The 57,671-nt window shown below is 52.9% G+C and carries 55 protein-coding genes, 1 tRNA gene and 2 pseudogenes (1 of these 58 running past the window's edge); 34 read left to right on the top strand and 24 right to left on the bottom strand.

Going from position 1 to position 57,671, the window contains the following annotated elements; translation table 11 throughout:
* Nucleotides 1-605, top strand: partial view of a helix-turn-helix domain-containing protein gene (locus HII27_RS15575; protein ID WP_185668752.1) — the 3' portion only. 1,339 nt of this gene lie to the left of the window's left edge; only the last 605 of its 1,944 coding nucleotides appear in the window; its start codon lies beyond the left edge, outside the window; the stop codon is at nt 603-605.
* A 235-nt stretch (nt 606-840) separates the two neighbouring features.
* Here HII27_RS15575 and HII27_RS15570 read toward each other — a convergent pair whose 3' ends face one another.
* Genes HII27_RS15570 through HII27_RS15560 form a run of 3 tightly spaced genes read right to left on the bottom strand, consistent with a single transcriptional unit; the run spans nt 841 to nt 2,474 of the window.
* Nucleotides 841-1,416 (bottom strand): phage polarity suppression protein, encoded by a 576-nt coding sequence (locus tag HII27_RS15570; RefSeq protein WP_185668751.1) that lies wholly within the window; start codon nt 1,414-1,416, stop codon nt 841-843.
* A gap of 15 nt (nt 1,417-1,431) precedes the next feature.
* Complete coding sequence (locus HII27_RS15565; protein ID WP_185668750.1) at nt 1,432-1,674, bottom strand: ogr/Delta-like zinc finger family protein; 243 nt, start codon at nt 1,672-1,674, stop codon at nt 1,432-1,434.
* The gene (locus HII27_RS15560) at nt 1,671-2,474 is read right to left on the bottom strand and encodes a capsid protein (RefSeq protein ID WP_185668749.1); all 804 of its coding nucleotides are present in this window, start codon (nt 2,472-2,474) and stop codon (nt 1,671-1,673) included. The genes HII27_RS15565 and HII27_RS15560 overlap by 4 nt, the downstream gene beginning before the upstream one ends.
* 547 nt (nt 2,475-3,021) lie before the next feature.
* Between HII27_RS15560 and HII27_RS15555 the strand changes: the two genes are divergently transcribed.
* From HII27_RS15555 to HII27_RS15510, 10 genes are all read left to right on the top strand, one after another.
* Entirely contained in the window at nt 3,022-3,288 is a 267-nt protein-coding gene (locus tag HII27_RS15555; RefSeq protein ID WP_185668748.1) for a helix-turn-helix transcriptional regulator, read from the top strand.
* Nucleotides 3,285-3,839: a host cell division inhibitor Icd-like protein gene (locus HII27_RS15550; protein WP_185668747.1), complete on the top strand. Its 555-nt coding sequence runs from the start codon at nt 3,285-3,287 to the stop codon at nt 3,837-3,839. Before HII27_RS15555 ends, HII27_RS15550 begins: the two co-directional genes overlap by 4 nt.
* Nucleotides 3,832-4,119 carry a derepression protein gene (locus HII27_RS15545; RefSeq protein ID WP_185668746.1) on the top strand — a complete coding sequence of 96 codons (288 nt, stop codon included), beginning with the start codon at nt 3,832-3,834 and terminating at the stop codon, nt 4,117-4,119. The genes HII27_RS15550 and HII27_RS15545 overlap by 8 nt, the downstream gene beginning before the upstream one ends.
* Entirely contained in the window at nt 4,112-4,561 is a 450-nt protein-coding gene (locus HII27_RS15540) for a hypothetical protein (RefSeq protein ID WP_185668745.1), read from the top strand. Before HII27_RS15545 ends, HII27_RS15540 begins: the two co-directional genes overlap by 8 nt.
* A gap of 71 nt (nt 4,562-4,632) precedes the next feature.
* Nucleotides 4,633-4,893 carry a hypothetical protein gene (locus HII27_RS15535; protein ID WP_185668744.1) on the top strand — a complete coding sequence of 87 codons (261 nt, stop codon included), beginning with the start codon at nt 4,633-4,635 and terminating at the stop codon, nt 4,891-4,893.
* Entirely contained in the window at nt 4,890-5,210 is a 321-nt protein-coding gene (locus HII27_RS15530; RefSeq protein WP_185668743.1) for a DUF5375 domain-containing protein, read from the top strand. The genes HII27_RS15535 and HII27_RS15530 overlap by 4 nt, the downstream gene beginning before the upstream one ends.
* A 12-nt stretch (nt 5,211-5,222) precedes the next feature.
* The gene (locus HII27_RS15525) at nt 5,223-7,556 is read left to right on the top strand and encodes a primase-helicase zinc-binding domain-containing protein (protein ID WP_185668742.1); all 2,334 of its coding nucleotides are present in this window, start codon (nt 5,223-5,225) and stop codon (nt 7,554-7,556) included.
* Between the two features lie 518 nt (nt 7,557-8,074).
* Nucleotides 8,075-9,277 (top strand): integrase domain-containing protein, encoded by a 1,203-nt coding sequence (locus tag HII27_RS15520; RefSeq protein ID WP_185668741.1) that lies wholly within the window; start codon nt 8,075-8,077, stop codon nt 9,275-9,277.
* Nucleotides 9,277-10,398 (top strand): SIR2 family protein, encoded by a 1,122-nt coding sequence (locus tag HII27_RS15515; RefSeq protein WP_185668740.1) that lies wholly within the window; start codon nt 9,277-9,279, stop codon nt 10,396-10,398. Before HII27_RS15520 ends, HII27_RS15515 begins: the two co-directional genes overlap by 1 nt.
* On the top strand, nt 10,386-12,158 hold the full coding sequence (locus HII27_RS15510; RefSeq protein ID WP_185668739.1) for an ATP-binding protein: 1,773 nt from the start codon (nt 10,386-10,388) through the stop codon (nt 12,156-12,158). The genes HII27_RS15515 and HII27_RS15510 overlap by 13 nt, the downstream gene beginning before the upstream one ends.
* Nucleotides 12,159-12,349: 191 nt before the next feature.
* Here the strand turns inward: HII27_RS15510 and HII27_RS15505 are convergent.
* The 7 genes and pseudogenes from HII27_RS15505 to HII27_RS15475 all read right to left on the bottom strand — a co-directional run bounded on the left by HII27_RS15505 (nt 12,350) and on the right by HII27_RS15475 (nt 18,300).
* Nucleotides 12,350-12,915 (bottom strand): annotated as a pseudogene (locus HII27_RS15505) (phage polarity suppression protein).
* Between the two features lie 328 nt (nt 12,916-13,243).
* On the bottom strand, nt 13,244-13,780 hold the full coding sequence (locus HII27_RS15500; RefSeq protein ID WP_185668738.1) for a hypothetical protein: 537 nt from the start codon (nt 13,778-13,780) through the stop codon (nt 13,244-13,246).
* A 211-nt stretch (nt 13,781-13,991) separates the two neighbouring features.
* A complete protein-coding gene (locus HII27_RS15495) occupies nt 13,992-14,330 on the bottom strand; it encodes a DUF1869 domain-containing protein (protein ID WP_185668737.1) in 339 nt (112 codons plus the stop codon).
* Nucleotides 14,331-14,340: 10 nt separating this feature from the next.
* Nucleotides 14,341-14,673, bottom strand: a complete 333-nt coding sequence (locus tag HII27_RS15490) for a DUF1971 domain-containing protein (protein WP_185668736.1) — start codon at nt 14,671-14,673, stop codon at nt 14,341-14,343.
* Between the two features lie 306 nt (nt 14,674-14,979).
* Nucleotides 14,980-15,621: a hypothetical protein gene (locus HII27_RS15485; protein WP_185668735.1), complete on the bottom strand. Its 642-nt coding sequence runs from the start codon at nt 15,619-15,621 to the stop codon at nt 14,980-14,982.
* 15 nt (nt 15,622-15,636) lie between these two features.
* The gene (locus HII27_RS15480; protein ID WP_185668734.1) at nt 15,637-16,404 is read right to left on the bottom strand and encodes a PDDEXK-like family protein; all 768 of its coding nucleotides are present in this window, start codon (nt 16,402-16,404) and stop codon (nt 15,637-15,639) included.
* 30 nt (nt 16,405-16,434) lie between these two features.
* A complete protein-coding gene (locus HII27_RS15475; protein WP_185668733.1) occupies nt 16,435-18,300 on the bottom strand; it encodes a hypothetical protein in 1,866 nt (621 codons plus the stop codon).
* A gap of 405 nt (nt 18,301-18,705) precedes the next feature.
* On the opposite strand from HII27_RS15475, the gene HII27_RS15470 reads away from it, so the two are divergent.
* The 10 genes and pseudogenes from HII27_RS15470 (at nt 18,706) to HII27_RS15425 (ending at nt 29,863) form a co-directional block, all read left to right on the top strand.
* Entirely contained in the window at nt 18,706-20,805 is a 2,100-nt protein-coding gene (locus tag HII27_RS15470) for a TonB-dependent receptor (protein WP_185668732.1), read from the top strand.
* Between the two features lie 2 nt (nt 20,806-20,807).
* Nucleotides 20,808-21,632, top strand: coding sequence for a heme/hemin ABC transporter substrate-binding protein (locus HII27_RS15465; RefSeq protein WP_185668778.1), 825 nt, complete (start codon nt 20,808-20,810; stop codon nt 21,630-21,632).
* A gap of 23 nt (nt 21,633-21,655) precedes the next feature.
* Nucleotides 21,656-22,993, top strand: a complete 1,338-nt coding sequence (gene hutW, locus HII27_RS15460; protein WP_185668777.1) for a heme anaerobic degradation radical SAM methyltransferase ChuW/HutW — start codon at nt 21,656-21,658, stop codon at nt 22,991-22,993.
* A 12-nt stretch (nt 22,994-23,005) separates the two neighbouring features.
* Nucleotides 23,006-23,500: a heme utilization cystosolic carrier protein HutX gene (hutX, locus tag HII27_RS15455; RefSeq protein ID WP_185668731.1), complete on the top strand. Its 495-nt coding sequence runs from the start codon at nt 23,006-23,008 to the stop codon at nt 23,498-23,500.
* Nucleotides 23,500-24,123: pseudogene (chuY, locus tag HII27_RS15450) on the top strand (anaerobilin reductase). Before hutX ends, chuY begins: the two are co-directional and overlap by 1 nt.
* A 50-nt stretch (nt 24,124-24,173) precedes the next feature.
* Nucleotides 24,174-25,166, top strand: coding sequence for a FecCD family ABC transporter permease (locus HII27_RS15445; RefSeq protein ID WP_317983856.1), 993 nt, complete (start codon nt 24,174-24,176; stop codon nt 25,164-25,166).
* Nucleotides 25,163-25,930, top strand: a complete 768-nt coding sequence (locus HII27_RS15440) for a heme ABC transporter ATP-binding protein (protein WP_185668730.1) — start codon at nt 25,163-25,165, stop codon at nt 25,928-25,930. Before HII27_RS15445 ends, HII27_RS15440 begins: the two co-directional genes overlap by 4 nt.
* 136 nt (nt 25,931-26,066) lie before the next feature.
* The gene (locus HII27_RS15435) at nt 26,067-26,489 is read left to right on the top strand and encodes a hypothetical protein (RefSeq protein WP_185668729.1); all 423 of its coding nucleotides are present in this window, start codon (nt 26,067-26,069) and stop codon (nt 26,487-26,489) included.
* Nucleotides 26,490-26,714: 225 nt separating this feature from the next.
* On the top strand, nt 26,715-28,841 hold the full coding sequence (locus HII27_RS15430; protein ID WP_185668728.1) for a TonB-dependent receptor: 2,127 nt from the start codon (nt 26,715-26,717) through the stop codon (nt 28,839-28,841).
* An 11-nt stretch (nt 28,842-28,852) separates the two neighbouring features.
* Nucleotides 28,853-29,863 (top strand): ABC transporter substrate-binding protein, encoded by a 1,011-nt coding sequence (locus HII27_RS15425; RefSeq protein ID WP_185668727.1) that lies wholly within the window; start codon nt 28,853-28,855, stop codon nt 29,861-29,863.
* An 83-nt stretch (nt 29,864-29,946) separates the two neighbouring features.
* Here the strand turns inward: HII27_RS15425 and HII27_RS15420 are convergent, their stop codons facing one another.
* The 4 genes from HII27_RS15420 to HII27_RS15405 all read right to left on the bottom strand — a co-directional run bounded on the left by HII27_RS15420 (nt 29,947) and on the right by HII27_RS15405 (nt 34,892).
* Nucleotides 29,947-31,053 (bottom strand): fimbrial protein, encoded by a 1,107-nt coding sequence (locus HII27_RS15420; RefSeq protein WP_185668726.1) that lies wholly within the window; start codon nt 31,051-31,053, stop codon nt 29,947-29,949.
* A gap of 11 nt (nt 31,054-31,064) precedes the next feature.
* On the bottom strand, nt 31,065-33,557 hold the full coding sequence (locus tag HII27_RS15415; protein ID WP_185668775.1) for a fimbria/pilus outer membrane usher protein: 2,493 nt from the start codon (nt 33,555-33,557) through the stop codon (nt 31,065-31,067).
* Nucleotides 33,558-33,598: 41 nt separating this feature from the next.
* Nucleotides 33,599-34,264 (bottom strand): fimbrial biogenesis chaperone, encoded by a 666-nt coding sequence (locus HII27_RS15410; protein ID WP_185668725.1) that lies wholly within the window; start codon nt 34,262-34,264, stop codon nt 33,599-33,601.
* Between the two features lie 64 nt (nt 34,265-34,328).
* Nucleotides 34,329-34,892 carry a fimbrial protein gene (locus tag HII27_RS15405; protein ID WP_185668724.1) on the bottom strand — a complete coding sequence of 188 codons (564 nt, stop codon included), beginning with the start codon at nt 34,890-34,892 and terminating at the stop codon, nt 34,329-34,331.
* Nucleotides 34,893-35,520: 628 nt separating this feature from the next.
* Here HII27_RS15405 and HII27_RS15400 point away from each other — a divergent pair.
* The 4 genes from HII27_RS15400 (at nt 35,521) to alaE (ending at nt 37,494) form a co-directional block, all read left to right on the top strand.
* Entirely contained in the window at nt 35,521-35,820 is a 300-nt protein-coding gene (locus HII27_RS15400; RefSeq protein WP_185668723.1) for an ArsR/SmtB family transcription factor, read from the top strand.
* Nucleotides 35,821-35,832: 12 nt separating this feature from the next.
* Nucleotides 35,833-36,372, top strand: a complete 540-nt coding sequence (locus HII27_RS15395; protein ID WP_185668722.1) for a rhodanese family protein — start codon at nt 35,833-35,835, stop codon at nt 36,370-36,372.
* 27 nt (nt 36,373-36,399) lie between these two features.
* Nucleotides 36,400-36,579 carry a hypothetical protein gene (locus HII27_RS15390; RefSeq protein WP_185668721.1) on the top strand — a complete coding sequence of 60 codons (180 nt, stop codon included), beginning with the start codon at nt 36,400-36,402 and terminating at the stop codon, nt 36,577-36,579.
* Nucleotides 36,580-37,044: 465 nt separating this feature from the next.
* Nucleotides 37,045-37,494: an L-alanine exporter AlaE gene (gene alaE / locus HII27_RS15385; RefSeq protein WP_123652669.1), complete on the top strand. Its 450-nt coding sequence runs from the start codon at nt 37,045-37,047 to the stop codon at nt 37,492-37,494.
* 39 nt (nt 37,495-37,533) lie between these two features.
* On the opposite strand, the gene HII27_RS15380 is transcribed toward alaE, so the two are convergent.
* On the bottom strand, nt 37,534-37,878 hold the full coding sequence (locus tag HII27_RS15380; protein WP_185668720.1) for a DUF2002 family protein: 345 nt from the start codon (nt 37,876-37,878) through the stop codon (nt 37,534-37,536).
* Between the two features lie 150 nt (nt 37,879-38,028).
* On the opposite strand from HII27_RS15380, the gene HII27_RS15375 reads away from it, so the two are divergent.
* Nucleotides 38,029-38,355 carry a DUF883 family protein gene (locus HII27_RS15375; protein WP_185668719.1) on the top strand — a complete coding sequence of 109 codons (327 nt, stop codon included), beginning with the start codon at nt 38,029-38,031 and terminating at the stop codon, nt 38,353-38,355.
* A 68-nt stretch (nt 38,356-38,423) separates the two neighbouring features.
* Here HII27_RS15375 and pdxR read toward each other — a convergent pair whose 3' ends face one another.
* Entirely contained in the window at nt 38,424-39,773 is a 1,350-nt protein-coding gene (gene pdxR / locus HII27_RS15370; RefSeq protein WP_185668718.1) for a MocR-like pyridoxine biosynthesis transcription factor PdxR, read from the bottom strand.
* Between the two features lie 86 nt (nt 39,774-39,859).
* On the opposite strand from pdxR, the gene HII27_RS15365 reads away from it, so the two are divergent.
* From HII27_RS15365 to emrB, 8 genes are all read left to right on the top strand, one after another.
* Nucleotides 39,860-40,291 carry a carboxymuconolactone decarboxylase family protein gene (locus HII27_RS15365; protein WP_185668717.1) on the top strand — a complete coding sequence of 144 codons (432 nt, stop codon included), beginning with the start codon at nt 39,860-39,862 and terminating at the stop codon, nt 40,289-40,291.
* 409 nt (nt 40,292-40,700) lie between these two features.
* Nucleotides 40,701-41,906 carry a glycine betaine/L-proline ABC transporter ATP-binding protein ProV gene (proV, locus tag HII27_RS15360; protein WP_185668716.1) on the top strand — a complete coding sequence of 402 codons (1,206 nt, stop codon included), beginning with the start codon at nt 40,701-40,703 and terminating at the stop codon, nt 41,904-41,906.
* Nucleotides 41,899-42,960 carry a glycine betaine/L-proline ABC transporter permease ProW gene (gene proW / locus HII27_RS15355; protein WP_185668715.1) on the top strand — a complete coding sequence of 354 codons (1,062 nt, stop codon included), beginning with the start codon at nt 41,899-41,901 and terminating at the stop codon, nt 42,958-42,960. Before proV ends, proW begins: the two co-directional genes overlap by 8 nt.
* Before the next feature lie 65 nt (nt 42,961-43,025).
* Nucleotides 43,026-44,021 (top strand): glycine betaine/L-proline ABC transporter substrate-binding protein ProX, encoded by a 996-nt coding sequence (proX, locus tag HII27_RS15350; RefSeq protein ID WP_185668714.1) that lies wholly within the window; start codon nt 43,026-43,028, stop codon nt 44,019-44,021.
* A gap of 171 nt (nt 44,022-44,192) precedes the next feature.
* On the top strand, nt 44,193-45,374 hold the full coding sequence (locus HII27_RS15345; protein WP_185668713.1) for an MFS transporter: 1,182 nt from the start codon (nt 44,193-44,195) through the stop codon (nt 45,372-45,374).
* Nucleotides 45,375-45,509: 135 nt separating this feature from the next.
* On the top strand, nt 45,510-46,040 hold the full coding sequence (gene mprA, locus HII27_RS15340; RefSeq protein ID WP_185668712.1) for a transcriptional repressor MprA: 531 nt from the start codon (nt 45,510-45,512) through the stop codon (nt 46,038-46,040).
* A gap of 114 nt (nt 46,041-46,154) precedes the next feature.
* On the top strand, nt 46,155-47,327 hold the full coding sequence (gene emrA, locus HII27_RS15335; RefSeq protein ID WP_185668711.1) for a multidrug efflux MFS transporter periplasmic adaptor subunit EmrA: 1,173 nt from the start codon (nt 46,155-46,157) through the stop codon (nt 47,325-47,327).
* A 16-nt stretch (nt 47,328-47,343) separates the two neighbouring features.
* Nucleotides 47,344-48,882, top strand: coding sequence for a multidrug efflux MFS transporter permease subunit EmrB (gene emrB, locus HII27_RS15330; RefSeq protein WP_185668710.1), 1,539 nt, complete (start codon nt 47,344-47,346; stop codon nt 48,880-48,882).
* A gap of 84 nt (nt 48,883-48,966) precedes the next feature.
* Here emrB and HII27_RS15325 read toward each other — a convergent pair whose 3' ends face one another.
* The 8 genes from HII27_RS15325 to HII27_RS15290 all read right to left on the bottom strand — a co-directional run bounded on the left by HII27_RS15325 (nt 48,967) and on the right by HII27_RS15290 (nt 57,534).
* Complete coding sequence (locus tag HII27_RS15325) at nt 48,967-51,786, bottom strand: glycoside hydrolase family 3 protein (protein ID WP_223883232.1); 2,820 nt, start codon at nt 51,784-51,786, stop codon at nt 48,967-48,969.
* Entirely contained in the window at nt 51,786-53,150 is a 1,365-nt protein-coding gene (locus tag HII27_RS15320) for a glycoside-pentoside-hexuronide (GPH):cation symporter (protein WP_185668709.1), read from the bottom strand. The genes HII27_RS15325 and HII27_RS15320 overlap by 1 nt, the downstream gene beginning before the upstream one ends.
* 312 nt (nt 53,151-53,462) lie before the next feature.
* Nucleotides 53,463-53,978 (bottom strand): S-ribosylhomocysteine lyase, encoded by a 516-nt coding sequence (gene luxS, locus HII27_RS15315; protein WP_185668708.1) that lies wholly within the window; start codon nt 53,976-53,978, stop codon nt 53,463-53,465.
* A gap of 260 nt (nt 53,979-54,238) precedes the next feature.
* Nucleotides 54,239-55,783 carry a glutamate--cysteine ligase gene (gene gshA, locus HII27_RS15310; RefSeq protein ID WP_185668707.1) on the bottom strand — a complete coding sequence of 515 codons (1,545 nt, stop codon included), beginning with the start codon at nt 55,781-55,783 and terminating at the stop codon, nt 54,239-54,241.
* A 79-nt stretch (nt 55,784-55,862) separates the two neighbouring features.
* On the bottom strand, nt 55,863-56,291 hold the full coding sequence (locus HII27_RS15305; protein ID WP_185668706.1) for a YqaA family protein: 429 nt from the start codon (nt 56,289-56,291) through the stop codon (nt 55,863-55,865).
* Entirely contained in the window at nt 56,288-56,854 is a 567-nt protein-coding gene (gene yqaB / locus HII27_RS15300) for a fructose-1-phosphate/6-phosphogluconate phosphatase (protein WP_185668705.1), read from the bottom strand. The genes HII27_RS15305 and yqaB overlap by 4 nt, the downstream gene beginning before the upstream one ends.
* A gap of 123 nt (nt 56,855-56,977) precedes the next feature.
* Entirely contained in the window at nt 56,978-57,292 is a 315-nt protein-coding gene (locus tag HII27_RS15295) for a BON domain-containing protein (protein ID WP_035897502.1), read from the bottom strand.
* Nucleotides 57,293-57,457: 165 nt separating this feature from the next.
* Nucleotides 57,458-57,534, bottom strand: a tRNA-Arg gene (locus tag HII27_RS15290).
* Between the last annotated feature and the right edge of the window lie 137 nt (nt 57,535-57,671).

The raw sequence follows: 57,671 nt of genomic DNA, 5'->3' as shown, positions 1-57,671 counted from the left end.
TGATGATCGATCCTTCCAGGAGAGATTATCTCAATGTCTTATGTGAAAATTTCATGCTGCACTTTATATCCGAAAATGTAGTTTCTAAGCATGGTGGAAGCTATAATCTCTATGCCATTGATTATGATGTTTGCTTAGAAAATAATATTAAATACGCTAATAAAAAAGATGATTACACACCAATACGATTTATTTATGACGAAGTTCTAGCCAAATACGATCCATACTTTGTCAAAACAAAACGCAAGAGTTACAAATGCCCTGCTTGCAATAAAATATATGATGAAACCGAACTAATTAAAGTCAAAATAAAAAGATGTTTCGAAGATGATGAAAAACTTATTGAAATCATTCATCAGGATGCTCCTGTAACTCATGGAAACTTCGCTGAGGTTGAAATTAAAATATTGGGTTTAATAACTCAATTAACTTTTGATGAGGCTATGACAGCTCGTGAAATAGCCGATGCAGTTGGTTGTACAAGACAGAAGATTTCTGCATGGGGAGGTCGAGTGCTGGAAAGGGAAGGCCATATTCGTATCGACAAAAATAGAAAACCACATCGATACTACGCGAGTGACCTTGATGAATCATCTTCAGAGTAAGAGACAGGAGTTGGCCCAGATAATTTAAATTACAAGTTTATATCTGCGCGCAATGCTCTCCCCGCCACGCCTGCCCGCTTCAGGGGGCGCTTTTAATGCAGTTGCATGAAGGGACTCAGGCCGCGCCAGTGCTGGTGCGGCAGGGGATGGAAAATTCAGTATTTTGCATGCAAAGCCATGCAGCGTAGGCATGCATGGCTATTTTTCTTAAAAAGACGGGTATTTTCGGGACGTTTTATGCGGATTTTTTGCGTTTCTGAGTGGCCTGTCGGCACATGAAAATCTGACTCTGTTCAGGTGTATATTTTGTCCGGTTGTCTTCTCTGGATGCTCTGTCAGGCCGGAACCCGATGGTCGTCAGAATATCCCAGTCATCCTCTGCGTAATCAATATCTCTTCCGCTGGCCAGATGAACCGATAGCGCTTCGCGAATACTGGCGGCCGCCCGGTCGAGAGCCCGTTCTCTGACGATTTCAGGTTGCTCTCTGAGATGCATTAATTCCGGCGCCAGTGCTGCGGCCAGCGCATCACCACTGACCTGCATAAAGGCGTGGAGCTGGCGACGAATGCTGATACGCTGCACGGCCTCATGTGACCGGATGTACTGACCGGCTGACTGGTTCACCGCCCATTTTTTCAGGTCAATATCATCACGCAGCGCCTGTACTGTATCTGGTTCATAACGGGTACAGGTCAGCTCCCGCTCTTTCAGCGCCATTTCAGCCCGTGCCAGTGCCGATTTGCTGCTCATCCAGTCCGATTTCTTCTTCTGACAGGCTTCAAAAGCCTGTTCCAGTGGTGCTCGTGTCATTTTCTTTCTCCTGAATCAGTGGCGCAGCGATGGGCGGGCGCAGTCCCTAATCCGGGGCGGTGTTGCCGGGGCTGTCTGCGGCGGTTCGGGCTTTTCTTCTGCCGGTGGCCGTATCACCTCGTCGATAGACTCGATGGTGCGAAATGTGGCGGAGCAAAAGACATTGACGCACTGGAGATAGCTCTGTTTGACGTTATCCGACAGGTAACGACTGGTGCGTACATGGGCAGCCTGTTTGCAGTACGGACAGCGCATCATGGCTTCACCCCCTGCGGCTGTTTCTGCTGTGCCAGTTCTTTAGCCCGTAACATCCTCTTGGCAGGGCTTTTATACAGTTTCATATCCACGCCGGTGAGTGCCGGGCGGTAAAGGCCAATCTGTGAAATTACCGGCTCATGCTCCATGTTGAATGCGTAATACTGGCTCTGTGCCAGTACGTTCTCGCCCAGCTCCTGAATCAGAATAGTGTGAGGATGTTCTTCTCCACTCATTTTGAGCTCACGCAGACGTAAAGCAAAAGCGCGTACCAGTGCAGGGGGAGTGTCTTTCATCACGGCTGCCCACTCGTTTCGGGCATAGGCAGAGAACACCGTAAAATGGGTGCCGACGTACTTATCTCCTGATGCGCAGGCCGCCAGCATGGTACGGGTCTTATCATCTTCCAGTTCAGCAATCAGGGCAGTGAATTCCTCCGCCAGCTCACGACTGGCCACCCGCTGACCATGTTCGGCTTTCAGCTCCGGGGTCATCATGCCGCGTAGTTCGCGAAAACGGGTGCGCCAGTTCTGCTCAGCTTCAGCACTCTCATTCAGCGCGTTCTGGCGTTCTTTCTCGCTGCGGGTAATGGCGGCCTCAATATCATTCAGTTTCAGCATATTTTCCGTGTGTGCAGATTTAGCCTGACTGAACGCATCAAGTGCGTTGTTTATTGTGGTCTCTGCGTTCTGGTTTGCTTTCTCATTAATCGTATCCAGTGCGCTCTCAATGGCCGTGCGGATTGTCTTATTCTGTGTGCTGCTAATGGTTTTCATTACTGAGGTAAATAAATCTTGTTTCATCGTCGGGCTCTCTGTGTGTTTTCAACCTGACGCCATTCTGCCGTCCCTCAGACAACAACTCGATTCATTGCCGTTGTAGCAGACATGGCACAAACAGGACTTCAAAACCCGGCTTGCCAGAGAAAGGTCGCAGGAAAACCCTCTCTCTGTTTGTTTTTTTAATAATAACTATTCACTACTGTTCACCTTAAAGAAAAAGATAAGTAATACAGTAAATTAAAGAGTGAACAGTTGAGAGTGAAGTGTTCACCAACTGTTCACTACTGTTCACTGATTTCGGCAAGAACCTTTCATATATTCATTGTTTTAATAATTATATTTTCGCCTATTGATAGGCGGTATCAATTAATCGTTATTTCTGAACGTCTCAGCGCGTCATGAGCCAATTATTTTTCATATTTTCAGAACACTGTTTAAATAACAGCCAAAATGGCTCCACGACACAACAAGCCTCTGTTGCATTGAAGGAAAATATTCACAAAATAGAGAGCTACCCGATGCCGGACGGATACGTTCGGATCTCTGCGGATATTAATGAGGTAGCGTTATGCACACGGTTTCATCAGCATCATCTTCCCCCACTGGTACACACCTGATGGCGGTTTCTGCGCCGGTTCAGGAACGTTTTCTACGTCTCCCTGAAGTCATTCATCAGTGCGGTCTGTCCCGCTCCACGCTCTACGATTTAATCGCCCGTGATGCTTTTCCTGCTCAGGTCTCACTGGGTGGGAAAAATGTCGCCTGGCTCCAGTCTGAAATCACGGCATGGATGATGGAACGTGTTGCTCATCGCAACCGGAAGTGTGATGCATGAATATGAGCCGCTATCAAACAGCCCCTTTTTCTGGCTTGCATCTGTTGTATGTTTCCTGGTACAGTTTTGCCGTTGCCGCAAAATCGGCAACCGGGCGTAGGAACCCGTGTTACTTATTGGCGACTCAACACGCGCCATGCGTGTTTTTTTACATCGTTGCTCAGGCTCATATTTTTTTAGGGCGGTGGTTTTTACACCATCGTTTTAATCGGATAATGGTAGCCCGGGCGGGGCAGCCTTCGGGCTGGCCGGTTTCCAATAAGGCCGGTATTCCTACCCCCGTCCGGGCTGCCACCCATGAGTGTAGGAACTCCGGTGGTAGCAGTAACCGCTACTTATTGGAGATTGCCATTATGGCTACGACCCTCACCCCGTCTCACCCTGAATTTATCTTTGTGTTTGCCGCTATTCGCCGTGCTGACCGTAAGCCCCATATCTGCATGCTGCGTACCGTTGCCGGTGATGAACGCACCGCCCGCCGTTCTCTCGTTCGGGAATATGTCCTTTCCCTTGCTGCCCGTCTGCCGGTTGCGGGGGTGTGCCATGCATAATCAATCTGCTGCTCAGACCGTCTCAGCGCGTCGTGATGACCTTAACGCTGTCAGTGAGCACCTGAGCCTCGAATCGTTTCATAAACTCAATCGTGCCTGTGAGACCCTGCATTTTTTTGGCTGTGACTTAAGACGCCACGAGATAAACGGACTCAGCCAGCTTTATACGCCTCAGATCCTGAGTTATGTGCATGAAGATATCAGCCACGTACTGGAGGAGCTGAAAGCGAAAGGCCTGTGCCGTGATTTTCTCGCTACACAGGAGGTGGAGCATGTTTGATTTCCCGCAACCGGGTGAATTGTTCCGCTCAGCCGGTTTCCCTGACGTACGCGTGGTGGGCGTTCTGGCCGACGGTATTCCGTGGGAAATGCCGTACCGCTGTCCGGCACTGGTCTGGAACCCGTACCGCCGGACTTACACTATTCTCATTCGTATTATTTCCGATGGACGGATTGCCGAAATACCACTCGGGCGTTTTATGCGGGAATTTAGCTGCGACCGACCGGATATGTTCAAACGCAGCCCGGAAAATCGTCACGTGGTTCTCAAAGATATTGCCGCCGACCCGGAATTACAGAAATGGCGGGATAAAAATATCGATAATTATCCGCAGGATATTATCCCGGCCAGATGTCCAGCGCCGGTGGCGCGGAAATGGCGGGATATTCCCCGGACTGAACCGGAAATAAAACCGGATAACAGCTACCGCCATTATCTGTAATTAAAAAACGATAACAAAAATTAAATGTGCGTATCTGCACAGGGATACGCACGTCTTCAGGAGTCGGAATCATGCATGTAAATATCACTGAACGACCACAGAATAAATGGTTGTCGGCCATCAGCCAGGCTGACCTCGAATGCCTTGAACATTTGCGTAATGTCGGCCAGTTTGTCGGCGAGCTGGTGCAGGTGCAGGACTGCACCACTGTTCGTCGTGACCCGGCGCAGCAGTTACAGCTCACCTCCGTGATTTATCTTATGACCGCCCAGCTCGACGGCGTGGTTGAACGCTGTAATCAACGCTGGCTCAACGGGGAGGGCAATTTATGAAACAGCCATTACCGCTCGTCTTACGCGCTGCGCTTTATCGCCGTGCCGTGGCCTGTGCATGGCTGGCTTTATGCGAACGTCAGCACCGCTACCCACACCTTACTCTCGATGCGCTGGAGAGTGCCATTGCCGCCGAGCTGGAGGGTTTTTACCTGCGCCAGCATGGCGAGGATAAAGGCCGCACGATTGCCTGTGCCTTACTGGAAGATTTAATGGAAGCCAGCCCGCTGAAAGCCGCGCCATCACTGTCTTTTCTCGGGCTGGCCGTGATGGATGAACTCTGTGCCCGTCATATCACCGCACCGGTAATACACTGAGGGAGAATAACCATGAATATGAACGTAACGGAAACCGTAAAACATGCATGCGGCCACTGGCCACGCATTCTCCCGGCGCTGGGCGTGAAGGTCATTAAAAACCGCCATCAGGCCTGTCCGGTATGCGGCGGCTCTGACCGTTTCCGGTTTGACGATAAAGAGGGGCGAGGGACGTGGTTCTGTAACCAGTGTGGCGCGGGTGATGGTCTGAAACTGGTTGAGAAGGTGTTCGGCGTAAATCCGTCTGAGGCCGCCCAAAAGGTTAACGCCGTGACCGGCAATCTGTCGCCGGTTGCCCCGGAGGTGATTGCGGCCGCAGAAGCGGGAACGGAAGCCGACCACAAAGCAGCGGCTGCGCTGGCCGTAAAACTGATGGAGAAAACCCGAACGGCCACCGGCAACGGCTACCTGACTCACAAGGGTTTTCCCGCGCTGGAGTGCCTGACGCTCACCGCCACACATAAAACCGGCGGCGTGACCTACCGCGCCGGTGATGTGGTTGTCCCGCTGTATGATGACACCGGCGCACTGGTTAACCTTCAGCTTATTAATTCAGACGGTCTCAAGCGCACCCTGAAAGGCGGTCAGGTGAAAGGGGCATGTCATATCATCGAAGGGAAAAAACAGGCCGGGAAACGCCTGTGGATAGCAGAGGGCTATGCGACCGCACTTACCGTGCATCACCTGACGGGTGAAACGGTCATGGTGGCGCTGTCGTCCGTGAACCTTCTTTCTCTGGCGAGCCTTGCCCGGCAAAAGCACCCCGCCTGTCAGATTGTGCTCGCTGCCGACCGTGACCTCAGCGGCGACGGTCAGACAAAAGCCGCAGCGGCCGCAGAAGCCTGTGAGGGCATTGTCGCCCTGCCGCCGGTCTTTGGTGACTGGAATGATGCGTTTATGCAGAGGGGAGAAGATGCCACGCGTAAAGCGATTTATGACGCTATCCGGTCACCGGGAGAGAGTCCGTTCAGCACCATGAGCGAGGCCGAATTCACCGCCATGAGCACCAGTGAAAAGGCAATGCGGGTACATGAACATTACGGCGAGGCGCTGGCGGTGGATGCAAACGGGCAGCTCCTTTCACGCTATGAAGCCGGGATATGGAAAATCATTCCGCCGTCGGATTTTGCGCGTGACGTGGCCGGGTTGTTCCAGCGTCTGCGAGCGCCGTTCTCGTCGGGGAAAATTGCCTCGGTGGTGGATACCCTGAAACTGATTATTCCTCAGCAGGATTCCCCGGCGCGCCGCCTGATAGGTTTTCGCAACGGTGTGCTTGATACCAGTACCGGCGTATTCAGCCCTCACAGTAAAGCGCACTGGCTGCGCACACTGTGCGATGTGGATTTTACCCCGCCGGTCGCGGGAGAAGCACTGGAAACCCACGCGCCGAACTTCTGGCGCTGGCTCGACCGTGCCGCCGGTTCACGTGCGGATAAACGCGACGTGATACTCGCAGCACTGTTTATGGTGCTGGCAAACCGTTATGACTGGCAGCTTTTTCTTGAGGTGACCGGCCCCGGCGGCAGCGGGAAAAGTATTCTCGCTGAAATTGCCACCATGCTGGCCGGAGAGGATAACGCCACGTCAGCGACCATTGAAACGCTGGAATCCCCCCGCGAACGCGCGGCGCTGATTGGCTTCTCGCTGATACGTCTGCCTGACCAGGAGAAATGGAGCGGCGACGGTGCGGGGCTCAAGGCTATCACCGGCGGGGATGCCGTCTCCGTTGACCCAAAATACCGCGATGCGTACTCGACGCATATCCCGGCGGTCATTCTGGCCGTCAACAATAACCCGATGCGCTTCACCGACCGCAGCGGCGGCGTGTCGCGCCGTCGGGTGATTATGCACTTCCCGGAACAGATTGCCCCGGAGGAACGCGATCCGAAGCTGAAAGATAAGATTGCCCGTGAGCTGGCAGTCATTGTGCGTCAGCTTATGCAGAAATTCAGTGACCCGATGACGGCGCGCACGTTGCTCCAGTCCCAGCAGAACTCTGACGAGGCGCTCAGTATCAAGCGTGATGCTGACCCGACATTTGATTTTTGTGGCTATCTGGAGGCACTGCCCGAGCCTGACGGTATGTACATGGGAAATGCGAATATCATCCCGCGACAGCCACGTCTGTACCTGTACCATGCCTATCTGGTCTATATGGAGGCGCACGGCTACAAGAACACGCTAAGCCTCACCATGTTTGGCAAAGGACTGTCATCGATGCTGAAAGAGTACGGGCTGAACTATGGCAAGCGGCGAACGAATCAGGGGATGCAGACGAATCTCGCGCTCAGGGATGAAAGCAACGCCGACTGGCTGCCCCGATGTGACGAAACCACAGCGCTATAACCTATCCTGACCGGCATTAGCCGGTCTTTTTTTGCCTGAGATCCCTGAACGTGAACAGTAAAGTGTTCACTGTTCACGGACTATTCACCTTGTATTATATTGAAAATTAATAAAAATAACGGTGAGTGAACAGTGTGAACAGTTTTTGGTAAAAAAAGTTTTTTTCTTGATGTGATCTATTCAAAAACAAGTTCGCTTAACCACAGGAAACATTGCAACAAATCGCCATTGGTATACGCTTAGGTATACCAATGAAAGTTGAATTGGAAAATAAACAATAAAAACATTAGGTTGAAAACATTATTCAGACTCCGCCAGCCCACCAAAATTCTTTGTCGATGGTCACCAGAGCCTGAGATGAAGTCCTGAAAGCCCACATGGCGTAAGCCTGGTGGGCTTTTTTGTGTCTGTAATCGTCCGAAACGATCCGCCTGAATCCAGTAAAAATTGGTACACGTTTAGGTACACGCTATACTGTGGTCCATTAATCGTGTACCAATTATGGAAGGGATCCAGAAATGGCGCGCATCGCACGCCCCCTCACTAACAATGAAATTCTTAAAGCTAAACCTCAAGAAAAAGACTTCACCCTGCATGATGGTGACGGCCTATTCTTACTCGTCAAAACCTCTGGAAAAAAACTCTGGCGCTTCCGCTATCAGCGCCCGGTCAGTAGCAGCCGAACTAATTTGAGTCTCGGCTCATACCCTGCTCTTACGCTCGCAGCCGCTCGTCAAATTCGCGACCAGCACTTAACCATGCTTGCACAAGGTATGGATCCGCAACAGCAACAAGAGCAGGCATTAGAACAACGCCAGATTGAGCTGGATAGCATTTTCTCAACTGTAGCCGCAAACTGGTTCAAAATGAAAAGCAAAAGCGTCACTGAAGACTACGCGAAAGATATTTGGCGCTCATTAGATAAAGACGTGTTCCCTGCAATAGGCGCTATACCTGTTCAGGTGATTAAAGCGAGAACGATTATTGAAGCATTGGAGCCAATCAAAGCGCGTGGAACTCTGGAGACAGTTAGGCGCTTAGTACAGCGTATTAACGAGATAATGATTTACGCGGTTAATACCGGTCTGATTGATACAAATCCGGCGTCAGGGATTGGAATGGCATTTGAGAAGCCTAAAAAGCAAAATATGCCAACGTTAAGGCCAGAAGAGTTGCCCAAGCTGATGCGTTCTTTGGTTATGTCAAATCTGTCTATAACAACTCGCTATTTGATTGAATGGCAGCTCTTGACACTTGTGCGCCCCTCCGAAGCTTCCTCTGCTCGATGGATAGAGGTCGATATAAATACCATGATCTGGACAATTCCTGCAGAACGTATGAAAGCAAAGCGTGAGCATATTGTTCCTTTATCCCCACAAGCATTATATATTTTGGAAGTAATGAAGACTATCAGTGCTCATCGAGAATATATTTTTCCAAGTAGAAATAATCCTAAACAACCTATGAATAGCCAAACTGCAAATGCAGCTTTGAAAAGAATAGGATACGGTGGTAAGTTAGTAGCTCATGGACTACGTTCTATCGCCAGCACGGCTATGAATGAAGCTGGTTTGAATCCAGATGTAATAGAATCTGCTTTAGCCCACAGTGATAAAAATGAAGTCCGCAAAGCTTACAATCGGTCAACTTATGTAGGCAAAAGAGTTGAACTAATGAATTGGTGGGGTAAGGAAGTTTATAAAACTCTAGGAGAAAAATAATGGACAGAGAATTTCCTTGTAAAGCTTCGAATATTTACGATAAAAACATAAACTTTTTGTTTGGTTCTGGAGCATCAGCTGCATACATCCCTACCCTATGGTTAAGAAAAGATGTAACATATGAAAGCCTACTGACTCATGTAGATGTAAAAGGCAATGCGAATTTAGAAAATTTCATATTAAGCTCTTACTTCAATTCAATAATTCATAAAACATTCTGTATCCAACCCAAACCAACACCTAAAGTTTACTCTAAAACATTATCTGATTATGAAAGGTTTTTATTTGAACTGGTTTCTTTACTTGAAAAGAAAGGTTCTCACCAAATAAAAAGAAGCAACATATTTACAACAAATTATGATCTTTTTTTTGAAACTTCTGCTGATAACATTCTTAATAAGAAGATTTTTTATTTCAACGATGGAGCATTGGGGTTTAGAGAAAGGACACTAAATATTAGTAATTTTCATCTATCTCATTGGCATCAAGGTACTCATGATTTATATAAGCAAGAGATACCAACAATCAATGTTATAAAAATGCACGGGTCCGTTTCATGGAATAAAGATAAAAACCATAAGATTAATGTATTATATTCCACAACCTCGCCTGACAAAGTTATTTTGGAATGTGATAAAAAAATACAAGAGTTCGCTGAGGTTCTTTACGATACAAATGACGATCTTAATGAGTTTCTTAATCTTAACCAAAATGACATTGATTATCTGTCTGATTTCAGAGAGAAATATAATCGATTAGCTATTGTTAGTCCAACAAAAGAAAAATTCTCTGAAACATTATTCCAACAACATTATTATCAAAGTTTGAGATTACTGAGCTATGAACTTGAAAAACCGCAAACTGTTTTAATATGCTTTGGCTTTTCATTTCAAGATGAACATATATTAGAAATCATCAAGCGCTCACTTAGCAACCCAACATTAAAAGTTTTTGTTTTTTGCTATAATAAAGACAGCAGGGCCCTGATTAACGAAACAATTAATGATTCAAGAATAACTTACATCTACCCAAAAAATGATGAGCACAAACTCTCATTTGAAACTTTTATTGATAAAATTTTCACATCTGAAAGTGGAGAATGGATCTCATGGACGAACTAAATGTTGGCTTTGTTACACAAGTAAAGGGGACGGCTGTTGTAGCAAAAGTAAACAACACTCTCTATCAGTCAACCTATTTCCATCATGGAAAAATCCTCAGGGGAATAGCAATTAATGAGTTTGTTCTAATCCGAAAAGGATATCAAGATATTGTTGGAAAAATTATTGGTGAAGAAGTTATTGAAAACTTCAATTTAAGAAGCGATGAATTAGATCAAAAAAAATATGAAAGATTTATCGAACTCAATATACTAGGGTATTTTTTTGAAGGGAATTTTTATTCCGGCATCAAATACCTCCCTATGATTAACGATCAGCTTTTCTTAATATCAGATGAAAAAATAGCTGAAATTTATAACTTCCGAAAAAACAAACATACACCTCTAATAAATATTGGAAAGTCAATCCTTGAAGAATTACCTATCAGCATCCCTGTTAACGGTGTTTTTAACTCTCACATCGGAATATTTGGTAATACGGGTAGTGGAAAATCTAACACTTTAGCTAAACTTTATCACTCATTAATCACTCTCATTAAAGATAAACCAAATTTCGCCAAAAAATCAAAAATAAATCTCATTGATTTCAATGGCGAGTATAGCACCTTAGCCAAATCATTCCCTGTACTAACAAAGACTGTAGAGCTAAGCACAAAAGAAATAAAGGATAAATTAGTATTTTCAGAAAATGAGTTTTGGGATGATGAACTTTTATCCGTGTTATTTTCAGCAACAGAGAAAACTCAAAAACCATTCCTCACACATTTAGTTAAAAACAAAAATTCATTTGACAATGATCTTAACGGATATCTAAAACATACAATAAAAAATATGTTTGGAACTAATCCACACAGAGAAACGCTAAACTTACTTAAAGGATTAATAGTTTATCTTACCGATAAAGATCAACTTCGAGCCAACGAAGAACTATCTAAATTCTCATGGCATACAGGGAATAATAAATATGACCATCCAGATAGCTGGATAAATAATTCAGATGATGCTATAGCGTATCTACCTGTAACTTATAATAGCTCCTTCGTCATCAATTCAGTGTTCGATGAAATTTTCATCCGTTCTACTTTACAGTTAATAAACTCCGTATCTAAAAATTATGTTCAATACGAACACATCTCACCATTGATAAATAAAATTTCTGCAACGGGCCCATCATTATCTAAAGTTATAGAAATCACTGAGCACCATAAGGATCAAGTACCTATATCAATAATTTCTTTAAAACATTGCAATCAATCGACAAAAAAAACAATTCCAATGATGATTGCAAAATGTTCTTTCTTAGAACACAAATCTACTGATAATGAAATTGAAAGCTTTCATTTAATAATAGATGAAGCACACAACATTCTTTCTGAAATATCATCCAGAGAATCTGAAAGCTGGAAAGATTATCGATTGGAACTTTTTGAGGAAATAATAAAAGAAGGGCGTAAATTTGGATATTTCGTCACTATATCAAGCCAGAGGCCATATGATATTTCACCAACAATAATATCCCAACTTCATAATTATTTCATCCACAGGCTAGTAAATGAGAATGATCTGTTCCTTTTAAAAAACACGCTAAGCACGCTTGATGCTGCCTCCAGATCTTTAATACCAACACTCCCACCAGGAGCCTGTATAATTTCTGGAACTGCGTTCCATACGCCATTAATCGTTCAAATGGATCGATTAACTGAAGAAACAGCCCCACAAAGTGACACTCTTAATCTTGAAGATTTATGGGAACTTAAATAGTCGCGCGCAATGCTCTCCCCGCCACGCCTGCCCGCTTTGTGGGGGGGTTTAATGCAGGTGCGTGAAGGGGTTCAGGCTACGCCAGTGCTGGCGCGGCAGGGTGTGGAAAATTCAGGATTTTGCATGCAAAGCCATGCAGCGTAGGCATGCATGGCTATTTTTCTTAAAAAGACGGGGATTTTCGGGGCTTTTTATGCGGATTTTTTGCGGGTCTGCGCGGCCTGTCGGCACATGAAAATCTGACTCTGTTCAGGTGTATATTTTGCCCGGTTGTCTCCTCTGAACGCTCTGTCAGGCCGGAACCCGATGGTCGTCAGGATATCTCGGTCATCCTCTGCATAATGAATATCTCTTCCGCTGGCCAGAGCGCTTCGCGAACGCTGGCGGCCGCCCGGTCGAGAGCCCGTTCTCTGACGATTTCAGGCTGCTCTCTGAGGTGCATTAATTCCGGTGCCAGCGCTGCGGCCAGCGTGTCGCCACTGACCTGCATAAAGGCGTGGAGCTGGCGACGCATGCTGACACGCTGCACGGCCTCATGTGACCGGATATACCGACCGGCAGACTGGTTTACTGCCCATTTTTTCAGGTCAATATCATCACGCAGCGCCTGTACAGCGTCAGGCTCATAACGGGAACTGATGAGCTCATGTTCTTTCAGCGCCATTTCAGCCCGTGCCAGTGCTGAATTGCTGCTCATCCAGTCCGATTTATTCTTCTGACAGATTTCAAAGGCCTGCTCCAGTGGTGCTCGTATCACCTCGTCGATAGACTCGATGGTGCGAAATGTGGCGGAGCAAAAGACATTGACGCACTGGAGATAGCCCACCAAAATCCTTTGTCAATGATAACCAGAGCCTGAGATGAAGTCCTGAAAGCCCGCATGGCGTAAGCCTGGCGGGCTTTTTTGTATCTGCAATTTAACTCAAGAAGCCTGAAGTTTACAGGCACATTAGCCGGTAACTCATAAGCAGAAGTTCGCGCAGCAGCGAGCATTGCCACCCGCTAGAGGTAAGGTGTTGAGGACTCACCCAGATGAGGGCCAAAGCCTTGCATCACCAGATGTCTTGTCCTCAACAAGTAGACATTTACGACCCCATCAATTTCGCAAACCAGAACTTACACACCCCACTACGCACATTCCAGTGCTTAGCCGGTTTATCTTTATATTGCTCATAAATTTTATCTAGGTTGTCGCTACCCGATAGTTTCAGATCCAGCGGCACTTCCACTACGCCCTGGTAAGGGATGGCAACATAATGCTTTCCAGCCTCAGGAATAAACGCGGTTTGCGTGACAATCTGACGGCCGCTTGAGTTATCCATCACATAGAGAGTCCAGTACTGTTCCGGGCGAAGTCGGCTTTCGTAAAAACGGTGAACTTTGCCGGCCATAAGGTTATTGCTGATATAAATAAGTTCCTGATCTTTATAGCAATCACCTTCTTTGGCAAAACGCTGAAAATAAACCAGCCCTTGATGTTGGTCGTTGAGTTGGGTGTACACAACAGCCGCATCCTGCCCGGTATAGGGCTCGTAGCGTTTTGTGCCTAAGGGCCCCGGAGCACAAGCCGTTACCAGAAATGCCAAACCAATTACTATCCCAGAATATAAATGACGCCCCATAACCTCGTTAAAGTCGTATTTTCTAATTTGCGGTTTAGGATATCGACAACGAAAAATGTTGCCTAATCATTTGTAAGGTTAGCTCCAAACAATAGGGGGTAAATAGTGTGGGTTCAGAAAGTGCTTAAGAAAGGACAGCTGCAGATAACCCCGACAACCTCTCAAGGATACCTGCTAACTGTAAAGCAAAGCTCAGAAAGGAACGGCTGTACTACCAGCCGCAGACGTTAGTCTCTTCATCCGACTCATACCCGCGAACGATGTTCACCAGATCTTTCACCGCATCAGCGGCAACGGTCGGGTCCTGCAGCTCGCTCAGCTGGGCAAACTCTTTATCCACCGACACACCGTTATTATTATTGGTGACGGTGAGCAAGAAACCTTTACCCTGCGCATTATCAGAAGAGAGCAGAGAAATAAGCTCGGCGACGGCCTGTACGGCAATATCAGGAACATAAAGCGCCATCGGTTTCAGATAGACTTTTTCCTGTTTCTCTTTGTTATTGCCATTAATAACCGCTAAGGAATACCCTTTATTTTCACTGTTCATCAGTTCAGTTTCATCCTTCTATCAAAATCTTAGGATCGACATAGAAATCAACGTTAAATACGGTGTCGTCGCTTAATGCTTCAATACGGTGCCATTTCTCAGCCGGGAAAACGCCAAACTGCCCGGCTTCGATGGTCATCGTCTCAACGGGTTCCGGGCTGGTCTCATCGGCATAACCATAATAGCGTATCGCCCCCTGCATTACCGCCAGACGTGGGAACACGCCCTGTCGCGTACCGGCATCAAGATGGCGCTTCCAGATGGATGCGGGCGCGGTTTCTTTGGTCCACAACGGCGTGGTACGGGTATGAACGTAATGGGTGGGGATGATGATTCGCTGCATGATTCTGCCTCTCTTTCCACGCGTTCAGGCGCGGTCTGGAATGGGAAAATATGTTGCATATCTTATACCCCTTTTAATCATTCCGTGTATTGTTTTTTAATCTTGTAGTGCTACACCTCTTTTCTACCCAATAAGGATTAGCTAATTTTGTAAAAACTCAAAGATATAAATTCCATGAGGAATATGACTGCATGGAATAAATAGACAATAAACAATCAGATGATATTAAATAATAGCTCGACGATTATTGTTGTGGAACTTATTATGAACAAATCCCACAACATTAAGAACGATTGTAGAAGCAACCTAATTCGTATTGGAAACCTCAGGAATAAAAATAGCGTTGATAATTTTTGTAGATTGTAACACTGCCTTAAGCGCCATTCTTAGTGGAGAGAACAGTTCATGTTCTACGGGGAAATTCCCATTTTCGAGCCAACACGCCTTAAGTAGAGTTTGATCTATCGTGACAGGATAAAAATAGCCACCTTTATCTTGTTCAACAAATCCTAGCCCCCTAAGTTTTGAGCGGTAAAATTCCGGTGCATTACTCACATGACTGGCAATATTTTTAGCATTACCAAAGTATCCATGATTTATTTTTAGCTCAAAACCAAATTTCCCTTTCTCTGTTCCCGTTCCAGTGAGAATAGCTAATAAAAAATCATTACCTTCACTTACCGTTACACAATCTGCAAACCAGCATTTACAGTTATCACCCTCAATCACCCAATCCGGGTGCGCTAACCAAAAATATCCCTTCTGTTCATAGTTTATTTTTCCAACCCAGTTATTATCTTTCACAAACCGATCAATGCAACGGTCCATACTCTTAAAGAAAGCAGGGCTTAAATGTTGTTCGAAGTAAACAACAGCTTCATTAAACATTTTTAGTTGTGAAAGAATCAATGTACCCGCCTGACGTTCAGGATCACTATGTTGACTCATGACAATTCCCTTTCATTAGAAAGTACTAATACGCTTAAGAAAACAAAATGCAGCGTGTGCAGCACTTTGATGTGAGGTTGAAGATTGGCCTCCGGCCACAAGAGCCTGATAATGCTCTTGTAAAGAGAAAGCAAGAGCGGCTGCAAGCTGCTGCCATGAGATACATGGGACATCTTCTGGTTTAAACGAAGCCCCCATGGTTAGAGGTCTGCCTCCATGGGGAGTTAAAAAGATAACAGCCCACGGACGAGATTTGGGCCCCAGTTTGGCACGTATTTTTGCATCAGTGCAGTATCGCTCAATTTGCCCCTGTTGCTCTTTGGCATCAATTTTAACTTCAATAAGAAGAAAAAAATTATCTGCATCAATTTCAATATCGACACGATTTGTATTATCCCCAAGAGGATTCGTTTCAACCAATACCCGACAATATTGAGTATAATCTTCAGGTATATCAGTTTTTGTCTGACAAATTAATTCAAGTAATGTTTTTAGAGGCACTCTACCAAATCCATGAGTCCCCTCTGGGTCAAGAATCCATGCAAGTACAGAAGTATTACGTACTTCTTTACGACCCAATTCCGCAACCTCCCAGGGATCAAAAAAAAGAGCTCGATGTTGAACTGTCTTTAGTGATAAAGAAAGTTGATTAAAAAACTCTGCCAACTTCATTGAATCAATATTTGTCTTATCTGACTCATCTCCAGGCACTAACTGACTATCAGGCCATTGCTGAAAAAATATCGGTAGCCATTCAACCAGCGAATAATGACTCTGTTCCATCAAATATCCCATTTATAAAAAGACAAAAAATTAACAATCCGGCAGAGAAAAGCACTTCACCACTTCTCCATTGCGCATTTCTACCAGCATCCGGGTTGGCGATGAGGGAGTATCCAGCATATTTTTCTGGATCTTCCCAATAGCCTTATGCGCAACTTCAATCGAAGCTATATGCTGTTTAAGATGACTGTTTGCCCATTTACGTAGTAAGACTTTATTCGCCAGTGTCGTATTAGTCTGTTCTGTAATGGCGCTGATACCATCAATTCGCTGATGCATCTGCTGTTCCACTCGCTCGATCGCGCGATTGAAGTCAGCATAATGATCATCTATCGACTGATGTCGGCGCTGCACCAACATGCTCTCCACTCCAATATGGCTTAGCAGATGTAAGGCCTGCCCACGCACTTTCATCGTTAAATCCCATTCAACAATCCGTTCATCGAGAATTTTTTGCTGCTCCAGAATTTTACTGGTGATATCTGCACTGCCAAAAAAAGCGTTATCTTTTAAGGAATAAACCTTTTCACCGATAGCGACAATATCCTTCCGTAGGTGGTCTTGCACCGATATTGAACGTTTTTCGATATCTTCCAACCCTTGCCGATAATCCACAGAAGACTGCCTAGCCCTCACCACCGGGGTTATTTGTTTCAGGTATTCGATAAAACTAATTATCTCGGAATGGCGAGCCGTATTCTGAAAAATGGAAACCTCACGGATCGTCTCGGAGATCTGCATTAATTTATGGCTGATATCTGCCAGGTGCTTTTGAGCCAGTACTGCAGAGGCAACATTCAGCAAAAGACTAGCGTTAACCAAACGATGAAGGTTATCGGGACTAAGTAGAACCGCATGCTCTTTAATACCGTTCGCGCCCATGCTGAACCCACGGTAGCCAGCCCCCCCTTTCACGCTTGCCAGAGCCCCCTCTATCACCACCTCCATATAATGGTGATTAGCCAGATGAACTGATGTGACGAGAGAGGGAAGCGTCTGCAGGAGCGGACTCAGCGGTGAGATGCCAGTAACATCGTGTTGTGGTAGGGTTTCCACATTCTTGACAGCCGATATAGCGAGTGAGGATACCGTCAGTACCGGGAGTCTCTCTTCATTCTCAAAAACCCAGCGGCGATCATAATTCTGGATGGTCGTCATTACCGATGGCTGCGATTCGCTGAGCCGGAGGTTGCGTGATTTTTTTAGTCGGATCCAAGCAATTTGCACCACACAGGGCAGCGTGACGCGAAATGCCGGGTTGGAAATATCATACGCGGTATATAAGCTAGTTAATGCCAGTCCAACGGGGCCAGTCACGAAACCAAGCACTCGTCCAAGACCAAGCCCTGCCACTAGCCTCAAAGCGCTTCCTCCAGCGACCTGTGCCAGTCCGCTTGCCACCACTGCCGCTTTCTGCAAAGCTGGAATGTCCATTTGCGACAGCTTATCCAGGCTGACGTTGGTGTAGATCCCTGTATCGTTCAGAACCTGGCGGCGCACTTCATCTGACATCGTGCTCCATGACGAGGTGAATACCGCATCAACAATCAGCGCTTCCTTCTCTTCCAGCGAAGAGGTTTCTGAGGCTTTAATTTTCAAGTGGCTAGCAACATCGTTGACAATATCACTATATCGCGCACCGTTCCGGCGCAACAGATTCGCGAAGGTATTACCGCCGAAGTGTTGAAGTTCACGCACCAGCAAACGCAACGTATCCTCATCAACGGTATCGCTCTTTTTGGTATCCTGCAGTACAGCTTTAACACTCTCTGACTGCGAAAAATCAAATTTTCCGTCCGTTGTAATGTAATCGAGCAGCGGATCAATATCGTCCTTCTCAGCATGCAGCAACAGAGCGACTAACGCGTCATCGCCCCTAATATCAATCTCACTCATTACACGCCCTCTCTAAAACAGAATGCGATAAGAATACCCTTATCAGAGTTATTTTAAGAGCAAGCGCAGCTAATTTTTTGCCTGGAGACGATGACGTTTCTCCCGTCTAATACACTCGGCAACACAATAAGTCACATTCCCGTAATCAATTAATGATCCCCTCTCCTTCCAGTATCGCGACCCCAGCCAAACAACCTACTCTATCGCAAACCAACAACATTAACCACTTAATTATGCTCAATATTGTGGTGATCAAAGTCACATTTCACTGCCCTATCGCCGGCATAAATTGACGCAAATCAAAGATGCATTTTATTTATACCTTCCACGCTGGACCTGTTTCTGCTGATGTGCAAATGTAATTGATAGTTATTATCATTATCATATTCATTTGTAGGGATACCGATGCTGCATTCCATTACCCGAGGGTCCTTCGTACTCTCCGCGCTGGCGCTCTGCGTCTCCAGCGCGGCCTCTGCCGCCACATCTTCTGAAACACCACACAAAACCAGCAAGGAAGAGACGCTGGTGGTGACCGCCAATCGTTCAGAAAGCTCGCTCTGGAACAGTCCGGCAACCATTCAGGTTATCGACCATCAGACGCTGCAAAACTCCACCAGCACCTCAATTGCCGACGATCTGCAGGATATTCCCGGCGTAGAGATTACCGATAACGCGCTCGCCGGGCGCAAGCAGATCCGCATTCGCGGTGAAGCCTCTTCCCGCGTACTGATCCTGATAGACGGTCAGGAGGTCACCTACCAGCGCGCCGGGCAAAACTACGGCGCCGGGCTGCTGATTGATGAATCGGCGCTGGAGCGCATCGAAGTGGTCAAAGGCCCCTACTCGGTGCTGTACGGCTCGCAGGCCATCGGCGGCGTGGTTAACTTTATCACCAAAAAAGGCGGCGATAAGCCGATCGCCGGGACGGTGAAAGCGGTCTATAACTCCGCCACGGCGGGCTGGGAAGAGTCGGCGGCGGCCTGGGGCAGCATTGGTCAGTTTGATTATCGTATTAACGGCAGCTATTCCGATCAGGGCGATCGCGATACGCCGGACGGCCGTCTGCCGAATACCCATTTCCGCAACAACAGCCAGGGAATCTGGCTCGGCTACAACCTGGATAACCAGCATTTCGGGCTGTCGCTCGACCGCTACAAGCTCTCGACCCAAACCTATTACGAAGACCCGGACGGCGAATACGATGCCTTTAGCGTCAAGCTGCCGAAGCTGGAGCGGGAAAAGGTTGGTCTGTTCTACGACGTAGATGTCGACGGTGATTATCTGAAGAAAATTCATCTCGATGCCTACGAGCAAACCATCGCCCGTCAGTTTGAAAACGAGGTGCTGACGTCGGCTATTCATAACCAGACCAAAACCAACGATAAGCAGTACACCCAGGGCGTAACGCTACAGAGCAACTTCTCGCTGCCTGCCAATAATGAGTTGGTCGTCGGCACGCAGTACCAGCGCGATCGCGTATCTCAGACTACCAACGGTTCAACCACCCCGCAGTCGATGCCGATGGAGATCCGAACTCGCGCCTATAACGAGTCAGAGCAGAGCAATACCTCGCTGTTCGCCCAAAATGACTGGCATTTTGCCGATAACTGGACCTGGACGCTTGGTGCGCGCCAGTACTGGCTGTCGTCAAAACTCACCCGCGGTGACTCAAACACCACCATGAACGGCGTCACCAAAGACACCTCTATCGGCGCGCAGTCAACGAGTGACAATGCGTTGGTCAGCGCCACCAGCCTGCGCTACTCGGGCTTCGACAATATCGAACTGCGGGCCGCGTTCGCCCAGGGCTACGTCTTCCCGACGCTAACGCAGCTGTTTTCACAAACCGCCGCGGGCGGTGGGACAACCTACGGCAACGCCAACCTGGAAGCGGAACACTCTAACAACTATGAACTGGGTGCCCGCTACAACGGCAATCTCTGGCTGGTCGATGGCGCGGTCTACTACTCGCAGGCGAAGGACTATATCGCCACCGTCGCCTGCTCCGGCCAGGCTATCTGCAACGGTGCGACCAACTCATCGCGCAGTAGCTACTACTACGACAACATTGACCGCGCCAACACCTGGGGCATGGAGTTGAGCGCTGAATATAACGGCTGGGTTGTTTCACCGTACGTCAGCGGCAACCTGATCCACCGCGAATATGAAACCCCGGCGGGGAAAACCACCAATACCGGCGAGCCCGCCATTAACGGCCGCGTCGGGGTGAAACACACGCTCATGCTCAATGCGGCAAACGTCACTTCCGATCTCTTTATCCGCGCGGCCTCCAGCGCCAAAGACGATACCGGTACGGAAGAGACCCGCACGCCTGGCTGGGCCACGCTGAACCTGGCGGTGAACACCGAATTCGGTGCCAACGATCAGTATCAGGTCAACCTGGCGCTCAACAACCTGACCGATAAACGCTACCGCACGGCGCATGAATCCATTCCGGCGGCGGGTTTTAACGCGGCGGTCGGCTTTGCATGGAACTTCTGATGATGAAAAAACTGGCTATCGGATTACTGGCGCTGGTCACCGTGTTCAGCGCTCAGGCGGCTGACCGCATCGTGGTGGCCGGCGGTTCGCTCAGCGAGCTGATTTACGCACTAGGCGCGGGCAGCCAGGTGGTCGGGGTGGATGAAACCACCTCGTACCCGCCGGAAACCGCCGCGCTGCAGCACATCGGTTACTGGAAGCAGCTCAGCAGCGAAGGCATTTTATCGCTGCACCCAAACCGCTTTATCACCTGGCAGGACGCGGGTCCGCAGCTGGTGTTTGACCAGCTGCGCAGCCAGCACATCGACGTGCTCACCCTGCCGCGAGTCCCCGCCACCGTCGAGCAGATGTACGCCAATATCCACACGCTTGCCAGCGCTCTGGGGCGTGAGGACAGCGGCACCGCCCTGGTGGGTAACATTCGCCAGCGGCTGGAAAAGGTCGCGCAGAGCAGCGCCAGTAAACCGGCGCCGGTGAACGCGCTGTTTATTCTCAGCGCGGGCGGCAGCGCCCCTCAGGTAGCAGGGAAAGGCAGCGTTGCCGATGCCATCATGACGCTCGCCGGTGCCCGCAACGCGGCTCAGCACCCGCAGTACCGTAGCTACAGCGCGGAAGCGCTGATTGCCGCCAACCCGGAGGTGATTATCGTCACCGCGCAAATGGTCAACGGCGATCTTAACCGCCTGAGCGCGATCGCCGGGATCATCCGCACCAACGCGTGGAAAAACCAGCGCATCGTCGTTATCGATCAGGCCCTGATCCTCGGCATGGGCCCGCGCGTCGCCGACGCGGTTGAAACGCTGCACCGCCAGTTCTGGCCACACTAAAGGATGTTGAAAGACCGATGATGTTGAATACCCCTATCGACCTGGATTTAACCCCGCACTTTGCGCTGGAGGGCGGCCAGCCCTTTAAAGACCGCCGGGCGACGATGCCCTGGCGCGGCGCGGTGCCTATCGCCAAAGAACAGCTTGAGCAAACCTGGCAGGAGGTGCTGAACCACGCCGCGCCGCCGCGTAAGCGCCTGCTGTATCTGCACATTCCGTTTTGCGCCACCCACTGCACCTTCTGCGGCTTTTACCAGAACCGCTATGAAGAGGATCACTGCGCGCGTTACACCGACGCGCTGCTGCGTGAAATCGAAATGGAGGCCGACAGCGTGCTGCACCAGTCCGCGCCTATTCACGCGGTCTATTTCGGCGGCGGCACGCCGTCGGCGCTGTCAGCCCGCGATCTGGCACGCATTATCACCACCCTGCGCGAACGCCTGCCGCTGGCACCGGACTGTGAAATCACCATTGAAGGTCGGGTGCTGAACTTCGACGATGCGCGAATCGACGCCTGTCTGGACGCTGGCGCGAACCGCTTCTCCATCGGCATTCAGTCATTTAACAGCAAAATTCGTAAGAAGATGGCCCGTACCTCCGATGGCCCCACCGCCATCGCCTTTATGGAAGGGCTGGTCAAGCGCGACCGCGCGGCGGTGGTCTGCGATCTGTTGTTTGGTCTGCCCGGCCAGAACGCCGCGCTGTGGGGCGAAGACCTGGCAATCGCCCGCGATATTGGCCTCGACGGCGTCGACCTTTATGCTCTCAACCTGCTGCCTAACACGCCGCTCGGCAAAGCGGTTGAGAACGGGCGTACCAGCGTGCCGCAGCCCGCCGAACGCCGTGACCTCTATCTTCAGGGCTGCGACTTTATGGATCAGGCTGGCTGGCGCTGCATTAGCAACAGCCACTGGGCACGCACCACCCGCGAGCGCAATCTCTACAATTTACTGATTAAACAGGGCGCAGACTGCCTGGCGCTGGGCTCCGGCGCGGGCGGCTCCGTCAACGGCTATTCGTGGATGGTCGAGCGCAACCTCAATACCTGGCACGACGCCATCGCCGCAGGCAAAAAGCCGCTGATGATGATGATGCGTACCGCCGAGCGCGGCTTCCAGTGGCGGCACCTGCTGCAGTCTGGCGTAGAAACCGCTCGCGTGCCGCTGGATGCACTGACTCCACACGCCGCGAAACTCGCCCCGCTGCTGGCGCAATGGCACCGCGCCGGGCTGACGCGCGACGACTCAACCTGCCTGCGTCTGACCAACGAAGGACGCTTCTGGGCAAGCAACATTTTGCAGTCTCTTGATGAACTTATTCAGGCACTTAACGCACCGCGCATTGCGGTTGAAACCCAATAACAGGAGTTAACGATGAGCAACGTATCCCTACAGGACTTTTTAAAAACCGAGCCTGACGGCACGCTGGAAGCGATCGCCAGCCAGTACCACACCACGCTGCTGGAGGTGGTAAAAAACCTGCCATCCCACACGCTGGTGACAGGCGACAAGTTTGATACCGTGTGGGACACCGTCGCGGAATGGGGCAAAGTCACAACGCTCGTACACACCGCCGATGTGATTCTGGAATTCACCGGCGAACTGCCGTCCGGCTTCCACCGCCACGGCTACTTCAACCTGCGCGGCAAGAAGGGCATGACCGGGCATATCAAGGCAGAAAACTGCACCCACATTGCCCTGGTAGAACGCAAATTTATGGCGATGGATACCGCCTCAATCCTGTTCTTTAACGCCGCAGGCAGCGCAATGTTTAAAATTTTCCTCGGCCGCGACGACCATCGTCAGCTGCTGAGCGAGCAGGTTGACGCCTTCCGTACCCTCGCCGCCGTGCTGAAGGGAGAGGCATGATGACCCCGTGGTTAATGTTTGGCGCGGGCGGTAAAGGCGTCGGTGCGCTCACGGCCGAACTGGCACTGGCAGAAAAACGCCCGGTGGTCGCGCTGGTGCGCAACCCAGAGGCCGCCGCACGGCTGGAAGCGCTGGGCGCACAGGTTTTTATTGGCGATGCCTGCGACGCTGACATGGTCGCCAGGGCCTGTCTGGCCGCCGGTGAAACGGCAACGGTTATCTCCACCATGGGCGGCGCGCAGGATTATCTCGCCCACCGCACGGTGATTGATGAAGCCGAAAAAGCGGGCATTCGCCGGATGATTCTGGTGACCTAACTCGGCTGCGGCGACAGCTGGCCGTTCCTCTCACCGCGTGCCAAAGCGGCGTTTGGTCAAGCCGTGCGTGAAAAAAGCCTGGCGGAAAGCTGGCTGCAAACCAGCACGCTGGACTACGCCATTCTGCGCCCTGCCGGGCTGCTTAGCGGTGAGGCGACCGGTAACGCACTGCGCGTGCAGCAACAGGAAGTCCACGGATTTGTGCAGCGCGCGGACGTCGCGGCGCATATTCAGGCGTTAGCCAGCGCCCCGGCGCTCGACCAGCAGATTTACAGCCTGGTTGAGCCGGGCCTCAAACCGGCGTAATTCCCCTGCGGCGCGGTACATCGCGCCGCATCGATGTAACGGAGCTTTGCGTGTTCAAGGATTCACTCTCTTCTTTCAGCGTTTTTATCGGCCTGCTGCTGATGCTGGCGACGCTCGTGCTGGTCGGTGCCAGCCAGGGGGCGCTAAAAATCACCTTTGCCTCGTTGCAGGATGCGCACTACCGCGACATCTGGCTCAACATTCGTCTTCCGCGCGTGCTGCTGGCGGTGCTGGTTGGCGGCGCGCTGGCTACCGCCGGGGTGATCATGCAGGGGCTATTTCGTAACCCGATGGCCGACCCCGGTCTGTTAGGGGTGAGCAGCGGCTCGGCGCTGATGGTTGGTGTCGCCATTATCTTCCCCGTTTCGCTCCCCGCGGCTTTTCTGCTGTACGAACAGATGATTTTCGCCGTCGTCGGCAGCCTGGTGGTGTGCGCCGTGATCTTCCTGATTAGCCTGCGCCACCAGCACGGCGGCATGATCCAGCTGCTGCTGGCGGGGATCGCCATCAACGCGCTCTGCGGCGCGGCGATCAGCATCCTGAGCTACGTCGGCGATGAACAGCAGTTGCGTCAGCTGACCCTATGGATGATGGGCAGCCTGGGGCAGGCGCAGTGGCCTACGCTGCTGGTTGCCGCCTCGTTTGCACTGCCAGCGATGATCGCCACCGCCTGGCTTGCCACCACGCTGAACCTGCTGCAACTGGGCGATGAAGAGGCGCACTACCTCGGCGTGAACGTCAAGCGAAAACGCCAACTGCTGCTGTTGCTCAGCTCCCTGCTGGTGGGCGCTGCGGTGTCGGTAAGCGGCGTGATTGGCTTTATCGGCCTGGTCATTCCGCATCTTATCCGCATGACCATCGGCGCCGACCACCGCTGGCTGCTGCCCTGCTCAACGCTGGCCGGAGCCTGCCTTCTGCTGGTTGCGGATACCCTGGCGCGCACGCTGGTACAGCCCGCTGAAATGCCGGTCGGCCTGCTCACCAGCCTGATTGGCGGCCCCTATTTTCTTTGGCTGATCCTGCGGACACGGAGAGCACTATGATTGAAGCCCGGAATCTCACCTACAGCATCAACGGCCGTCGCCTGACCCATAACGTTTCGCTAACGCTTCCCGGCGCAGAGATAGTCGCTATTCTTGGCCCCAACGGCGCGGGCAAATCCACCCTATTGCGCCAGCTGACCGGTTACCTGAAACCCGATAGCGGCACCTGCTCGATGTTTGGCAAAGCGCTGGAGGAGTGGCCGACGGAGACGTTAGCCCGCACTCGCGCGGTGATGCGCCAGAACCAGGATATGGCGTTTCCCTTTAGCGTGATGGAGGTGATCCGCATGGGCCGCCACCCGCATCGCAGCAGCAACCCGCGCGATGAGACGGAGCACATTATGGCGCTATGCGGCTGCCGTGAACTGGCCGCCCGCGATTATCGCCATCTCTCCGGCGGCGAACAGCAGCGGGTACAGCTGGCGCGCCTGCTGGTGCAGCTTTGGGAGCCGGAACCCACGCCAAAGTGGCTGTTTCTCGACGAGCCCACCTCGGCGCTGGATATTCACCACCAGCAGCAGTTGTTCCGCCTGCTGCGCGAGCTGGTGCAGCTGCGGCAGTTTAACGTCTGCTGCGTACTGCACGACCTCAACCTTGCCGCACGCTACGCCGACCGTATCGTGCTGCTGGAAAAAGGCCAGGTTGTCGATAACGGCACACCGCAGGAAGTGCTGACAGAATCCGCGCTGCGTAACCTCTATCAAGCGGAAGTCGCCGTGACCCGAACCCGCGATGACGCCCCGCTGATCGTACTGGAAAGATGATGATTCACAGGCGGTTTAGCGCACTCGCCAAAACCGCCTATTGGAACACGATGATTCAATTACAGTTTATTCCTAAAGCCTCATCCAAACGTCTGTGCCATCCTTTCTAACGCTCACAAACTGATGAGGATTTGTTATGAAAAAAACAACAATTGCACTTTCAGCGCTTCTGCTGGCTTCCCCTGTTTTCGCAGCGACCACACACGCCACCGACGACACGGTTGCCCAGGCACAGGCAAACGCGAATACCGCGAAAGAAAAACTGCATCAGGCACAGAACCAGGGTGAAGAGCTTAAGCTGAAATCTAAGCACGCCACCGAAGGTAAGAGCGACAGCGTAGGTAGTCAGGTGAGCGAAGGCGCTCAGAAAACCTGGCATAAAACCAAAGAAGGGACCGAAAAAGGGTGGGATGCCACCAAAGAAGGCGCCCAGAAAGGCTGGAATAAAACCAAAGATGTTTCCCAGAAAGGGTGGGACGCCACTAAAGAAGGGGCGCAGAAAGGCTGGGATAAAACCAAAGACGGTGCCGCTGAGCTTGAGAAAAAAGTCAGCGAATAACAATACGTTACTAAGTCAAAAAAAGCCGCTAATGCGGCTTTTTTTATGCCTGTCATAACAACGCTACACATCTGCCTCCCGTTTTACCTACCACTCGCTATGTATTGACATATATAACGACATTCCCCATGATATTCGTCATACAAATAATAATAGCTGTTCCCCTCATGCGTAGATGGTAACCCGGTTACCACCAGTCTTTCGGCTAACACACTGAATTTAAAAATGTTCGATAATAAAACAATACCGCTCGCTTCGGGGCTCCTGGCATTCTCGTGCCTGGCGATGTCGCAATCTGGCTATGCGGAGGACACCATGGTGGTCTCTGCCAGCGCTGCCGATAACAGCAGCGCGCAGGAGCCACCGGCTTCAGAGAAGCAGGCCACTTTAGGTAGTCTGGGTAAACGGACGGTGATGGATGTTCCCTGGTCAGTTCAGACCCTCTCCTCGCCGCTTATCAACGAGCAGCAGCTCAAAAGCGTCAAAGATGTCTATCGTTATATGCCTTCCGTACAGGGTGACGGGGTTCGCCCACAAACCCGCGGCATGCAGGGCAGCGTGGTGCAGAACCATATGATTGATGGCCTGAACGCCGTCTCCACCACCGAATATCCGGCCGAGCAGTTCCAGAGCGTTGAAGTGCTGAGCGGCCTGGCGGGCTCGCTGTACGGCCCGGCGAACCCGGCGGGGATGTTTAACCTGGTCTCCAAACGCCCGACGGATACCCCGCTGCACCGCGTGACCGTCGGCGGCAGCACCGGCAACGGCACGCTGACCTCAATGGACTTTAGCGGCCCGATCGATGACGGCGACCGCGTGAAATACCGCCTCAACCTGCTCAACGACGAAGGCCACGGTTACACCAGCGGCAGCCACAAACGTCGTCAGTATGCCGGTCTTGGCCTCGACTTCCAGCTCACTGATAAAACGGTGCTCGAGAGCAACTTCAGCTACTATCACTACTACGAAAAAGGCATGCCGGGTTCCTTCGCGCTGGCAAAAGGGGTGCATTTCCCTTCCCCGCTCGACCCGACCAAAGCGCAGTACGGCCAGAGCTATGCTGGTAACGATGATGAAACCAGCACCGCCAGCCTGCACCTGAAGCATGACTTTGACGGCAACTGGCTGTTGGACGTCGGCGTGCTGCGTCAGATTGCCGACCGCGAATCCACCACCGTCACCAATACCCTGACCGATAATCATGGCAGCTACACCACCACGACCTCCGACTCCGCCGCCAGCCGCTTTACCATCAACAGCTATATGGCGAACCTGACCGGCAGCGTCGACACCGGCTGGCTGACCCACGACATCAGCACCGGGGTGCGCGGCTTCGTGTGGAAAAACTATAACCCGGTCGACGGCGGCACCTTTACGCTGGGTAAATCCTCACTGGATCAACACCCGGTCTACCCACGTCCGCCGTATCCAGACTTTAATAAGCGCTATCAATCAGCGACCACCACCCAGCATGCTTTCCTGCTGAGCGACACCCTGCACTTCAGCCCGCAGTGGAGCCTGCTGCTTTCGGGTAGCGAAAACCTGTTTACGGTCAGCAACTACAACAAGACCGGCTCACAGACCAGCGACAAAAAAGATAACGGCGCCAGCGGTTCGGCCAGCCTGATGTACAAACCTATCGATAACATCACGCTCTACACCACCTGGGCTGACAGCATGCAGCAGGGCGATACCGCGCCGAGCGGCGCAAACAACGCCGGGCAGATCCTCGACCCGTACCGCAGCCATCAGGTGGAAGTGGGCGCGAAATATGCCCCAATGCGCGACCTGATGCTCTCCGCGGCGCTGTTCCAGGCGAAGCGTCCTTTCGCGTATACCAATGACAGCGGCGATTTCGCCCAGGACGGCACGCAGAAAAACCGCGGGCTGGAGCTGATGGCCGACGGCCACGTCACCCATAACCTACGCCTGTTCGGCGGCGCGACCTGGCTTGATCCACGCCTGCACGACACCAAAGACGCCAGCGCCGACGGCAAACAGGTGGTCGGCGTACCGCGCTTCACCGCAAGTATGCTGGCGGTTTACAGCATTGAGCAGCTACCGGGCGTCGATGTGGATACCAACGTGCGCTACGTTGGCCGCCGCGCGACCGATAACGCCAATGACAGCTGGGTAGGCAGCTACACCACGGTTGATGCCGGGGCAAGCTATGCCACCCGAATGTACAACACCCCCGTGACCTTCCGTCTGGATGTCACCAACCTGACTAACCGCCGCTACTGGACCAACGTGGTTCCGGGCGCATTAACCGGTTATACCGGCGCAGGCAACGCCAGCGCTCAGCTTGGAGCACCGCGAGAGGCTCAACTCTCTATGCAGATTGATTTTTAAGGAGTAAGTAGATGAAACGTCGCCAAGCGTGGTTACTCTGCGCCTGGCTGGCTTTCCCCGCCCTGGCTTCCCGCCAGGTCGTGGATGATGCCGGTCATACCGTTACCGTTCCCGACCAGGTGAACACCATCGCCGACGGCTGGTTTGCGCACCACTCGGTGCTGATGACCCTAGGGGCGGGCAGTAAAATCGTCGCCACCGTCAACCATCCGGAAAGCCAGCCGTGGATGTTCAAAATCGCGCCGACGTTGAATCAGGCTCTGCAGGTTCGCGGTACCGCATTTAATCCCGAAAGCCTGTTGGCTAAAAAGGTGGACGTGGTGTTCACCTCTGCGGGCAATGATAAAGCGGAGAGCTACCGCCAGGCAGGGCTGCCTACGCTACAAATGGCCTTTACCGACTATCCATCGCTGATGAAATCGGTCACCACCACCGCCGAGGTGTTGGGTACCGACGACGCGCGGGCGAGGGCAAAGGCCTATAACCAGTATCTGCAAACCACCATTGATACCGTACAAAGCAAAATGCGCGGGCTGACCGCCGAACAGCGGCCCAGCGTGCTGCATATTCAGTCGCTGAAGCCGCTGAAGGTGGACGGCAGCCAGACGCTGATTGATACCTGGATTCACCTCGCCGGGGGTAAAAATGCGGCGGCGGAGATTCAGGGCAATATGAAAGAGGTGTCGCCGGAGCGGGTGCTTACCTGGCAACCGGACGTGATTATTCTCGGGGCAAACAGCGGGCAGATTGCCGACTCACCTTACGCGGCGCTGTTCTCGGAGCTCAAGGCGGTGAAAAACGGCAAGGTGCTGCAAAACCCGGCCGGGGTATTCCCGTGGGATCGTTACGGCACCGAAAGCGCACTGCAGATCCAGTGGGCGGCGCTGATGCTGCACCCTGCCAGTTTCCCTGGGGTGGATATGGCGAAGGTGACGCAGGATTTCTATCAGCGCTTCTTTGATTACACACTCAGTGACGATGAGACGCAGCGGATTTTGCACGCGCAGAAGCCTGCGCAGTAGTGATGTCTTTTCCCCCTCACCCTAACCCTCTCCTCAAAGGGGCGAGGGGACCGAACTGTGCGGTTTTCTCCCTCTCCCCATCCTCAGTTATAAATAAGCGTAAACGTCGCCATACTGTTCGCCATCCCCGCACTCACCACGCTGCCGGTCTGCACATACTGGGCGGTATAGTTAATGCGCTCGGCGTTAGCGGCCTGGCTTGCCTTCACCGTTTTCAGCAGAGGCAGATTAGCCGCTTCGTTGATACGTACCGCCGTCCCCGCAGCCGGGGCGGGCGCGCCGTTGTTGCCGTAGCTCAGCTTCACGCCGACGCCGCCAGCCGCGCCGCTCATCTGCGTAATCGCCAGCGTATCCGGGAATGCCGGGTCGGCTTCCTGACCAAAAAAGCCAATGCGCACATCGGTAGGTTGGGAACAGTAAACCGGGATCGCAAAGTTTTGCGCGGTGCCACCGGTGGTATTCACCCCCTTAAACTCCGTTTTATTCACCGCACCCAACTTCACGTTGATGGTCGGCGTGGTCACCTGACAACTGCCACTGGCGCCGATATCCACGTTCAGCGCCGAGAGCCCCAGAAAGGTCGGCGATGTACTGGTCGTGCCGTTGACCGCCGAGGATCGCTGCTCCACAAACAGTTTGCCAACCTGCGGCTGGGCGTTCACGTTGGTGTGGTTGCCACCGGACAGATTCACATCGCCGGTTTTGTAGAAAGTGACGTAGGCTTTAATCACGATCTCTTTTTGCGTCAGCAGCGCCGGCAGATCATCGCTGTCGCAAATCGTCGCCGAGTGACTTCCTGCCGGAGAACTACTGCCGTCGATATAGTGCACCGCACCGCCGTTGCACTGAAAGCCCAACGAATAGCCAAGCCCCGAAAGCTGAGTGGCGAAAATATGCACCCCGTTGACGGCCAACGCCGAGCCCGAGGTATCCATCTGCTGATAAACCACCCGCTTCCAGTCCGCGGCGGGCAGTTGGAGATCGCAGGTAAATCGCACCCCGCTGCCGTTGTCGGCCATAGAGTGTGACATCTGCGAGTTCACCGGTAGCGTGGGCAGATACTGTATGTTCTGGGTATTGATCGTCATATCGCCGATGGTATTACTGCAGCTTTCCGCCCACACGCGCGGGCAGCCGCAGGCCACAACCAGCAGAATAAACAGGCGGATAACGACGTGGCTTCTGCACATAGGTACACCTTTTAGAGACACTGCGCGCTAACCGTTTTCACCGGTTTAGCCTGCATAGTAGTGGGAAGATGGTAACGGGCACGGCAGGTCTTCGCGACGCGACTGTCCATCCAGCTGACTTCAACGGTGCCCTCGTCCGGCATCCCGCTGAGATAAACCAGCCCCTGCTCCGCCACAATGCCGGATGCCGCCTCGTCGTCCCCAATCAGACGCGCGCTGGCACCGAACGGTAATGGGCCCTGCGCGCCGCGCAGCGTAAAGAGCACGCGGCTACCGATATGGGTGTGGTAGTCGGCTTCAACAATGGCACCACCGTCGGGGATCACGGTCTGCGCCTGTAGCTCCACGTCGGCGTCGTCAGGCAACGATTCGGTATCAAGGCTGATATCATTTTTCCGATAGGCGGTGAGCGTCGGCACAATGGCGTAGCCGCGCCAGTCGGTGTGCAGATCGGTGCCGTTCTGAATATCGACGTTGCTGGCGCCCGGTGCCCGCACGACAGCAAAGCTATCGCCGGTATACTGACCGAAGGTAACGCCGTGCGGATGCGCCACAATCGACCCTGACGCCCCCCAGGTCACCTGGCTATTCACGTTATCGTGCTGATAACCCAGCTGCGTTTCACCATAGCCGCCGCGATAATCCAACGACACGCCGCTGTTGCTCCCCTGCCCCTTGTTGCCGTACCCCTGCTGAACGGTGTAGTAGAGATTATTTTTCTCCAGCGCCGAACCGTACAGTGAGGCCTGCTGTGAGGTATAGCCGTTATTATCGGAGGTGGTGCTGTAGCTGACGGAGCTGTCCGCCAGTTGGCTGCCCAGCGGGATATTCAGGTTAAAGGAGAACGAACGATCGCTCTTATTGTTCTGGGTCGACTGCGTAAAGTAGTAGCCCACGCCCCAGGAGATCCCTTTCCAGGCGCTATAAAAACCGACGTGCACGGTCTCATCCTGTCCTTGTGAATGCCAGTAAGTCTGGGTCCAGGCCGACGCGGACAGGCTGCCCATATCGCCGAGCGACTGCGACAGCGACAGCTCCTCTCGGCTACGCTTGTTATCGGAGACGCCGTAGCGCCCCTCCAGCGCATTCGCTTCGCCAAAATCGTAATAGCGGCTGGAGGAGTAGCGATAGCTCGCCAGGCTCAGCGTCGTGCCGGTAGAGGAGAAGCTCTTTTGATACTGCAACCGTGCGGAGTTACCGCGAAAGCGTTGCCCGGAAGGCGTGCGGGTGGCGGCGCTGGTGTAATCAGCCCCCAGCGACCCCAGTTCGCCAAAGCCGTGGCCCAGGCCAACCGACCACGCCTGATAGTCATCCGCCAGCTGCACTCCGCCGTAGAAAGTGATATCGGCGGGCAAGCCGTAAAATAGCGTCGACTGCATAAACTGCGGCTGGCGGGTCTGCGGTTGGGTTGAGTAATAGCGTCCGATGCTGGCGCTGTACTTTATGCGCCCCTGGCGCAGCATAAACGGCACGGCGGAAAACGGCTGGGTGAAATGGCGTACCGATCCATCGCTCTCGGTCACCGTCACCTCCAGATCGCCGCTTTGCGCGGTGGGATAGAGATCATTGATCGCGAATGCGCCAGGGGCCACGAAGGTTTCATAAATCACGTAGCCGTGCTGGGAGACGGTCACTTTAGCGTTACTGTGCGCCATTCCGCGAATTACCGGGGCGAAACCGCGCTGGCTATCCGGCAGCATCTCCTCCTGCGACATCAGCTGCACACCGCGAAACTGCACGCTGTCAAAAACATCGCCGTTGGTATAGGTATCCCCCATTCGCAGCTGGCTTTTCAGCGCCCGAATATCGCGCTGCAGATAGGTGCTTTGCGATCGCCAGCGGCGGGTTTTATCGTACTGCATCGCGGCGATATTGCGCAGCCGCCAGCTGCCGAGGTTAACGCCGCTGCGCAGGTTCAGGTAGCTGGTACGGCTGTCACCGCCATCCTGCCGCGCCTGCGCCCCGGTCAGGTTGTAGTCGACAAAGGCCGCCGGAATACCGTCATCCCAGCGTGCCGGATCCACGTACCCCTGGCTTTGCTGGTTCATCGCCGCCTGCGGAATGCTCAGATTCAGCCGTTGCGCGGTGAAGTCAAACTTGCTGCTGGCGTTGGGAATAAATCGCTCGATGCGAGTCAGCGGTTCGCCGTCGTGCAGTTGATTGAACGTGGCAAAGGCGCTGACATTGACGCCGTATTCGGCAAGCTGAGCCGTGGTCAGGCGCGGCAGCAGCTGACCATCGTCTTCCACAAATTCAATCGTTTCCTGGCTTACCTGCTGGTTGTTAACCCACACCGACACCGGATAGCGCCCCGGCTGCTGGCCGCCGGATTTGGCGAAATAGTGCAGGTCAGCGGTTTTCTGCTGCGGGTCACTTAGCTCCACCGCCGCCGGGTCAAAATAATCGTCCGCCCTGGCGGGGGCGTGGTAGCACAACAGCAGTAGCGCCGTCGGTACGCAGGCTAGCAGGGTGCTAGCAGCAACCGTCGCCTCGTCGGACGGCATATCAGGAGTATATTTTTTCACAAGAGAAGCCGACAAAACGGTTACCGTTGCGCGAAGTCAGTCGCGCCGCCAAAGTCGTTGATCGCCCGCCACTTCACCACACCGGTGCGGCTGATGGACCAGGTTCTATCGCCAAACGGGGCAATCATCCCCGGTGATTCCAAATCAACGCCGCCGACAGATAATGAGAAGAAAGAGACAAAGTAAGGCGTAGGGTTATGCGCGACCAGGCTGGCACCGCGCGTTTCAAACGTCAGCTGTTGAAACGCGTCGTTGGCCTCACCGGCAAGATTATTCGGGCGATAGAAAATCTTAAACTTCGATTTAATATTGACCTGTAATTTATTCGTGTCGTTCTTATTCGATGGCGCAATACTTTTCACATTCAGCCAGAAAACAGACTCACGGTCGGCAGGAAGTTTCGCGCCGGTAAAATTAATACGGAGAACGTTTTTTTGTTCCGGGTCGAGGCGAAACAGCGGCGGTGTGACAATAAACGGCGGCTGACTTTTATCGCTGGCGGTGTAATTTTCAACCCACGACTGCACCAAATAGGGAACGGTTTCATCGGCGTTCGTTACCGATATAGAAGCTTCACGCTTACCTTCTTCATATATAACTCGAGTACCGCCCATGACAATACCGGCCTGTGCCGTCACCGAGACGACAAATAAAGAAAGAGCAATGCTCATAATCCAACGATTCATGGGAGTACCCAACTATCCAGAATGAAAAAAAGAGAGCAGAAGTCGCCTTCTGCTCTCGGATTCATTAGTTGTAGATCATATTAAAATCAGCTACACCATCGGCTGCACCGCTCGCGACGGTTGCACCGGTGGCCTCGTAGTCTGCATAGAAGATCAGATCGGCAGAACCATTACCCGATGAGCCAGAGGTTACCGGCTGCTTTTCCGACACGGACCCTGGGATTATCTGCTTACTCTGGTCATGTTCGTACAGTTTGATACCCACACCGGTCGCACCGCCGTTCACCTTGAGCAGCGAAGGTTCCTGCGCATCCGTGTTACCGTCAAACAGGACAGCTACCTGCTTAACGGAGTTTGGGCAATCTTTGACTTTAATGTGGAAGGCTGTTTTGGTTGACTCAACACCGGTACCGGTAAAGTAAGTTTTCGCCCATTTACCGAGGTCAACGCTCTGGTTTGCACTATTGCTGTCTACGTTGCAGGAGGCATCCGTAATTTCGCCGGTAAATTTCACCTCGCCGCCAGTACCCTGAGTCCCGGCAGTGGAAGCCAAAGGAGGAGCTGCAGTAACGGTACCGGTAACTAATACGGCAATAGCACAGGCCATGATGCGGGATTGTGTTTTCATTTTCGATCTCTGGTTAACTTATACTTATGCAGCCGCCCTGCAGGCCAATATGACCCACCCGGCCTCTGCCGTCATATCCTCCATGTTTATTAAATCTTTATTCCATCAGCAGGGTATTAAATGCGTAACCACATCGCTCTAATTAATGTATACAATTAAAAGTCGATTTAATATTTTTCACTTCACCAACGGAGAGTGACGATTAAATTATTAGAAATACGATGAAGATCATATTCGTATTAAAAATCGATGCAATGCATTATTTGGTAAAATAGCCGTAAAGACATTTAAACCATATATATAAAAATAAAATATTATCACCCTATGTTATTTTAAGATGAACATTAGCGCACAACACATTACCCATAAGAAGGGGTTATTTTAACATTCCCTGGGCAAACTTAACGAAATTAACCCACCAACGCACTTTTCGCACCGCGATTTATGACAAAAAATGCGGTCCACGCGCCAAACTAAGATGATTCCTACGCGCATTTTTATGCACAAACGTCGACTTTTAAACCACCAACAGAAGAAATAACATTTTCATTAACAAGTTGATCTTTTATCTCGCCAACGTTCCTCCTTTAGTTTAGCATTACCTTAATTAAGAAAAGGCTAAATTAATATGAACGATAGCGAACGCCTGCGAGCCAGCGCCGGTGAAGCGGCAGCGCTGCTAAAAGCGATGAGCAACCCCAACCGGTTGCTGATCCTCTGCATGCTGTGCGATGCCCCCGGCACCAGCGCCGGTGAACTGGCGAAGGCCAGCGGGCTCAGCCCATCGGCTACCTCTCAGCACCTTGCCCGCATGCGCGAAGAGGGGCTGATTGACCGCCAGCGCGATGCCCAGCGGATTTACTATTCCATCCGTAACGAGGCGGTACAGCAAATTGTTGCCACCTTGAAAACGCTCTACTGTCCCTAAGAGAGAAGCTAAATGACCGTTGAAGAGATCTCCCCACAGGCAGCCCTTGCGCTGATTGAGCAAGGTGCAACCCTCGTTGATATCCGCGATGCGGACGAATATGCCCGTGAACACATCCCCGCCGCTCGCCTGCTGCCGCTCGGCAGCATAGATCAAGGCGCAACATTTGCAGCCAGCGCCGATACCGTCGTTATCTTTCACTGCCAGTCCGGCAACCGCACGCGCAACAACCAGAGCCGCTTAATCGCTGCCGCGGCCCCGGCGCAGGTTAAACTCCTGGCAGGCGGCATTGAAGCCTGGCGTCAGGCCGGCCTCGCTACCGCGGTAGACAAATCGCAGCCCCTACCCCTAATGCGCCAGGTACAGATTGCCGCTGGCGTGCTAATTTTACTGGGCGTCGTGCTCGGCTATAGCCTCTCCAGCGCGTTCTTCCTGCTCAGCGCTTTTGTGGGCGCAGGGTTAACCTTTGCCGGAGTGACGGGATTTTGCGGCATGGCGCGACTGCTGGCGGTGATGCCGTGGAATCGGCGCTCATCCACCACCGGCGTATAAGCACTCAATAACAAAGGAGCACCTGAGATGTTTGCACCTGGCGATCTGGTTCAACCGAAAATGGGCGGACCAAAGTTAAAAGTGATTGAAGCACATGAAGACAGCATCGTGGCGGTACAGGCCAGCGATGAAAACGGCAAGCAGTACACGTTAAAGGCGGCGGACGTGGCGCCGTATAGTGAAGAAGGCGACTTTGGCGTTTGCTGATGTTGCGCTGCGGTGAGCGTCGCTCACCGCCTCATTTCGACGTTTATGAATAGTTACCCAAAAATCACGCATATCCTCCAAATACCTCTCACAGAACTAAACGCCAAAACACCCGCTTATTTACGGATAAAAACGCTGAACGTGACCTTATTCACATAAAAATCAGCATTGCCGTGCTTTGGCGCTGACACACACGATCTCTCATCCTTTTTTACCATTTCGAAACAGAGAGTAACTAAATGATTTTTATATAAAAAATAGACAACAAAAACAAAAATAGCGCGGCGAACATAAAACAATCAAAAACAGAGCATTTTATTGACAAAAGCGCATTAAATAAAAATATTTCACTAGTTGTTTGTTCCAATCCAGATAGATAATCTATACACGTCAATTAAACCAACCCAAAACGCCATAAAACAGACCACTTTCTGTATTAACCGTTCATTTTCGAGGAGCATACCGATGTTCTCTGCGCAGTCACGCCTGCGTCATGCGGCAGCAGACACTTTCGCCATGGTTGTCTACTGTTCCGTCGTGAACATGATGATTGAAATATTTCTCTCAGGAATGACCTTTGAGCAGTCACTTTCATCGCGCCTGGTTGCTATCCCGGTCAACATTATTATTGCGTGGCCGTACGGTATTTATCGCGACTTTATTATGCGACAGGCGGCTCGCATTAGCCCGGCGGGTTGGGTAAAACGCGTGGCGGACCCGTTGGCCTATGTCACCTTCCAGTCGCCGGTGTATGTGCTGATTCTGCTGAGCGTCGGTGCCGACTGGCACCAGATCCTGGCGGCGGTCAGTTCTAACGCCGTGGTATCGCTGGTGATGGGAGCCGCATACGGCTACTTCCTGGATTTCTGCCGTCGCCTGTTCCGCGTGGAACAGTACACTCAGGCAAAAGCATAATCATATTGGTATAAGTGACTGGCCAAGCCAGTCACTTACTTACAACTTCTCGCCAAATAGCCCATCAATAAAGCGCTCTAACGCCATTCGTGAACTAAAACCGTGCGGGATGCCGTAATGCTGCTCAACTTCGCCGCCTAAATAGAGCGGAAACTCTGCGTAGTGATCGCAGGCCTTAATATCAGAAGCCGGTTCGGCAAATTTGTTACTGCGATCTTTCAGCGCCGGATGAATGATCAGCGCCGTGCGCCCCATTCGCGCTTCGCGGTTGACGTACACATAATTCTCACCACGGCGGTAGCCGTAGGCTTTCGGGGTTACCGCATCCATGGTAAAGCCCGCTTTTTCAAGAACGCGCGCCACCTCATCAGGTCGTAAATACATATATTATCCTCTTTATCTTTTACTGCATCGCCACCTTACCGTAATCAGTATTCGCCTCGCTTTCAGATAATTCCAGAAACCTGCCAATCTCCGGCAAATTATGTCGGGTGACCTACACTTATTGCTCCAACAAAATTTGTGGAGAACCTCATGTTTAAATCACTTAATCGCCATGATGCTGATGATGAAGTCCAGGATATTCATAATGACGTCAGCCAATTAGCCGACAGCCTTGAGAGCATCCTGAAGAGCTGGGCCAGTGAAGACAAAGACGAAATTGAGGCCGTCCGCCACAATGCGAAGAAATTGCTGAGCGAAACACGCGCGCGCATTAATGGTCGTACCCGCATACAGCAAAGCGTATGTGACGTTGCGGGCTGTGCCGATGACTATATTCGTGATAAACCGTGGCAAAGTGTGAGCGCTGCCGCGGCAGTGGGGATTTTTATTGGCGTATTATTAGGCAGTCGTCGATAATATCATCACAACGATGTTGATAATAAAAACGCGTCTCCCCCCGGAGTATCTTTGATACCCGGGGGTTTTTAATTTATGGCGGCCTTCAACGCCGCGACCTGAGCATCGGCCATCTGCTGCGACACGATATTGGTAAAGCTCATGATAAGCCCGGCCTGGCCTCGCTGGCCGATTCGCCAGTCGTTTACCGCCTGCACCGCCAGCCCCGCTTGTCTGGCCCGCTGCGCCATGAGTCGGTCGTCACCGTCTACCGTTACCACCAGTTGAATCCCCCCCAACTGCTCCTGCACCTGAAAGCCGTTAGCCCGTAGCGATGTTTCCAGCCAGCGCCGACGCTCGGCATAGTGAACGCGCATCTTCTTCAGATGCCGCCAGAAGTGCCCTTCGCGCAGAAAATCCGCCAGCGTCTGCTGACAGAGCACCGGAACCGGGCAGGCCAGCCGCTGTGCCTGCCGACGAAATGCCGCCACCAACGGTAACGGCACCACCAGCCAGGCGGTACGCAGCGCCGGGAACAGCGACTTACTGAAGGTACCGGCATAGATAACCCGCTGCGGCGCATCCAGGCTTTTTAGCGGCGGCAGCGGTTTCCCCTGATAGCGGAACTCGCTGTCGTAATCATCTTCAATAATCCACGCGTCATGATGCGCAGCCCAATCCAGCAGCTGTCGACGTCGTGGCAGCGATAGCGCCACGCCGGTAGGGCTTTGATGGGCCGGGGTGAGCAGCGCAAAGCGCGCGGTCGTGGGGCGCGGGGTTATCCATTCTACGTCCATGCCATCCTCATCTACCGCCACCGGATGTAGCGTCACGCCTGCCTGTTCAATGACCGGGCGAATCAACGGAAACCCAGGGTCTTCCATCCACATTCCCTCCCCACGTGCCTCCAGCGCCTGCAGGATAAGCCCCATAGAAGCTGCGTAGCCGGAGGTGATAAACACCTGTTCGGCCTCGCATTCAATGCTGCGGGAGAGACGAAGATATTCGACGATGGCCTGACGCAAAGACAGTTCACCGCACACGTCGCCCAGCGCAAGGTCGAAGCGGGTTTGTATGCGCAGCCTATGCCCCATCACTCGTGCCCACTGGCCGCGGGGAAAGAGATCCAGTGCGGGAAGGCCAAGCTGGAAAGGCTGCGGCTGGAAGTGCTCCCCGCCAAAACCGAGAGGCTCGGCGGCAACCGGTTCAAGAGTTAAGTGATCGCTTACAAACGTGCCCGCCTGCCCGCGACGCTCCAGCCAGCCTTGCGCCACCAGCTCGCCGTAGGCGTTTTCCACCGTCACCCTTGAAACACCAAGCTCCTGCGCATAAACCCGGCTGGAGGGTAAGCGCCTGCCCGCCTTCAGTTCACCCTGTTCTATCGCCGCTTTCAGCGCTCTGGCAATCTGCTGATAGCGTGGTACGCCGCCCGGTTTCATGGTCTTATTTTTTACTCCAAATATGGCTATCTTTTTAAGACCATTATAGTGCTATTTTTGTCCCATCTTGAACGAGGAGTGACAATATGACTGCATTACGCCAACCCTATAGTGAACTGAGCCCGAACGTCTATGCCGGGCTGGTTCAGGCCAGCATCGCCCTGGAAAAAAGCTCGCTGGAGCGCCCTCTGCTGGAGCTGCTTTACCTGCGCGTGTCGCAGATTAACGGCTGCGCCTTCTGTCTGGAGATGCACAGCAAAGCGCTGCGTAAGTCTGGCGTGGACCAGGTGAAGTTGGATGCGCTGGCGGGATGGCGAGTGAGCAATCACTTCAGCGATGCCGAGCGTGCAGCGCTGGCCTGGGCAGAAGATCTGACCCACATCGCGGAAAACCGCGCAGAAGACAGCGTGTACCAACCGCTGCTGGTTCATTTCAGCGCCGAGCAGATTAGCGATATGACCTTCGCCATCAGCCTGATGAACGCCTTTAACCGCCTTGCCGTCAGCATGCGGATGTAATAAAAAAACGCCCGCAAATAATCGCTATTTGCGGGCATTAATTTCCCTCCATTATTCTCCATTTCCCTGCCAAATATCCCCCTGATGATTACCCGGATATTTCTCAAAAAATCGCCATCATCATACAAATATCACTCAAAATTCGGCAGTGATTTTTCAGACAATATTCATGCCTTTTTTTAGATCTCAACCAAATTTCGCATCGAAATTCATAAAAAAATCAATCAGCGTCAATTCGCCCTCAGCCCTTATATCATGGGAAATGACGGCGATATCACCCTATTAGCTATTTCGATTGAAAACGGATTGAGGGTTGTCACATCGTCTCAGTATGCTAGGGTATAAACAGGTCATTATTTTCATCAGGTAACATATCGACATAAACTAAAAACAGGAAATCGCATATTGCATGGCAGTTAAATTAGAAGTTAAGAATCTTTATAAAATATTCGGCGAGCACCCACAGCGAGCATTTAAATATATCGAGAAAGGTTTTACCAAAGAGCAAATTCTCGATAAAACTGGATTATCACTTGGCGTTAAAGACGCCAGTCTGGCCATTGAAGAAGGCGAGATATTTGTCATCATGGGGTTATCTGGCTCCGGCAAATCCACCATGGTACGCCTTCTCAATCGTCTGATAGAACCGACTCGCGGTCAGGTGCTGATAGACGGTATGGATATTGCCAAAATATCCGATGCCGAGCTGCGGGAAGTTCGCCGTAAAAAAATCGCGATGGTATTCCAGTCATTTGCGCTCATGCCGCATATGAGCGTGCTGGAGAATACCGCTTTCGGCATGGATCTCGCCGGCGTTCCCGCCCAGGAACCTCAGGAGAAAGCGCTGGACGCGCTGCGTCAGGTTGGCCTTGAGAACTACGCTCATGGTTACCCGGACGAACTCTCCGGCGGCATGCGTCAGCGCGTCGGTTTAGCCCGCGCGCTCGCCATCAACCCCGACATTCTATTAATGGATGAGGCCTTCTCGGCGCTCGACCCATTAATCCGCACCGAGATGCAGGATGAGTTGATAAAATTACAGGCGAAGCATCAGCGCACCGTGGTCTTTATTTCCCATGATCTCGATGAAGCGATGCGAATTGGCGACCGTATTGCCATTATGCAAAATGGCGAAGTGGTACAGGTCGGCACGCCTGATGAAATTCTGAATAACCCGGCCAATGATTATGTCCGCACCTTCTTCCGCGGCGTGGATATTAGCCAGGTCTTTAGCGCCAAAGATATTGCCCGCCGTAATCCGGATGGCCTTATCCGTAAAACGCCAGGTTTCGGCCCTCGTTCGGCATTGAAATTATTACAGGATGATGACCGTGAATATGGTTACGTCATCGAACGCGGTAATAAGTTTGTTGGCATTGTCTCCATCGATTCATTGAAAGAGGCCCTAAAGGCGAATCAGGGAATCGAGGCGGCATTAATTGACGAGCCGCTGGCCGTTGATGCCCAGACGCCGCTCAGCGAATTGCTCTCTCACGTGGGTCATGCACCCTGCGCCGTACCGGTTGTTGGAGAAGAACAGCAGTACGTCGGCGTTATTTCAAAAAGAATGCTGCTACAGGCATTAGATCGCGAGGGGGCAACAAACAATGGCTGATCAATCAAATCCGTGGGATACCACACCGGCTGCCGATAGCGCAGCTAACTCCGCCGATGCCTGGGGTTCACCGGCATCAGCACCGTCCGGCGGCGGCGCCGACTGGCTGCATAACGCGCCCGCACCGCAGCCTGAGCACTTCAATATTATGGACCCGTTCCATAAAACGCTGATCCCGCTTGATAGCTGGGTGACACAGGGGATCGACTGGGTGGTCACGCACTTCCGCCCGGTGTTCCAGGGCATTCGCGTGCCTGTCGATTACATCCTGAGCGCCTTCCAGCAGCTGCTGCTGGGGATGCCTGCACCGGTGGCGATTATTATTTTCGCCCTGATCGCCTGGCAGATTTCCAGCGTCGGTATGGGCATTGCGACTCTGATTTCGCTGATTGCTATCGGCGCTATCGGCGCGTGGTCTCAGGCGATGATTACGCTTGCCCTGGTGCTGACCGCGCTGCTGTTCTGCGTGGTGATAGGCCTGCCGCTCGGCATATGGCTGGCGCGCAGCCCACGGGCGTCAAAGATTATCCGGCCGCTGCTCGATGCGATGCAGACCACGCCAGCGTTCGTTTATCTGGTGCCGATCGTCATGCTGTTCGGTATCGGTAACGTACCGGGCGTGGTGGTGACCATTATCTTTGCCCTGCCGCCGATTGTGCGTCTGACCATTCTCGGGATTAACCAGGTACCGGCCGACCTTATCGAAGCGTCGCGCTCCTTTGGTGCCAGCCCGCGCCAGATGCTGTTCAAAGTGCAGTTACCGCTGGCGATGCCGACCATTATGGCCGGTGTGAACCAGACGCTGATGCTGGCGCTGTCGATGGTGGTTATCGCCTCGATGATCGCCGTCGGCGGTCTGGGTCAGATGGTACTGCGCGGTATCGGCCGTCTGGATATGGGCCTTGCCACCGTGGGCGGCGTCGGGATCGTTATCCTCGCGATTATTCTCGACCGCCTGACCCAGGCCGTAGGCCGCGATTCTCGCAGCAAAGGCAACCGTCGCTGGTTCAATACCGGCCCGGTTGGCCTCCTGATGCGTCCCTTCTCTAAGTAACCATCGTATTGGCCCGGCAGGCGTCGGGCCAATGCTCCGCAACAATCACTATTAAAGGAACAACGATGCGACACTCATTCGTCTTAGCTACCGCTTTCACTACGCTGGTTTCAGCCAGCACGTTCGCCGCCGACCTCCCTGGGAAAGGCATTACCGTTCAGCCGGTACAGAGTACCCTCTCCGAAGAGACCTTCCAGACGCTGCTGGTCAGCCGCGCGCTGGAAAAACTGGGCTACACCGTCGATAAGCCAAACGAAGTCGACTACAACGTGGCTTACACCTCACTGGCTGCGGGTGATGCCACCTTCACCGCCGTCAACTGGATCCCATTGCATGATGATATGTACGCCGCCGCCGGTGGTGACAAGAAATTCTACCGTGAAGGCACGCTGGTCAACGGCGCGGCACAGGGTTATCTGATTGATAAAAAAACCGCCGACCAATACCACATCACCAATATTGAGCAGCTAAAAGATCCTAAGATTGCCAAGCTGTTTGACACCAACGGTAACGGCAAAGCCGACCTCACCGGCTGTAACCCTGGCTGGGGCTGTGAAGCGGTGATTAACCACCAGATGGACGCCTATGAGCTGACGAAAACCGTCGAGCACAACCAGGGTAACTACGCGGCAATGATGGCCGATACCATCACCCGCTTCAAAGAAGGTAAGCCGATTCTGTATTACACCTGGACGCCTTACTGGGTAAGCGATGTGCTGAAGCCGGGTAAAGATGTCGTCTGGCTGCAGGTGCCGTTCTCTTCCCTGCCGGGCGTGCAGAAAAATATCGATACCAAGCTGTCTAACGGCGCAAACTATGGCTTCCCGGTCAGCACCATGCATATTGTCGCCAACAAAGCCTGGGCCGAGAAAAACCCGGCAGCGGCGAAGCTGTTTGCCATCATGAAGCTGCCGCTGTCCGACATCAACGCACAGAACGCCATGATGCATGACGGCAAAGCATCAGAAGCCGACGTGCAGGGTCAGGTCGACGGTTGGATCAAAGCCCACCAGCAGGTGTTTGATGGTTGGGTGAAAGAGGCGCTGGCCGCGCAGAAATAAATAAATCGTTGCGCCGACGCCGGGCTACATCATATTAGTAGCCCGGCCGAGCAACGCGACGCCGGGAAGGCTCGGCGTCCACCAAAAAGCACAATCCGCTACGCATCATTTCCCCCCTCCCCCGCACCTTTCGTTATTATCGACCCCATCTTTCCTTACTTTCTCAATACCATGACTAAACCTGCTCACGGGCTTAGCCCGGCTTTGATCGTTTTAATGTCGGTCGCCACCGGCCTTGCCGTAGCCAGTAACTACTACGCGCAGCCGCTGCTGGAGACCATCGCCCGCCACTTCTCGCTTAGCGCCGGACAGGCCGGTTTTATCGTCACTGCCGCCCAGCTTGGCTACGCCGCCGGGCTGCTGTCCCTGGTGCCGCTTGGCGATATGTTCGAGCGCCGTTCACTTATCGTATTCATGACCCTGCTGGCCGCAGGCGGCATGCTGATCACCGCCAGCAGCAGCTCGCTCGGCATGATGATCCTCGGTACCGCGCTGACTGGTCTGTTCTCCGTTGTCGCCCAGTTGCTGGTGCCGATGGCTGCCACTCTCGCCGCGCCGGAAAAACGCGGCAAAGTTGTCGGTACGGTGATGAGCGGACTACTGCTGGGGATACTGCTGGCGCGCACCGTTGCCGGGCTGCTGGCAAGCCTCGGCGGCTGGCGCACCGTTTACTGGGTGGCCTCCGCGCTGATGGTACTGCTGGCCTTCGCGTTGTGGCGCGGGCTGCCGAAGCTCAAGCAGGAGACGCATCTTAACTACCCGCAGCTGCTCGGTTCTATCTTTAGCCTCTTCGCCAGCGACAAGCTGCTGCGCACCCGCGCGCTACTCGGCTGCCTGACCTTCGCCAACTTCAGCATTCTGTGGACGTCGATGGCATTTCTGCTCTCCGGCGCGCCGTTTAACTATTCTGAAGGTACTATCGGCCTGTTTGGCCTTGCAGGTGCCGCTGGTGCGCTGGGCGCACGTCCGGTCGGTGGGCTGGCGGATAAAGGCAAAGCGCATCTGACCACCACCTGGGGTCTGGTGTTACTGCTGCTTTCCTGGGTCGCTATCTGGTACGGGCATACGTCCGCTATCGCGCTAATCATCGGGATACTGGTGCTCGACCTGATGGTGCAAGGCGTGCATATCACCAACCAGACGGTGATTTACCGCGTTCAGCCGGATGCTCGTAACCGCCTCACCGCAGGCTATATGACCAGCTATTTTATCGGCGGCGCGGCGGGCTCGCTGCTGTCGGCCTCTGCCTGGCAGCACGCCGGCTGGCTGGGCGTGTGCATCGCGGGCAGCCTGATGGCTGTCGCCAACCTGTTAGTCTGGTGGTGGGGTTTTCACCGCCAGGAAGCGGAATAGCGGCGCTGCTGCCGGGTATACGTATCCGGCAGCGTTATGTCATAGACTAACCACATAAATTACGGACAATAATTCATTTACTTTATTTGTCACTATCGTTACTATATCGACTGTAACTAATGAGGTAATGCCCAGATGGATAGTTCGTTTACGCCCATTGAACAAATGCTGAAATTCCGCGCCAGCCGCAGCGAAGAGTTCCCTTTCCAGGAGATCCTTCTCACTCGCCTTTGCATGCACATGCAGGGCAAGCTGCTGGACAACCGTAATAAAATGCTGAAGGCTCAGGGGATTAACGAGACGTTGTTTATGGCGCTAATCACGCTGGAGTCTCAAGAAAATCACAGTATTCAGCCTTCCGAGCTCAGCTGCGCGCTGGGTTCATCACGCACCAACGCCACGCGTATTGCCGATGAACTGGAAAAACGCGGCTGGATTGAACGTCGTGAAAGCGACAATGACCGCCGTTGTCTGCACCTGCAGTTGACCGAAAAAGGTCATGAGTTCCTGCGCGAGGTGCTGCCTCCTCAGCATCACTGTCTGCACCAGCTTTGGTCTTCACTGAGCCTGGCTGAAAAAGACCAGCTCGAACATATCACCCGCAAGCTTCTCACCCGTCTGGATCAGATGGAAGAAGACGGTTCCGTACTGGATGCCCTGCGCTGATACCACCGCGTTAAAAAAGTAGATGAAAGGCCAGCAGATAACTTCTGCTGGCCTTTCTGGTAGGAAAAACAGGTCGGCTAAGCCGAAACAAATAATAAGAATGTGGAGAATCACATGAGCGCAAATGCGGAGACTCAAGCCCCGCAGCAAACCGCCAACAAGAAAGGCAAACGTAAAAGCGCCCTCATCTTGTTGACCTTGCTCTTTGTTATTATTGCCGTAGCCTATGGGAGCTACTGGTTTTTGGTGTTGCGTCATTATGAAGAAACCGATGACGCTTACGTGGCAGGTAACCAGGTTCAAATCATGGCGCAGGTATCTGGCAGCGTGACCAAAGTCTGGGCTGATAACACCGACTATATTAAGCAGGGCGACGTGCTGGTCACCCTCGATCAGACCGATGCTCAGCAGGCCTTTGAGAAAGCGCAGACTCAGCTTGCCTCAAGCGTCCGTCAGATGCGTCAGCTGATGATCAACAACAAGCAGCTGCAGGCGAATATCGATATTCGCAAAACCACGCTGGCTCAGGCGCAAACCGACCTTAACCGTCGAATTCCGCTGGGCAACGCCAACCTGATTGGCCGCGAAGAGCTGCAGCACGCCAAAGATGCCGTCACCAGCGCGCAGGCCGCTCTGGACGTGGCGATTCAACAGTACAATGCTAACCAGGCAATGATCCTCGGCACTAAGCTTGAAGATCAGCCTACGGTTCGTCAGGCAGCGACCGAAGTCCGTAACGCATGGCTTGCCCTGCAGCGTACCAAAATCGTCAGCCCGATGAGCGGCTACGTTTCTCGTCGTTCCGTACAGCCGGGCGCGCAGATTAGCCCAACCACACCGCTGATGGCCGTTGTGCCTGCCAGCAACCTGTGGGTAGATGCTAACTTCAAAGAGACCCAGCTTGCGCATATGCGTATTGGTCAGCCGGTCACCGTCGTCAGCGATATTTACGGCGATGATGTGAAATACACCGGTAAAGTGGTCGGTCTGGATATGGGTACCGGTAGCGCCTTCTCCCTGCTGCCGGCACAGAACGCCACCGGTAACTGGATCAAAGTGGTACAGCGTCTGCCGGTGCGTATCGAACTGGATGAGAAACAGCTGGAACAACACCCGCTGCGTATTGGTCTGTCTACGCTGGTGAAGGTCGACACCTCTAACCGCGACGGTCAGATGCTGGCTAACCAGATCCGCACCAGCCCGGTTTACGAGAGTAACGCGCGTGAAATCAGCCTCGACCCGGTTAACAAGCTGATCAACGACATCGTCCAGGCCAACGCCAACTAATGCTGGGGTGCGCGTAATGCAACAGCAAAAACCGCTGGAAGGCGCGCAGCTGGTCATTATGACCATTGCGCTGTCGCTAGCCACCTTCATGCAGGTGCTGGACTCCACCATCGCCAACGTGGCGATTCCGACCATCGCCGGTAACCTTGGCTCATCGCTGAGCCAGGGGACATGGGTCATCACCTCGTTTGGGGTGGCGAACGCCATCTCCATTCCGATTACCGGCTGGCTGGCAAAACGCGTCGGCGAGGTGAAGCTGTTCCTGTGGTCAACCGTCGCCTTCGTCATTGCATCATGGGCATGTGGGGTATCCAACAGCCTGGGCATGCTGATTTTCTTCCGCGTGATTCAGGGGGTTGTTGCCGGGCCGCTGATTCCACTGTCGCAAAGCCTGTTGCTCAACAACTACCCGCCGGCCAAGCGCGCCGTTGCACTGGCGCTGTGGTCAATGACGGTGATTGTGGCGCCCATTTGCGGGCCGATTCTGGGCGGCTATATCAGCGATAACTATCACTGGGGCTGGATCTTCTTCATCAACGTGCCAATCGGTGCCCTGGTCGTGCTGTTAAGCCTCCAGAGCCTGCGCGGTCGTGAGACGAAGACTGAGCAGCGGCGTATCGATGGTATTGGCCTGGCGCTTCTGGTGCTGGGTATTGGTAGCCTGCAGGTCATGCTCGACCAGGGTAAAGAGCTCGACTGGTTTAACTCAACGGAGATAGTCGTACTGACGGTGGTGGCGGTGGTATCGCTAAGCTTCCTGATTGTCTGGGAGTTAACCGACGATAACCCGATAGTCGATCTGTCGTTGTTTAAGTCGCGAAACTTTACCATCGGCTGTCTATGTATCAGCCTTGCCTATATGCTCTACTTCGGCGCCATTGTTCTGTTGCCGCAGCTATTGCAGGAGGTCTACGGGTACACCGCAACCTGGGCAGGTCTGGCGTCCGCACCGGTCGGGGTGATTCCGGTGCTGCTGTCGCCGATTATCGGTCGCTTTGCCCACAAGCTGGATATGCGCCGTCTGGTCACCTTCAGCTTTATTATGTATGCCGTCTGTTTCTACTGGCGTGCCTATACCTTCGAACCGGGGATGGACTTCGGCGCGTCGGCATGGCCGCAGTTTATTCAGGGCTTCGCCGTGGCGTGCTTCTTCATGCCGTTGACCACCATCACGCTCTCCGGGCTACCGCCTGAGCGTCTGGCGGCGGCATCGAGCTTGTCGAACTTTACCCGTACGCTAGCAGGTTCTATCGGCACCTCGATAACCACCACGCTGTGGACCAACCGCGAGGCGTTGCACCATGCGCAGCTAACGGAGTCAGTGACGCCGTTCAACCCGAACGCCCAGCAGATGTACGATCAGCTGCAGGGTATGGGCATGACGCAGCAGCAGGCTTCCGGCTGGATAGCCCAGCAGATCACCAACCAGGGGCTGATTGTCTCCGCCAACGAAATCTTCTGGGTTTCGGCCGGGATATTCCTCGTCCTGTTGGGCCTGGTATGGTTCGCCAGACCGCCGTTTGGCGCGGGTGGTGGAGGCGGAGGCGCCCACTGATAAAAAAGCCAGCTCGGTTGAGCTGGCTTTTTTTTGGCCTGAATGACCGTCTTATCTGGCCTACGAGTAGCCCGGACGAGGCGTTTACGCCGACTCCGGGGAAGCAACTCGGCGAAACTCCAGCCAGTCAATCGCCAGCCCTGGTTTAATCTCCTCGGTCTGCACCTGGTAATATCCCGGCAGCAACTGTACACGGCACAGCTTCTGGGTCACCGTCTTCCCCATCGTGCCACGGGTCTGTACGGTGGCGACAAACTTACCGTTGAACAACAAATTAGTCGCCGTCTGCGCCAGCGGCATTGCTGGGGAGTTAACGCTTACTAACAGGTCATAAACCCCTTCACGCTCGATATGGATAGCCAGCGTGTCGCTATAGCGTAGCCGCGATTCCGGCGCGATGTTGATGGCATCCTCGATGTACAGCGAGGCATCGGCCGCCATCGTTGGCACGTTCACCTTCGGCACCTCGCCGCGTTTCACCACCTGGGTATGCAGCATAAACGACAAAATATTACGCGCGCAGCGCTGAAGCTCACCTAAGGTCAGCAATCCCTCAGCCAGCGCGGACAGTGTGTTATCGTTCCCGGCGTTAATTTCCGCGCCGTTGTTGTTGATCACCATATAGAGATCGTTCTGCGCACGGATCATCGCCGCCGTATTGTTGACCGTCGCTTCACCGCCGCCAATGGCATCATTCATTTTGGCCCACCAGTCGGTCATCACGATGCCGTTAAAGCCCCAGTCATCGCGCAGTATCGTGGTGTTCAGGCAGTAGTTTGATGCCGACCAATGGCCGTTAACCGGGTTATAGGCCGTCATCACCGCCATCGCACCGCCCTGCTTCACCGCGTACTCAAACCCCTTGAGATAGATTTCACGCAGTGCACGCGCGGACACCACTGCATCGGCCTGAGCCCGCGCATGCTCCTGGCTATTGCAGGCAAAATGCTTCAGCGTAGCGATCCCGCCGCCGCTGCGTATTCCTCTGACCATCGCCGCAGCCATCATGCCGGTCAGCAGCGGGTCTTCGGAGAAGTACTCAAAGTTACGCCCGTTGAGCGGGTGACGATGAATATTCATCCCCGGCCCCAGCAGCAGGTCTATCTGGTTTTGCTGTAGCTCCTTGCCTTCCATCACATACAGACGCTCTACCAACACCGGGTCCCAGGTGGAAGCCAGCAGCGTACCGCTGGGCATCAGCGTGGCGTGGGCGCCGTTATCCATGCGGATCCCCGACGGGCCATCCGCCGTGGCCGCCAGCGGAATCCCCTTTTCCAGCAGGCTATCGCCGGTACCGCCAAACGCGGAAGCGACGCCCGGCGTCACCTTATGGCTGCACATCCCCTCGCCGCGCACCAGGCACGCCAGCTCCTCTGCGCTTAGCTGAGCGATAAACGCCTCCATGCTGACGCGACCATCAACCACATCAACCAGCTTAAAGCCTTTATCGCCGGTGATGGCGAGCGCTGGCGGAAGGCGATCGTGAATACGCTCGCGCAGAGAGATTTTGCGCCGGGGCACCTCTTCCCACTCCGCCTGCCAGACACCGGGCTGCGCGCGTTTACCCGGACGCAGTCGCGAAAAGGAGACCGTCGGCGCCAGCGCCTGTTCGTGACAGGAGAGCACCCGCAGCAGCGGCTGGGTGTAGCCCTCTTCACCCTGCACGCGAACCGCCTGCAGTTGATTCACGCAGTTGCCTCCCCAGAACCGATACAACCCTGGCTCCAGCACCCAGCAGTGAGGATTGCCGGTCACACCGCTGTCGTCCCAGGACGCTAACCGCTCCAGCGGCACGGTCAGGGTCAACGTTTCGCTTTCTCCTGGCTGCAAGATCCGGGTTTTGGCAAACGCCACCAACGCGCGTGTCGGCTTGCCCAGCGCCCCCTGCGGCGCTTCGAGATAGATTTGCACCACCTCGCTGCCCGCAAATCGTTCGCCAACGTTATCAACCTTCGCCGTTATCTGGAAAAACAGTGGGTTATCTACCATGCGCTCGGCATGCAGCGAATGAATAGCAAATCGGGTATAGGAGAGCCCAAAACCAAAAGGATAAAGCACCTGCTGCGGGCAAAAGGTTTCAAAGTAGCGATAACCAACGTAGATATCTTCCTGATAGATATTCTGCTCGCTATTGCCCCAGCAGGCCGAAGAAGGATAGTCATCCAGCGAACGGGCGATCGTATCCGTCAGCTTACCGGAGGGCGTCACCTCGCCGCAGAGCAAAGCAGCAACGGCCCGACCGCCATCCGGTCCGCCGTGCCAGGCGTACAGAATTGCGCCGAGATGCGGGCGCAGCAGCGGGTCTTCCGCCCACGACATATCCATGATGGAGGAGACGTTCAGCACCACGATAACGTTGCTGAAGTAGCGGCATACCGTGCGCAGCATGGCATACTCCAGCTCGGTTAAGCGATAGCCCCCCGGTACGTCGGCGTTGTCTTTATCTTCACCTGCGGTACGCCCAATCACCACCACTGCTTTATTCGAGACCCGCTTCGCCTGGGCCACGACATCATCATCAAGCGGCATCTCCTGTTGATGCCAGGGCTCCTGTGCCCACCCGCCGCCGCCGTTATCAAACGGATGCGTCATCACCCATTGTTCATAGCGCTGTGCCAGCAGGCCATTGACTCGCGCGCCGCAGCGCTCGCGCATCGCCTCCAGCAGGTTGCAGGTGGCGATCACATTGACCGCGCCCCCCGATCCGGTACCGCTGCGGTAGTAGTTGATTTGCGTGCGGCCAAAAATGGCGACACGGTCCAGGCCCTCCAGAGGCAAGGTCTCCGGCCTGTTTTTGAGCAGCACGGCACCCTGTGCCGCCACGTTCATTGAGAATTCGGCAAACCCCTCCAGGGGCTTGCCTGGCAGACGCTGATGCATACGGGTGGATTCCTTGATTGCCATTACGCTTCTGAATGCGCGAAGGTGCCGTTTTTCAGATCATCAACAACATGGTTCATCCGGTTTTCATTTAAGCGGTAGAACTTAATTGAGAATGCCGTTAGCACATAAAACAGTGCCGGAACCAGCGTGAATAACAACATGACACCCTGTGCCGCCGAATCTGATTGTGAGGTCACGCCTGATTCGTAATGGAAATAAGCCAATACCCAGCCAAGAATCGCGCCCCCCACGGCAACGCCCAGCTTAATTACAAATATATTAGCGGCCACATTCATACCGGTAATTCTACGACGCGTTTTCCATTCGCCGTAATTATTGGAATCGGTAATCATTGACCATTGCAGCGCACCGTTGCCACCCTGAATAATAGAAATAATGATATGAATGGCGAATATAGCGATCCACATTTGCGGTGGCACGAAGAAACAGATAACACCAAATCCAGCGGTGATTAAATTCACCCAGAATGAGAGTTTCACTTTACAAAAACGGGTGCCAAACGGTTTAGCCAGCACCGAACCCGCCATCGAGGCAAACATCCCGCCCAGCATAAACAGCGTGATGATATCAGCCCCTTTATTGAGCACGGTATTGATGTAGTAAACCACCGCGCCGCCGCGCAGCACCACGGCAACCAGCATCATAAAGTTGTACACCGAGAGGACCAGCCACTGATCGTTTTTGAACAGGATCTTCACATCGCGGGCAATATTGAGGTTCTCTTCTTTAATCGGCTGGACGCGTTCTTTGGTGGTAAAGAAGCAGACAATAAACATCAGGCAGCCAATCACGCCAAACAGCGCCATTGATACCTGAATGCCGGTAGCCCGGTCGCCAGGATAGAGGAAATCCGCCAGCGGCAGGATAAACGCCGTTCCCAGCGCACCGCCGATAGGGGTGATGGCAAAACGCCAGGACTGCAGCGACAGGCTCTCACGCGGGTCGGAGGTTAGCGCTGCCCCCAATGAGCAATACGGGATGTTAATCGCGGTGTACATCAGTGTCATAAATATATAGGCCACAACCGCGTAAACGACTTTACCGCTATCAGAGAACGAAGGGATGGAATAAACCAGCACGCAGCTCACCGCGAACGGAACGCAAATTGCCAGTAGCCACGGACGGAAACGCCCCCAGCGCGTCGCGGTGGCGTCAGCAATCGCCCCCATAATCGGGTCAGTAATAGCGTCCAACAGTCGCACCAGCAGGAACATCGTCCCCATGACCGCCGGCGGCAGACCATAAATATCAGTATAAAAATAAGCAAGAATGGCGACCGAAGAGTCGAACACAATATGGCTGGCGGCATCCCCAAGGCTATAGCCAATCTTCTCTTTGATAGAAATCCTATCCCCTGTAGACATATAAACTCCCGTTTTTGGTTTTACGTTATGAAACCGGTTTCTGCGGGAGCTATTTTTTACAGTTCTCAGGTCGGGATCTATTATGTTTTTCAGCTATCCTATTATGTTTTTCGCTTTATGTGATCGCGAAACGGATCTAATAAATAGGGTAAAGGTTTTTTGTTTTATGGCTCACAAATTAAAAATCGTCACACTTATTTTAATTATGAATTGTTTTGTTGCAGAGAAACCACAAATATAACAATGGTGGGGAATAAAAAACCCGGAGCATTCCGGGTTTTATCAGTCTGCTGAATATACAAACGACACAAACTAGATGTGCAGTTCTTTCAGCGTCTCTTTTGGCAGCGCCAGTTCATCATTGCTATTGATGCGTACACCACGGTCGATAATGTGGCGCGCAATCTCCTGCGCTTCGCTGAGGGAGTGCATCTCATAAGTCCCGCACTGGTATACGTTCAGCTCTGGGATCTGATTTTGATCCTGCACTTTCAGCACGTCTGCCATTGCCGCTTTCCAGGCATCGGCTACGCGCTGCTCGTCCGGCGTACCAATCAGGCTCATGTAGAAACCAGTACGGCAACCCATTGGCGAGATATCGATAATCTCAACGCCGTTACCGTTCAGATGGTCACGCATAAAGCCAGCAAACAGGTGCTCCAGGGTGTGGATCCCTCTTTCTGGCATCACTTCCTTGTTCGGAATGCAAAAACGCAGGTCAAAAACCGTGATCGCGTCGCCGTGCGGGGTGTTCATTTTCTTCGCCACGCGAACGGCTGGGGCTTCCATACGGGTATGATCGACTGTGAAGCTATCTAACAACGGCATTTCGTAACCTCCTATATCACCTTCATGCTCACGCGTGCTGCACTTTTTTTCTATTCACGGATAACTGTAACCACTTGAATAGACACAACTTTATGCAATTCACCGCGCTCCGCTTCAGGATAATGTGATTTTTTTAAAAATAAACTGAACTCTTTGTTCCCATGCCAGTCTTAGTATATGAAAGACGCGCATTTGTTATCATCATCCCTGATTCAGAGATGTATATTTTGGCCACAGTGATGTGGCCTTTTTCTTTTGTATCAGGCGTGTCTCGCCAGCAGTGCTTCAAACGGTTCGTTATCCGCCTCTTCAATCTGCTGCTGACGTGCGCGGGAAGCATCACGCTCCTTCGCAAAATCCTCTTCGCTCAGAATCTCCAGCGGCTCCTCACGCAGCATCGTACGATACTGTTCGGCCAGCGCCTTGCCGGTACCGCCAATGCCTTCATCAAGCATAGAACGCAGAATACGCGCCGAGAAGGTTAAATCTGGATTATCAAAGCAGGCGACCAACTCATCGCATACCTTCTGGTATGCCGTGCCGCCATTAATGCCGTCCAGCGTCTGCGCGACGCGCTTAAGATCGTGGAACAGATCTTTACCTACTTTCGTCAGCGGGAACTGCGCCGTTTCACAGCCAATGCCCAGCGTCAGGCCCGGCTTACGCCCTTCCAGAATCACGCGATTCCAGTTCGTGCGCGTACACAGCAGCTCATCGCTGCTCATCTCTGGCGCATCCGCCAGCACGCACCAGACCATAAACAGGTCAAGGAAGCGAATCTGCTGCTCGTCGACGCCAATTGGCGAGAACGGGTTGATATCGAGTGAGCGAACTTCAATGTACTCGATACCGCCGCGCAGCAGCGCATCGGAAGGCGTTTCGCCGTCGCGCGTGACGCGTTTAGGACGAATGGGCGCGTACAGCTCGTTTTCAATCTGCAGAATGTTGCTGTTGATCTGCAGGTGCTTACCGTCCTTCTCAAGGCCGATACGGGCATACTCTTCCGACGGGGTTTTAATCGCGCGCTTTAATCCTGCCACATACTCGTGCAGTTCGTTAAACGTAATTCCGAGATTGCTTTGCGATTTATTGGTATAGCCAAGGTCGCTAAGGCGCAGAGAGGTGGCGTACGGCAGGTAGTACATGCCGCATTCCGTTTTCTCAAACGGCAGCGTGGTCGGTTTGCCCTGCAGGAACGAAGAGCAGATTGCCGGTGACGCCCCGAACAGATACGGGATCACCCAGCCAAAGCGGTAGTAGTTGCGAATCAGACGGAAATAACCGGCTGAAATTGCCTCTTTATCGTCGGTGCCACACTTCGCCTGCCAGAATGCCATTGGCAGCGAGAAGTTGTAGTGTACGCCAGAGATGGTCTGCATCAACGCGCCGTAGCGGTTCTTCAGACCTTCACGATACAGCGTTTTCAGGCGGCCGATATTCGACGTGCCGTACTGCGCCAGCTCAATCTCCTGACCCGGTGCAATGTAGCAAGGCATGCTCAGCGGCCACATGCGTTCGTCGCCCAGCTGACGTGCGGTGTAGCGATGCACGTCACGCAGCAGCGTCAGCATATGGTCAATGTCGCCATCAACCGGAGTAATAAACTCCAGCAAGGCTTCTGCAAAGTCCGTGGTGATCCATTTGTGGGTCAGGGTTGCGCCAAGCGCTTCCGGGTGACCGGTTGTTGCCAGAGAACCATCTGCATTAACACGCAGCGTTTCGCGCTCAAGTCCGCGGTGGATCCCCTGAAGAGCCTGAGGATGTTTTTCCAGCCAGGACAGCGCCTGTGATACGTCCGGGATCAAATTGACCTCCCGCCTGTCGAATTCATTTTATTAAGCATAATTGTCATCGTGGAGATGCGATATTCCACCTGCCATCCAATTAGTGCCACCACGTCATGCCCTGAAGCGTCAGCGCCGCGACTGCGACGTAACGTAACGCTTTCCCCAGGCATAAAAAAAAGAGTACTGGTCCCCAGGAAATACGCATCCACCCTGCCAACAGGCACAGCAAATCGCCGATAACCGGCATCCAGCTCAGCAGTAGCGTCGCCGCGCCGTAGCGTCGGAGCCAACCCACTGCCTTTTCCTGCCATCGCGATGTTTTGCGTAATGGAAAAAAACGACCAAGAATAACGTTAGTAGCCCCGCCAAGGCTATTACCCATTGTTGCTATTACTACCAGAAGCCAGGGCTTACTCGCGCCAGAAAGCAGCAGCGCGACCAGCACGGCTTCGGAGTTACCCGGCAGCAGCGTTGCACTGAGGAAGCTGCTTGCAAACAACGACCCCAGCGCCAGAAATTCACTCACAGCAGACGTACGTCAACGGCGTCCATTCCTGCCGCCGCAGCGGCCTGAAGCCCAAAATCGGCATCTTCAAACACCACGCAACGCTCAGGCGGCACGCCGATCAACTCGGCGCACAGTAAGAACGTATCCGGCGCGGGCTTATGCTGTTTAACATGATCGGCGGCGACAACGGCCGCAAAATAGTGACGCAGTCCCAGATGTGCAAGCAGCGCTTCAGCCACGGCGCTTTCGCTACCGGTGCCGACCGCCATAGGACGACGGCCATGCCACTCCTTCACCACCTCAATAAGCGGTAATGGCGTGACCGAATCCAGCAGCATAGATTTTACCGCCGCGGTTTTTTCACGTGCGAGAAGATGGGGATCTAAATCGGCCTCATGGCTTTCAATAATCGCCTGAGCAATACGCCAGGTTGGAGAGCCATTCAGGGCAACCATCGCCTGTTCGTCGAACTGCATTCCATATCGTCCCAGCACGTCACGCCACGCTTTACGATGCGTAGGTTCCGTATCAAGAATGGTGCCATCCATATCAAAAATCAATCCAGCATAGCGTTCGTACATTGTCTTCTCACCCTTCGCCAACGTAGTGTTACTTTATCGTAAAAGGGGCTGATTGTCGCTGCCCGCCGCAGAGACGACAAAGGCACCGATAGGGTGCCTTTTTGCATGTTACTAGCTGAGGGGTTATTTAATCTGCATATCGTTTTCAACAACCCGCACGCCCTGTACCTGGCGCGTTACTTCTACCGCACGTTTTGCATCAGCTGCCGACGACACAAAGCCGCTCAGTTGCACGCGACCTTTAAAGGTCTGTACGTTAATTTCGCTGGATTTAATCTGCTTGTCGCTGAACAGCGCGGTTTTCACCTTAGTGGTTACGACCGTATCATCGATATAACCACCGGTACTTTCCTTGGTTGAAGAACCCGCACAGCCAGACAGCGAGATAGCTACCAGAAGCGCTGCACAGGATGCAGCCATTGCTTTGAACCATTTCATGGATTTCTCTCCTTGCACTCAGGTCACCAGAATAAGGGTGTCACAGAGATAAATTATAGTGGAAAGAATGGGTTGCCAATCAGAAAAGTGTGAAGAAGATTTTTTTGAGAGAAAAGCTGACGGATTTGCGAGAGATTAAGAAAAACAGGGAGATTTCAGAGAGAATGGTGCATCCGGGAGGATTCGAACCTCCGACCGCTCGGTTCGTAGCCGAGTACTCTATCCAGCTGAGCTACGGATGCATCGGGAAATTTGCTTTACTGCAGATTGATATCGCTGCTACGGCGTTATCGATTTTCTGTAACAACGCTAATGCGTTATCTCAGAGAAGATGGTGCATCCGGGAGGATTCGAACCTCCGACCGCTCGGTTCGTAGCC

Source organism: Kluyvera sichuanensis, from assembly GCF_014218705.1.
In the GTDB taxonomy this organism is placed as follows: Bacteria; Pseudomonadota; Gammaproteobacteria; order Enterobacterales; family Enterobacteriaceae; genus Kluyvera; species Kluyvera sichuanensis.
This window is presented reverse-complemented; position numbering and strand designations above follow the sequence as displayed.

Bases quoted from the DNA above. Each gene is read 5' to 3' on its own strand.
- HII27_RS15570 (WP_185668751.1), bottom strand. From the start codon at position 1,416: ATGACACGAGCACCACTGGAACAGGCTTTTGAAGCCTGTCAGAAGAAG.
- HII27_RS15565 (WP_185668750.1), bottom strand. From the start codon at position 1,674: ATGATGCGCTGTCCGTACTGCAAACAGGCTGCCCATGTACGCACCAGT.
- HII27_RS15560 (WP_185668749.1), bottom strand. From the start codon at position 2,474: ATGAAACAAGATTTATTTACCTCAGTAATGAAAACCATTAGCAGCACA.
- HII27_RS15555 (WP_185668748.1), top strand. From the start codon at position 3,022: ATGCACACGGTTTCATCAGCATCATCTTCCCCCACTGGTACACACCTG.
- HII27_RS15550 (WP_185668747.1), top strand. From the start codon at position 3,285: ATGAATATGAGCCGCTATCAAACAGCCCCTTTTTCTGGCTTGCATCTG.
- HII27_RS15545 (WP_185668746.1), top strand. From the start codon at position 3,832: ATGCATAATCAATCTGCTGCTCAGACCGTCTCAGCGCGTCGTGATGAC.
- HII27_RS15540 (WP_185668745.1), top strand. From the start codon at position 4,112: ATGTTTGATTTCCCGCAACCGGGTGAATTGTTCCGCTCAGCCGGTTTC.
- HII27_RS15535 (WP_185668744.1), top strand. From the start codon at position 4,633: ATGCATGTAAATATCACTGAACGACCACAGAATAAATGGTTGTCGGCC.
- HII27_RS15530 (WP_185668743.1), top strand. From the start codon at position 4,890: ATGAAACAGCCATTACCGCTCGTCTTACGCGCTGCGCTTTATCGCCGT.
- HII27_RS15525 (WP_185668742.1), top strand. From the start codon at position 5,223: ATGAATATGAACGTAACGGAAACCGTAAAACATGCATGCGGCCACTGG.
- HII27_RS15520 (WP_185668741.1), top strand. From the start codon at position 8,075: ATGGCGCGCATCGCACGCCCCCTCACTAACAATGAAATTCTTAAAGCT.
- HII27_RS15515 (WP_185668740.1), top strand. From the start codon at position 9,277: ATGGACAGAGAATTTCCTTGTAAAGCTTCGAATATTTACGATAAAAAC.
- HII27_RS15510 (WP_185668739.1), top strand. From the start codon at position 10,386: ATGGACGAACTAAATGTTGGCTTTGTTACACAAGTAAAGGGGACGGCT.
- HII27_RS15500 (WP_185668738.1), bottom strand. From the start codon at position 13,780: ATGGGGCGTCATTTATATTCTGGGATAGTAATTGGTTTGGCATTTCTG.
- HII27_RS15495 (WP_185668737.1), bottom strand. From the start codon at position 14,330: ATGAACAGTGAAAATAAAGGGTATTCCTTAGCGGTTATTAATGGCAAT.
- HII27_RS15490 (WP_185668736.1), bottom strand. From the start codon at position 14,673: ATGCAGCGAATCATCATCCCCACCCATTACGTTCATACCCGTACCACG.
- HII27_RS15485 (WP_185668735.1), bottom strand. From the start codon at position 15,621: ATGAGTCAACATAGTGATCCTGAACGTCAGGCGGGTACATTGATTCTT.
- HII27_RS15480 (WP_185668734.1), bottom strand. From the start codon at position 16,404: ATGGAACAGAGTCATTATTCGCTGGTTGAATGGCTACCGATATTTTTT.
- HII27_RS15475 (WP_185668733.1), bottom strand. From the start codon at position 18,300: ATGAGTGAGATTGATATTAGGGGCGATGACGCGTTAGTCGCTCTGTTG.
- HII27_RS15470 (WP_185668732.1), top strand. From the start codon at position 18,706: ATGCTGCATTCCATTACCCGAGGGTCCTTCGTACTCTCCGCGCTGGCG.
- HII27_RS15465 (WP_185668778.1), top strand. From the start codon at position 20,808: ATGAAAAAACTGGCTATCGGATTACTGGCGCTGGTCACCGTGTTCAGC.
- hutX (WP_185668731.1), top strand. From the start codon at position 23,006: ATGAGCAACGTATCCCTACAGGACTTTTTAAAAACCGAGCCTGACGGC.
- HII27_RS15440 (WP_185668730.1), top strand. From the start codon at position 25,163: ATGATTGAAGCCCGGAATCTCACCTACAGCATCAACGGCCGTCGCCTG.
- HII27_RS15435 (WP_185668729.1), top strand. From the start codon at position 26,067: ATGAAAAAAACAACAATTGCACTTTCAGCGCTTCTGCTGGCTTCCCCT.
- HII27_RS15430 (WP_185668728.1), top strand. From the start codon at position 26,715: ATGTTCGATAATAAAACAATACCGCTCGCTTCGGGGCTCCTGGCATTC.
- HII27_RS15425 (WP_185668727.1), top strand. From the start codon at position 28,853: ATGAAACGTCGCCAAGCGTGGTTACTCTGCGCCTGGCTGGCTTTCCCC.
- HII27_RS15420 (WP_185668726.1), bottom strand. From the start codon at position 31,053: ATGTGCAGAAGCCACGTCGTTATCCGCCTGTTTATTCTGCTGGTTGTG.
- HII27_RS15415 (WP_185668775.1), bottom strand. From the start codon at position 33,557: ATGCCGTCCGACGAGGCGACGGTTGCTGCTAGCACCCTGCTAGCCTGC.
- HII27_RS15410 (WP_185668725.1), bottom strand. From the start codon at position 34,264: ATGAATCGTTGGATTATGAGCATTGCTCTTTCTTTATTTGTCGTCTCG.
- HII27_RS15405 (WP_185668724.1), bottom strand. From the start codon at position 34,892: ATGAAAACACAATCCCGCATCATGGCCTGTGCTATTGCCGTATTAGTT.
- HII27_RS15400 (WP_185668723.1), top strand. From the start codon at position 35,521: ATGAACGATAGCGAACGCCTGCGAGCCAGCGCCGGTGAAGCGGCAGCG.
- HII27_RS15395 (WP_185668722.1), top strand. From the start codon at position 35,833: ATGACCGTTGAAGAGATCTCCCCACAGGCAGCCCTTGCGCTGATTGAG.
- HII27_RS15390 (WP_185668721.1), top strand. From the start codon at position 36,400: ATGTTTGCACCTGGCGATCTGGTTCAACCGAAAATGGGCGGACCAAAG.
- alaE (WP_123652669.1), top strand. From the start codon at position 37,045: ATGTTCTCTGCGCAGTCACGCCTGCGTCATGCGGCAGCAGACACTTTC.
- HII27_RS15380 (WP_185668720.1), bottom strand. From the start codon at position 37,878: ATGTATTTACGACCTGATGAGGTGGCGCGCGTTCTTGAAAAAGCGGGC.
- HII27_RS15375 (WP_185668719.1), top strand. From the start codon at position 38,029: ATGTTTAAATCACTTAATCGCCATGATGCTGATGATGAAGTCCAGGAT.
- pdxR (WP_185668718.1), bottom strand. From the start codon at position 39,773: ATGAAACCGGGCGGCGTACCACGCTATCAGCAGATTGCCAGAGCGCTG.
- HII27_RS15365 (WP_185668717.1), top strand. From the start codon at position 39,860: ATGACTGCATTACGCCAACCCTATAGTGAACTGAGCCCGAACGTCTAT.
- proV (WP_185668716.1), top strand. From the start codon at position 40,701: ATGGCAGTTAAATTAGAAGTTAAGAATCTTTATAAAATATTCGGCGAG.
- proW (WP_185668715.1), top strand. From the start codon at position 41,899: ATGGCTGATCAATCAAATCCGTGGGATACCACACCGGCTGCCGATAGC.
- proX (WP_185668714.1), top strand. From the start codon at position 43,026: ATGCGACACTCATTCGTCTTAGCTACCGCTTTCACTACGCTGGTTTCA.
- HII27_RS15345 (WP_185668713.1), top strand. From the start codon at position 44,193: ATGACTAAACCTGCTCACGGGCTTAGCCCGGCTTTGATCGTTTTAATG.
- mprA (WP_185668712.1), top strand. From the start codon at position 45,510: ATGGATAGTTCGTTTACGCCCATTGAACAAATGCTGAAATTCCGCGCC.
- emrA (WP_185668711.1), top strand. From the start codon at position 46,155: ATGAGCGCAAATGCGGAGACTCAAGCCCCGCAGCAAACCGCCAACAAG.
- emrB (WP_185668710.1), top strand. From the start codon at position 47,344: ATGCAACAGCAAAAACCGCTGGAAGGCGCGCAGCTGGTCATTATGACC.
- HII27_RS15325 (WP_223883232.1), bottom strand. From the start codon at position 51,786: ATGGCAATCAAGGAATCCACCCGTATGCATCAGCGTCTGCCAGGCAAG.
- HII27_RS15320 (WP_185668709.1), bottom strand. From the start codon at position 53,150: ATGTCTACAGGGGATAGGATTTCTATCAAAGAGAAGATTGGCTATAGC.
- luxS (WP_185668708.1), bottom strand. From the start codon at position 53,978: ATGCCGTTGTTAGATAGCTTCACAGTCGATCATACCCGTATGGAAGCC.
- yqaB (WP_185668705.1), bottom strand. From the start codon at position 56,854: ATGTACGAACGCTATGCTGGATTGATTTTTGATATGGATGGCACCATT.
- HII27_RS15295 (WP_035897502.1), bottom strand. From the start codon at position 57,292: ATGAAATGGTTCAAAGCAATGGCTGCATCCTGTGCAGCGCTTCTGGTA.